The 57,671-nt window shown below is 65.2% G+C and carries 48 protein-coding genes and 3 tRNA genes (2 of these 51 cut by a window edge); 19 read left to right on the top strand and 32 right to left on the bottom strand.

What is annotated here, in order from left to right:
- Together pta and BSTEL_RS02090 are read left to right on the top strand one after the other, a co-directional pair.
- Positions 1-362, top strand: partial view of a phosphate acetyltransferase gene (gene pta, locus BSTEL_RS02095; protein WP_034526489.1) — the end only. It extends 1,309 nt beyond the left edge of the window; only the last 362 of its 1,671 coding nucleotides appear in the window; the start codon falls outside the window, past its left edge; the stop codon is at positions 360-362.
- Positions 363-484: 122 nt separating this feature from the next.
- The gene (locus BSTEL_RS02090) at positions 485-1,714 is read left to right on the top strand and encodes an acetate/propionate family kinase (RefSeq protein ID WP_034526488.1); all 1,230 of its coding nucleotides are present in this window, start codon (positions 485-487) and stop codon (positions 1,712-1,714) included.
- 150 nt (positions 1,715-1,864) lie between these two features.
- On the opposite strand, the gene aroA is transcribed toward BSTEL_RS02090, so the two are convergent.
- The 3 genes from aroA to BSTEL_RS02075 all read right to left on the bottom strand — a co-directional run bounded on the left by aroA (position 1,865) and on the right by BSTEL_RS02075 (position 5,749).
- Positions 1,865-3,202 (bottom strand): 3-phosphoshikimate 1-carboxyvinyltransferase, encoded by a 1,338-nt coding sequence (aroA, locus tag BSTEL_RS02085; protein WP_034526487.1) that lies wholly within the window; start codon positions 3,200-3,202, stop codon positions 1,865-1,867.
- 78 nt (positions 3,203-3,280) lie between these two features.
- On the bottom strand, positions 3,281-4,423 hold the full coding sequence (locus BSTEL_RS02080; RefSeq protein WP_034526486.1) for a hypothetical protein: 1,143 nt from the start codon (positions 4,421-4,423) through the stop codon (positions 3,281-3,283).
- A gap of 156 nt (positions 4,424-4,579) precedes the next feature.
- Positions 4,580-5,749 (bottom strand): ABC transporter permease, encoded by a 1,170-nt coding sequence (locus tag BSTEL_RS02075; RefSeq protein ID WP_338010569.1) that lies wholly within the window; start codon positions 5,747-5,749, stop codon positions 4,580-4,582.
- 73 nt (positions 5,750-5,822) lie between these two features.
- Here BSTEL_RS02075 and BSTEL_RS02070 point away from each other — a divergent pair.
- A tRNA-Pro gene (locus tag BSTEL_RS02070) sits at positions 5,823-5,896 on the top strand.
- Positions 5,897-5,991: 95 nt separating this feature from the next.
- Here the strand turns inward: BSTEL_RS02070 and BSTEL_RS12655 are convergent.
- The 4 genes from BSTEL_RS12655 to BSTEL_RS02050 form a co-directional block, all read right to left on the bottom strand.
- Positions 5,992-7,248, bottom strand: coding sequence for an ISL3 family transposase (locus BSTEL_RS12655; RefSeq protein WP_238567602.1), 1,257 nt, complete (start codon positions 7,246-7,248; stop codon positions 5,992-5,994).
- Positions 7,249-7,390: 142 nt separating this feature from the next.
- The gene (locus BSTEL_RS11680; RefSeq protein ID WP_162178967.1) at positions 7,391-8,281 is read right to left on the bottom strand and encodes a carotenoid biosynthesis protein; all 891 of its coding nucleotides are present in this window, start codon (positions 8,279-8,281) and stop codon (positions 7,391-7,393) included.
- A 378-nt stretch (positions 8,282-8,659) separates the two neighbouring features.
- The gene (locus BSTEL_RS02055) at positions 8,660-9,679 is read right to left on the bottom strand and encodes a lipocalin family protein (protein WP_034526481.1); all 1,020 of its coding nucleotides are present in this window, start codon (positions 9,677-9,679) and stop codon (positions 8,660-8,662) included.
- A 48-nt stretch (positions 9,680-9,727) separates the two neighbouring features.
- The gene (locus tag BSTEL_RS02050) at positions 9,728-11,140 is read right to left on the bottom strand and encodes a DHA2 family efflux MFS transporter permease subunit (RefSeq protein ID WP_156963120.1); all 1,413 of its coding nucleotides are present in this window, start codon (positions 11,138-11,140) and stop codon (positions 9,728-9,730) included.
- Positions 11,141-11,325: 185 nt separating this feature from the next.
- Here BSTEL_RS02050 and BSTEL_RS11305 point away from each other — a divergent pair, with 185 nt between their 5' ends.
- A complete protein-coding gene (locus BSTEL_RS11305) occupies positions 11,326-11,871 on the top strand; it encodes a TetR/AcrR family transcriptional regulator (RefSeq protein ID WP_051922767.1) in 546 nt (181 codons plus the stop codon).
- Positions 11,872-11,936: 65 nt separating this feature from the next.
- Here BSTEL_RS11305 and BSTEL_RS12035 read toward each other — a convergent pair whose 3' ends face one another.
- Positions 11,937-12,122, bottom strand: coding sequence for a hypothetical protein (locus BSTEL_RS12035; RefSeq protein ID WP_156963119.1), 186 nt, complete (start codon positions 12,120-12,122; stop codon positions 11,937-11,939).
- Between the two features lie 22 nt (positions 12,123-12,144).
- Positions 12,145-12,453, bottom strand: coding sequence for a hypothetical protein (locus tag BSTEL_RS12290; RefSeq protein ID WP_034526479.1), 309 nt, complete (start codon positions 12,451-12,453; stop codon positions 12,145-12,147).
- Positions 12,454-12,641: 188 nt separating this feature from the next.
- On the opposite strand from BSTEL_RS12290, the gene BSTEL_RS12285 reads away from it, so the two are divergent.
- A complete protein-coding gene (locus tag BSTEL_RS12285; protein WP_034526478.1) occupies positions 12,642-12,821 on the top strand; it encodes a hypothetical protein in 180 nt (59 codons plus the stop codon).
- Entirely contained in the window at positions 12,818-13,483 is a 666-nt protein-coding gene (locus BSTEL_RS12280; protein WP_162178966.1) for an ATP-binding cassette domain-containing protein, read from the top strand. Before BSTEL_RS12285 ends, BSTEL_RS12280 begins: the two co-directional genes overlap by 4 nt.
- A 1,050-nt stretch (positions 13,484-14,533) precedes the next feature.
- Here the strand turns inward: BSTEL_RS12280 and BSTEL_RS02025 are convergent.
- The 6 genes from BSTEL_RS02025 to BSTEL_RS02000 form a co-directional block, all read right to left on the bottom strand.
- Positions 14,534-14,621, bottom strand: a tRNA-Leu gene (locus BSTEL_RS02025).
- 118 nt (positions 14,622-14,739) lie between these two features.
- Positions 14,740-16,881, bottom strand: coding sequence for a glycogen debranching protein GlgX (glgX, locus tag BSTEL_RS02020; protein ID WP_034526477.1), 2,142 nt, complete (start codon positions 16,879-16,881; stop codon positions 14,740-14,742).
- A gap of 75 nt (positions 16,882-16,956) precedes the next feature.
- Positions 16,957-17,574 (bottom strand): NUDIX hydrolase, encoded by a 618-nt coding sequence (locus BSTEL_RS02015; RefSeq protein ID WP_034526466.1) that lies wholly within the window; start codon positions 17,572-17,574, stop codon positions 16,957-16,959.
- Between the two features lie 4 nt (positions 17,575-17,578).
- Positions 17,579-18,511 carry a Nif3-like dinuclear metal center hexameric protein gene (locus BSTEL_RS02010; RefSeq protein WP_051922766.1) on the bottom strand — a complete coding sequence of 311 codons (933 nt, stop codon included), beginning with the start codon at positions 18,509-18,511 and terminating at the stop codon, positions 17,579-17,581.
- 76 nt (positions 18,512-18,587) lie between these two features.
- Positions 18,588-21,413 (bottom strand): DNA polymerase I, encoded by a 2,826-nt coding sequence (gene polA, locus BSTEL_RS02005; RefSeq protein ID WP_034526463.1) that lies wholly within the window; start codon positions 21,411-21,413, stop codon positions 18,588-18,590.
- A 33-nt stretch (positions 21,414-21,446) separates the two neighbouring features.
- Positions 21,447-22,238, bottom strand: a complete 792-nt coding sequence (locus BSTEL_RS02000; RefSeq protein WP_034526460.1) for an ANTAR domain-containing response regulator — start codon at positions 22,236-22,238, stop codon at positions 21,447-21,449.
- A gap of 187 nt (positions 22,239-22,425) precedes the next feature.
- Here BSTEL_RS02000 and BSTEL_RS01995 point away from each other — a divergent pair.
- A tRNA-Leu gene (locus tag BSTEL_RS01995) sits at positions 22,426-22,499 on the top strand.
- A gap of 269 nt (positions 22,500-22,768) precedes the next feature.
- Here the strand turns inward: BSTEL_RS01995 and pyk are convergent.
- The 6 genes from pyk to BSTEL_RS01965 all read right to left on the bottom strand — a co-directional run bounded on the left by pyk (position 22,769) and on the right by BSTEL_RS01965 (position 30,950).
- Positions 22,769-24,211 carry a pyruvate kinase gene (gene pyk, locus BSTEL_RS01990; protein WP_034526453.1) on the bottom strand — a complete coding sequence of 481 codons (1,443 nt, stop codon included), beginning with the start codon at positions 24,209-24,211 and terminating at the stop codon, positions 22,769-22,771.
- A 241-nt stretch (positions 24,212-24,452) separates the two neighbouring features.
- On the bottom strand, positions 24,453-25,472 hold the full coding sequence (locus BSTEL_RS01985; protein WP_051922765.1) for a TerC family protein: 1,020 nt from the start codon (positions 25,470-25,472) through the stop codon (positions 24,453-24,455).
- A gap of 37 nt (positions 25,473-25,509) precedes the next feature.
- Positions 25,510-27,621, bottom strand: coding sequence for an excinuclease ABC subunit UvrB (uvrB, locus tag BSTEL_RS01980; RefSeq protein WP_034526451.1), 2,112 nt, complete (start codon positions 27,619-27,621; stop codon positions 25,510-25,512).
- Positions 27,621-28,262 (bottom strand): dephospho-CoA kinase, encoded by a 642-nt coding sequence (coaE, locus tag BSTEL_RS01975; protein WP_034526449.1) that lies wholly within the window; start codon positions 28,260-28,262, stop codon positions 27,621-27,623. The genes uvrB and coaE overlap by 1 nt, the downstream gene beginning before the upstream one ends.
- Before the next feature lie 197 nt (positions 28,263-28,459).
- Positions 28,460-29,932: a 30S ribosomal protein S1 gene (gene rpsA / locus BSTEL_RS01970; protein ID WP_034526447.1), complete on the bottom strand. Its 1,473-nt coding sequence runs from the start codon at positions 29,930-29,932 to the stop codon at positions 28,460-28,462.
- Between the two features lie 124 nt (positions 29,933-30,056).
- A complete protein-coding gene (locus BSTEL_RS01965; RefSeq protein ID WP_034526445.1) occupies positions 30,057-30,950 on the bottom strand; it encodes a bifunctional methylenetetrahydrofolate dehydrogenase/methenyltetrahydrofolate cyclohydrolase in 894 nt (297 codons plus the stop codon).
- 145 nt (positions 30,951-31,095) lie between these two features.
- Here BSTEL_RS01965 and BSTEL_RS01960 point away from each other — a divergent pair, with 145 nt between their 5' ends.
- The 3 genes from BSTEL_RS01960 (at position 31,096) to BSTEL_RS01950 (ending at position 34,209) form a co-directional block, all read left to right on the top strand.
- A complete protein-coding gene (locus BSTEL_RS01960; protein ID WP_084686046.1) occupies positions 31,096-32,316 on the top strand; it encodes a metal ABC transporter solute-binding protein, Zn/Mn family in 1,221 nt (406 codons plus the stop codon).
- A gap of 121 nt (positions 32,317-32,437) precedes the next feature.
- Positions 32,438-33,376 carry an ABC transporter ATP-binding protein gene (locus BSTEL_RS01955; RefSeq protein WP_051922763.1) on the top strand — a complete coding sequence of 313 codons (939 nt, stop codon included), beginning with the start codon at positions 32,438-32,440 and terminating at the stop codon, positions 33,374-33,376.
- The gene (locus BSTEL_RS01950; RefSeq protein ID WP_034526443.1) at positions 33,373-34,209 is read left to right on the top strand and encodes a metal ABC transporter permease; all 837 of its coding nucleotides are present in this window, start codon (positions 33,373-33,375) and stop codon (positions 34,207-34,209) included. Before BSTEL_RS01955 ends, BSTEL_RS01950 begins: the two co-directional genes overlap by 4 nt.
- Positions 34,210-34,238: 29 nt before the next feature.
- Here the strand turns inward: BSTEL_RS01950 and ispF are convergent, their stop codons facing one another.
- Positions 34,239-34,724: a 2-C-methyl-D-erythritol 2,4-cyclodiphosphate synthase gene (gene ispF / locus BSTEL_RS01945; protein ID WP_034526441.1), complete on the bottom strand. Its 486-nt coding sequence runs from the start codon at positions 34,722-34,724 to the stop codon at positions 34,239-34,241.
- A gap of 211 nt (positions 34,725-34,935) precedes the next feature.
- On the bottom strand, positions 34,936-35,532 hold the full coding sequence (locus BSTEL_RS01940) for a CarD family transcriptional regulator (protein WP_034526438.1): 597 nt from the start codon (positions 35,530-35,532) through the stop codon (positions 34,936-34,938).
- 140 nt (positions 35,533-35,672) lie between these two features.
- Here BSTEL_RS01940 and glgB point away from each other — a divergent pair, with 140 nt between their 5' ends.
- Genes glgB through BSTEL_RS01925 form a run of 3 tightly spaced genes read left to right on the top strand, consistent with a single transcriptional unit; the run spans position 35,673 to position 39,773 of the window.
- Entirely contained in the window at positions 35,673-37,904 is a 2,232-nt protein-coding gene (gene glgB / locus BSTEL_RS01935; protein WP_034526573.1) for a 1,4-alpha-glucan branching protein GlgB, read from the top strand.
- Positions 37,905-37,954: 50 nt separating this feature from the next.
- The gene (locus tag BSTEL_RS01930; RefSeq protein ID WP_034526435.1) at positions 37,955-38,680 is read left to right on the top strand and encodes a response regulator transcription factor; all 726 of its coding nucleotides are present in this window, start codon (positions 37,955-37,957) and stop codon (positions 38,678-38,680) included.
- A 25-nt stretch (positions 38,681-38,705) separates the two neighbouring features.
- Complete coding sequence (locus BSTEL_RS01925) at positions 38,706-39,773, top strand: sensor histidine kinase (RefSeq protein WP_034526432.1); 1,068 nt, start codon at positions 38,706-38,708, stop codon at positions 39,771-39,773.
- Here BSTEL_RS01925 and BSTEL_RS01920 read toward each other — a convergent pair.
- Positions 39,742-40,476, bottom strand: a complete 735-nt coding sequence (locus BSTEL_RS01920) for a ComF family protein (RefSeq protein WP_034526429.1) — start codon at positions 40,474-40,476, stop codon at positions 39,742-39,744. The two genes, BSTEL_RS01925 and BSTEL_RS01920, sit on opposite strands and share 32 nt — an antisense overlap.
- Positions 40,477-40,482: 6 nt before the next feature.
- Positions 40,483-41,295, bottom strand: coding sequence for an HAD-IIB family hydrolase (locus BSTEL_RS01915; RefSeq protein ID WP_034526427.1), 813 nt, complete (start codon positions 41,293-41,295; stop codon positions 40,483-40,485).
- Between the two features lie 111 nt (positions 41,296-41,406).
- On the opposite strand from BSTEL_RS01915, the gene BSTEL_RS01910 reads away from it, so the two are divergent.
- Entirely contained in the window at positions 41,407-41,835 is a 429-nt protein-coding gene (locus tag BSTEL_RS01910; protein ID WP_084686045.1) for a metallopeptidase family protein, read from the top strand.
- 24 nt (positions 41,836-41,859) lie between these two features.
- Here the strand turns inward: BSTEL_RS01910 and BSTEL_RS01905 are convergent, their stop codons facing one another.
- From BSTEL_RS01905 to BSTEL_RS01895, 3 genes are read right to left on the bottom strand one after another with little or no spacing between them, the layout of a single operon-like run.
- Positions 41,860-43,371: a DUF5719 family protein gene (locus BSTEL_RS01905; protein ID WP_034526421.1), complete on the bottom strand. Its 1,512-nt coding sequence runs from the start codon at positions 43,369-43,371 to the stop codon at positions 41,860-41,862.
- Positions 43,368-46,496, bottom strand: coding sequence for a glycosyltransferase family 2 protein (locus BSTEL_RS01900; protein ID WP_051922761.1), 3,129 nt, complete (start codon positions 46,494-46,496; stop codon positions 43,368-43,370). The genes BSTEL_RS01905 and BSTEL_RS01900 overlap by 4 nt, the downstream gene beginning before the upstream one ends.
- Positions 46,497-46,519: 23 nt before the next feature.
- Positions 46,520-46,822, bottom strand: a complete 303-nt coding sequence (locus tag BSTEL_RS01895) for a WhiB family transcriptional regulator (protein WP_034526568.1) — start codon at positions 46,820-46,822, stop codon at positions 46,520-46,522.
- A 243-nt stretch (positions 46,823-47,065) separates the two neighbouring features.
- On the opposite strand from BSTEL_RS01895, the gene BSTEL_RS01890 reads away from it, so the two are divergent.
- The 4 genes from BSTEL_RS01890 (at position 47,066) to BSTEL_RS01870 (ending at position 52,623) form a co-directional block, all read left to right on the top strand.
- Entirely contained in the window at positions 47,066-48,499 is a 1,434-nt protein-coding gene (locus BSTEL_RS01890) for an LCP family protein (protein WP_238567601.1), read from the top strand.
- 178 nt (positions 48,500-48,677) lie between these two features.
- A complete protein-coding gene (locus BSTEL_RS12275) occupies positions 48,678-50,195 on the top strand; it encodes an LCP family protein (protein ID WP_084686043.1) in 1,518 nt (505 codons plus the stop codon).
- Positions 50,196-50,335: 140 nt separating this feature from the next.
- Positions 50,336-52,207 carry an FtsK/SpoIIIE domain-containing protein gene (locus tag BSTEL_RS01875; protein WP_338010568.1) on the top strand — a complete coding sequence of 624 codons (1,872 nt, stop codon included), beginning with the start codon at positions 50,336-50,338 and terminating at the stop codon, positions 52,205-52,207.
- Positions 52,208-52,344: 137 nt separating this feature from the next.
- Positions 52,345-52,623, top strand: coding sequence for a WhiB family transcriptional regulator (locus BSTEL_RS01870; protein WP_034526413.1), 279 nt, complete (start codon positions 52,345-52,347; stop codon positions 52,621-52,623).
- A gap of 146 nt (positions 52,624-52,769) precedes the next feature.
- Here BSTEL_RS01870 and BSTEL_RS01865 read toward each other — a convergent pair whose 3' ends face one another.
- Positions 52,770-54,260 (bottom strand): sensor histidine kinase, encoded by a 1,491-nt coding sequence (locus BSTEL_RS01865; protein ID WP_051922760.1) that lies wholly within the window; start codon positions 54,258-54,260, stop codon positions 52,770-52,772.
- A 37-nt stretch (positions 54,261-54,297) separates the two neighbouring features.
- Positions 54,298-55,695, bottom strand: coding sequence for a serine hydrolase (locus BSTEL_RS01860; protein WP_034526401.1), 1,398 nt, complete (start codon positions 55,693-55,695; stop codon positions 54,298-54,300).
- 215 nt (positions 55,696-55,910) lie between these two features.
- Here BSTEL_RS01860 and trhA point away from each other — a divergent pair, with 215 nt between their 5' ends.
- Positions 55,911-56,807: a PAQR family membrane homeostasis protein TrhA gene (gene trhA / locus BSTEL_RS01855; RefSeq protein ID WP_034526398.1), complete on the top strand. Its 897-nt coding sequence runs from the start codon at positions 55,911-55,913 to the stop codon at positions 56,805-56,807.
- A 116-nt stretch (positions 56,808-56,923) separates the two neighbouring features.
- Here trhA and BSTEL_RS01850 read toward each other — a convergent pair whose 3' ends face one another.
- Both BSTEL_RS01850 and BSTEL_RS01845 read right to left on the bottom strand, forming a co-directional pair.
- A complete protein-coding gene (locus BSTEL_RS01850; protein WP_034526396.1) occupies positions 56,924-57,406 on the bottom strand; it encodes a GreA/GreB family elongation factor in 483 nt (160 codons plus the stop codon).
- A 149-nt stretch (positions 57,407-57,555) separates the two neighbouring features.
- Positions 57,556-57,671 carry the end of an FKBP-type peptidyl-prolyl cis-trans isomerase gene (locus tag BSTEL_RS01845; RefSeq protein WP_034526392.1) on the bottom strand. 289 nt of this gene lie beyond the right edge of the window, so the window shows 116 of its 405 coding nt (coding positions 290-405); its start codon lies beyond the right edge, outside the window; the stop codon is at positions 57,556-57,558.

Raw genomic sequence — 57,671 nt, 5'->3', positions numbered from 1 at the left:
CCACGCTCGGCTCCGGCAAGGGTCCGGACGTCGACGTCGTCGAGGAAGCCACGAAGCTCGTCAAGGAGAAGGCCCCGGACCTGCCGGTCGTCGGCTCCATCCAGTTCGACGCCGCCTGGTCGCCCACCGTGGCCGCCACGAAGGCCAAGGGCGACGACGTCGCCGGCCACGTCAACGTGTTCGTGTTCCCCGACCTGTGCGCCGGCAACATCGGCTACAAGGCCGTGCAGCGCTCCTCCGGCGCCCTCGCCATCGGCCCGGTGCTGCAGGGCCTCAACAAACCGGTCAACGATCTGAGCCGCGGCGCGCTGGTGCAGGACATCATCAACACCGTCGCCCTCACCGCCGTCACCGCGCAGTGAACGTTCACGCGGGCCTTCCGTCGAACAACGGGAGGCCCGCGTTTTGTAGCAAGCAGCGAGTATTCTAAACACTTGGAAAGCCGTGTTCCACGGTACGACAACCACAATGGAGGATGCCCACAATGGCGAAAACCGTCCTTGTCATCAATTCCGGCTCCAGCTCGATCAAGTACCAGCTGGTGGACCTCGAGACCGGCGAGGGTCTCGCTTCCGGCCTCGTCGAGAAGATCGGCGAGCCGATCGACGGCCACTACAAGCACGAGTACAACGGCGAGAAGCACGAGCTCGAGGAGCCGATCCACGACCACGAGCAGGGTCTGAAGCGCGTCCTCGGCTTCTTCGAGGAGTATGGCCCGAAGCTCGCCGACGCGGGCATCGTCGCCGTCGGCCACCGTGTCGTCCAGGGCGGCTCCCTCTTCCCGAAGCCGGCCCTCGTCACCGACAAGACCATCAACCAGGTCAAGGATCTGGCGGTCCTCGCCCCGCTGCACAACGGCCCGGAGGCCAAGGGCGCCGAAGTCATGCGCTCCCTGCTGCCGGACGTGCCGCAGATTTTCGTCTTCGATTCCTCCTTCTTCTTCCAGCTGCCGAAGGCCGCCAGCACCTACGCGCTGAACAAGGAAATCGCCGACCAGTACCACATCCGCCGCTACGGCGCCCACGGCACCTCCCACGAGTTCATCTCCTCCGTGGTGCCCGAGGTCGTCGGCAAGCCGGCCGAGGGTCTCAAGCAGATCGTCCTACACATCGGCAACGGCGCCTCCGCCTCCGCCGAGGTGTCTGGCAAGCCGGTCGAGACCTCCATGGGCCTCACCCCGCTCGAAGGCCTCGTCATGGGCGGCCGTACCGGCGACATCGACCCGGCCGTGGTCTTCCACCTGATCCGCAACGCCCACATGAACGTGGACGAGCTGGACGCCCTGTTCAACAAGCGCTCCGGCATGACCGGCATGACCGGCTTCGGCGACCTGCGCGAAGTTCACCGTCTGGTGGCTGAGGGCAACGAGGACGCCAAGCTGGCCCTCGACGTCTACGTGCACCGCATCGTGAGCTACATCGGCAACTACACCTACCAGATGGGCGGCTGCGATGTCATCACCTTCACCGCCGGCGTCGGCGAGAACGACGACATCGTGCGCAAGATGGTGTGCGACAAGCTCGCCCCGTTCGGTGTGAAGCTGGACGAGGAGAAGAACGCGACCCGCTCCAAGGAGCCGCGCGTCATCTCCACCCCGGACTCCTCCGTGGTCATCGCCGTCATCCCGACGAACGAGGAGCTGGCCATCGCCCGCAAGTCCGCCGCCATCGCCGAGGCCGGCGAGGACACCTACGGCAACACGTTCACCAAGTGAGTCCATCGCTTGAGCGTGTCCGGCGGGTCGCATAGATCGTAGCCGGCATGATGGGAAGGCCCCTGGCACTCCGTCGAGTGTCAGGGGCCTTCCCATAACCACATTCGTTTCCGTCTTGGCGACGGGCATCTCAGTGGCTCCGACGCCCTGCTACTCCCCCAGCAGGCCGCGCCACATGCCGACGAAGTCGGGCAGCGTCTTGCGCGTGGTCTCCACGTCGACGACATGAACGCCCGGCACCGCGAGACCGATCATCGCGGCGAACGTGGCCATGCGATGGTCCGCGTAGGATTCCATCACCGCGCCATGCAGGTTTCCTCGCGGCCCCGGCGTGATCGCGATGCCGTCGGGCAGCTCCTCCGCCTCGCCGCCGATACGTCGGATTTCGGTGACGAGCGCCTCCAGACGGTTCGTCTCGTGGCCGCGCAGATGTCCGATGCCGATCATGCGCGTCGGCGCGTCGGCGAACACGAGAATCGCGGCGAGCGACGGCGCGATCTCGCCGGCCGCGGTCAGATCAAAATCGCCGAGACCCCGAATCGTGCCGTCGGACGTGACCTGACAGTAGCGCACGCCATCCTCTTCGGGGAAGGTGACGGTCGCCCCCATGCGTTCCAGATAGCCGGGCAGGAGACCGCCCGGCTGCGTGGTCTCGACCGGCCAGTGCGGCACACGCACAGTGCCGCCGGCGATGAGCGCCGCGCCGAGGAACGGCGCCGCGTTCGACAGATCCGGTTCGACGACCACGCGTTCCGGCAGCTGCAGCGCGCGCGGCGAGACGGTCCACACGCGCGCCGTCTCGTCGGCGGACGCCGCTCCCCCGGCGCCGTTCACGTCGGCGACGGTCATGCGGATGTGCGGCAGGCTCGGCGTCTTCTCCCCCGTATGCGTGAGCGTGAGACCGCCCGGCAGGCGCGATCCGACGAGCAGCAGACCGGAGATGAACTGCGACGACCCGGACGCGTCGATGGACACGTGCGCGGATTCGGCGGGAAGCGCGGCGGGTGGTGTGACGGTGAACGGCAGGAAGCCCTCCTCGCCGTGGTATTCGACCGTCGCCCCCAGTTGTTCGAGACCGTCGAGCACCGGCTTCATCGGGCGTGCATACGCCTGTTCGTCGCCGTCGAAGCGCACCGGGGCGTCGGCGAACAGGGCAAGTCCGGGCACGAAACGCATCACCGTGCCGGCGAGTCCACAATACACGTCCACGTTGCCATGGAATCGTCCGTCGGCGGGCGGCGTGACGGTGACGGTCGTCTCATTGCTCGGATCGACGGCACAGGTCACGCCGAGCGCCTCCAATGCGCCCATCATCAGTTCGGTGTCGCGCGAGCGCAGCAGACCAACGAGCGTGACCGGTTTGGCCCCCAATGCGGCGAGGATCAGATACCGGTTGGACAGGGATTTGCTGCCGGGAATGGTGACGACGGCATGCAACGGGCCGTCCGCCTTCGGCGCGGCCCACAGGTTCTTCTGCGATTCGATCATGCCACCCATCGTATCGGCATCATGGCCGAACCGGGTGGATGCGTCCGTACCCGCCGCGTCTCCGTTACTTGCTGCGTCTTACCTGGATTGCGCCTCGTAGCCTTGCTTGAGCGTCGCGTTGAGCTTCTGCAGCAGCGTGGACGGGTTCGCGTTCTCACGCGACTGACGGAGCTTGTCCTGGAAATCGTTGATCGCACCCGAGGAGGCGTCGAGGTCGACGAGCTGCGAGGACAGGGACTGCAGCTGCTGCGCCTGGTCGGAACCGGATTTGATGGCGGACGGGTCGCCGAGCGCCTTGATCTGCTCGACCACCGAGGCCATCTGGTCGAGCGACTGGGTGAGCGTGCCGGAGAATTCGGAGACGACCTTCGCCTTCGCCTTCGCCAACGGTTCCGCCGACGTGCGGCAGGAGGCGATGTACTGCTCGTACTGGGTGGCGAAGTCGCTGTCGTACACGGTGCCGCTCGGCGTGTTCCCGCACGCGTCGTTCATCGTGGACAATGCTTCCGCGGAGTCGGCGAGATTCGCGGACAGTTCCGCGAACCGGTCGGCCTGACGCACATACGACTCGTAGGCGGCGGAGACGTCCGTATCCTTGTTGGCCCTGAGATCGGCGAACGAGGCGGCCGATTCGCGCAGCTTCGTCGCCTGCACCTTCAGCTTGCTCACCTTCTGCGCGTCATACGCGGTGTCCTGCGAGTAGAGGAAGCCGAGCGCGTCGTCGATCGCGGCGGAGGTCTTCTCGTACTGCTGCTGCATGGTGACCGTCTTCTGCGTTCCCGCCGAATAGTCGGAGGCGCGCACCGAACCGAACGGACGGACGACGACGAGCACGGCGACGAGCGCGATCACCGCGACGACGGCGACCACGATGCCGACGACGGCGAGCGCCGGCGGACGGCGACGCGGAAGTTCGACGGGGGCGACGAGCGTGTCGAAGTCGGGAGCTTCGAGCGGGTCGCGGGAATCGTCCGGGCGGGAGGCGGCATCGACGTCCCGCGCTCCCGTATCCGTCGACGCCGCATCGCGGGCATTGCCCGTCGTGTCGTGCGTATACGCATCGGCCGCCGAGCCGGCGACATCGGACAGGTTCTCGGCGACGGACGCGACAGCGGGTTCCGACGGCTCGGCGGTCGTGTCGAGAGGAGGGATGACGGTCGTTTCCTCACCGCGGCTCCGCACGTCCTCGGACGAGTCTTCACCCTGCTTGTCGTCAGTCATAACCTTCTCCCTCTGTCTGGCGGGTGGCGGGAAACGCGGCGCGATGCGGCCCATGCGTCCATGCGATTGCGAAAGTCCAGTGTACTTGCGAGAGACGACGGCGACATGTCGTCCATGTCACCGGTGACGCGCGGCACGCCTACCGCATGTCACGCGTCACCGATCGGAGGCGATACGGGACTCGGGCATGCGCTCGCGCCGCTCACGCTGTTCGGCGGTCTGCGCGTGCACGAGCTCCATCGAGACGCGGTCCGCCTCGATGGCGGCGATCTGCCGCGAGAACACGATGAACCATCCGAGGAACAACATGCCGGCGAGCGCCTCCACGTTGGTGAGCGTGTTGTGGCCGAGCATCATGTTCCCCCAGAATCCGGCGCACAGGAGCGCCGCCAGATCGGAACCGACCATGACGACCTTGCTGATGCGCGGGGCGAGCCACGGCAGCATGAGGAACAGGACGAGCATGACGAACGGCAGGCCCTTCGCGCAGATGTTGTGCATGAGATTGTGGGGCGTGTATCGGAACGCGCCGATGCCGATGAACGCGAGTCCGGAGACGGTGAGCAGGGCGGAGAGCACGGCGATGCGCAGGGCGAAGTGCGGGATGTCGTAGCCGCGGTTCGGGTCGTCGCGCGTGCGGTCGTGCCAGAGTCTCATGAGCCGTTCGGTGGTGACGAGCTCGGACACGGCGAAGTAGCTGACGATGATGACGCATACGCCGGCGAGCATGAGCGTCGAGTTGAACATGGTGGCGGCGAACGTGGTGCGGTCGCCGAGCTGGGAGAAGTTGTTGTGGTACCAGTACGGGTCGTCGGTGGTGAGTCCGGCGACGCACACGCCGGAGACGACGAAGAACGGCAGGAGCGAGGCGAGGGTCTTCGCGCTCATCATCTCCGCCTGCACAAACGTCATGTAGCCGACGACGCCGGCGAACGCGGCGCACACGGACGACATGTAGCCGACGAACAGCGTGCCCATCATCTCGTTGATGGCGCCGAGCAGCGCGAACGTGGAAAGGAACGTGGTGGCCGCGTACACAACGGACAAGGCGAGCGTCTCGAAGGTGCGGCGCAACGGCACGAGCCATCCGGCCTTGAGCGTCATCGAGCGCGAATGGCTCATGTATCCGGAGCAGAAGGAGAGGACCGCGCAGGCGGCGACGATGCCGGAGCATACGGAGAAGCGACGTTGCGTGACCTGCCAGATGGCTGGCGCGTATTCGAGATACAGGTTCATGCCGACGGCGCCGGCGAACGCGCACAGGATGAAAGCGACGAGCCCGCCCGTCTCGGCGCGCTGGTGGCGGCCCATGACCATCCGTTCCATGACTCCTCCCGTTCGCGTCACGTCCACCTGTATTGTACAATGACTGATTGTGCCTGCTTCGGCAAAGGCACGACGGGCTGTAGCGCAGCTTGGTAGCGCGTCTGCTTTGGGAGCAGAATGTCGCAGGTTCAAATCCTGTCAGCCCGACCCGAAAGCCCTACTCCCGCTTGGGATGTAGGGCTTCTTTGTTTTGCTTCGAGGCTGCTCGTTAACATAATTGAGGCTTCTGCTGTTTTCGTGGGTTAGATTGTCGGTGTGGGTAGGTGGATGTCGAGTCCGCCGCATCGGAGCATGACGAGCGCGATGAGGTTGGTGACGTGGTGGAAGCCGTAGGCCATGCGGATGGTGACTTTGATCCGGTTGTTGAATGCTTCGAGCCTGGCGTTGGAGTAGCCCAGTTCGATCGTGCGCAGGATGTCGGGGCGACGTCTCCTGATCTTCCTGGCGAGTTCGACGATCTCGGGGATGCGTGAGCGTGACGCCCGGAACACCCAGTGGTTCAGTTCGCCGCATGCCCGGTCGAGGGGGTGTCTGAGCAGGGTCCCGAGGAGTTCCTTGAGCCGCCAGGCGCGGTAGAGCTGGCCTTTGGGATCCGTGTTCCTCAACGCGTCGAACGCCTCGGATTGCTTGTCGGTCAGGTCGTCGGGGTTCTTCAGGACGGCGTATTTGACGCCGCGCATGCGCTTGGTCGTCTCCTCGTCGCCGGCGCGTCTCGCGTCGTTCCACAGGCGTTTCCTGACCCGGTCGAGCGCGCCGGTCGTCCAGGAGACGATATGGAAGCCGTCCAATACGCGTTCCGCGTTCGGGCAGTGCTCGGCGACGCACGAGTCGATCCAACGCGCCCCGTCGCCGGTGACCACGCGGATGGAGGCGCGCTGTTCGGGTGCGAGGGCCTTGAAGAACAGGTCGAACACGTCCTTGCCGTATCCGTCGTGCGCCCAGATCACCCGACGGCGCTCATGGTCGACGACGACGGTCAAATACGTGTGGCCCTTCCGGTAGCTGGTCTCGTCCACGCCGATCGCGGTGAGCCCGTCGAACGGCGACGGCATCGACGCTTTCAACCGCTCGGCGACCCTATGGGCGATGTCGCCCGCGGTGCGCCATGCGATGTGCAGGAACCCGCTGACGGTCTTCTGGTCGGCGACGGTCATCAGCCATGCGCATTCCGTCTCGAAATCACGCGTGAACCGGCTGCCGGGCTCGGCCCACGGCACCCGGGCGACCACCACGCCGCACTTCGGGCAGTCCACGCGCGGCATCGAGGCGACCAGTTCGACGCGCCAGCAGCCGAAGTCCTGGTGCCTCCAGCGACGCGCGCCGCCGCCCTGGTCGTAACCACGACGACGTCTGCCGCACCTCGAGCATCGGAGCATGCCCCTGCGCGGGCGCACGCGGATTTCGAGCACGGGCGTGGGGCGCAGCGGCGAGTCGACGATCCGCGCGTCCTCGACGACCGTGCCTTTAACGTTGAGGAGCTGGTTGAATATGCTGTTCATCAGGCGCTTTTTGGTTGTTGTTTTTCTTGGTCGATGAACATCCTACCCAGGAAGCGCTCTTCTCTTACCCCCCTCAACGGCTCAACGACGAACCCACACCCACGAAAACAACAACAGCGCCTAAAATTTCTTCAAATATGTATTACTGATTTGCAATCTCCTGATCCGGTTTTTCTTTCAAATCACCTCGCCCCATTTTGAAAAGAGCAAAGACCGCAATAAATACCACAGTATAAAATGCTATCAGTAATGCCGCCTCCCGCATATCAGAAATCTGCCATGCAACTCCCCTTTCATCCATCACAGTTCCCGTTTCTCCGGGAACAAAATAAACGATGATCAGGTTAAGTCCCATAGAACCATATGCCAGAACAGGCCATAAAAAGTTCCTCTTGTTATGTGTCGGAAGAATATTTTCCTGCTGTCTGCGTAATACAAAAGCAAATACTTGTGCGCACAGCCAGGTGACAAAACTCCAGCCAAGAAAATTTGTGTACGGAACACCGTAGAAACCACCGCCTTCTCCCCAGTTCCAGATATGCTGCACAGTGGACGATGTAAAATCAGTAGCAAGGTCAACTACCGTCATAACTGTCGATGCAACAATAGGCATAGCAAACAGATTTATTTTTTTATCCAGTCTCCAGTCTGCTCCATCAAGAAGAATAGAAGCAATCGTCCAGGAAAGATAGCCTAAGTCAAAATAGAATATCCCGACACCAAACGATACATTGCCACTGTTTTCCACTGCCGTATAAGAATAAGCGCCGAATGGAAATCCTGTGATCGTACTGCAGGTCTCCAGGCACATACTCAACACAAAGTATATGGCAAAGAAAATAAGCATATTTTTCCATCCATAACGGGCATTTCCGTGAACAATAGCAAAGAAAAACATAATGACAAACGCCGGTATCGGTCCCTTATCCGGCATTAAAATCGCTGAAATCAGTGCGCCAATCACTGCAACCACACAGATAATCCATGATTTGTCAAGAATTGCTTTCCTGATTTGCATTTGCTTGTTATCCATATTAAAAGTCCTCTCCTGTTCCTGGAAAGTCAGTTGATATTTAAAACTATCTTGACTTCCCATAGTAATTAATTTACAATAATAATACAACTATAGTTGTTTAATCTCAGTCGGCAATTTAAATGTACAGTGGTTTAAACTATCTTTTCGCTGAATGGTTGCTAATTTATGGAGGTTTTTATGGATTAAATAAAAACAAGGAGTCAAGCCCGTCTCGTGTTGTGCGCGAGACGGGCTTAACTTGTGCGAGAGCCCCCGAAAGGCTATTCCGTGCCCATTCCGAATCCCTTGTTCACCAGCCCGTTGGGCTGTGGCTTTCTTCGGCGGGTTGGCGGAATCGGCCCGACGCCGGTGATTTCGGAGGATGGGCCGGTGTTGTCAGTTCCATCCTCCGACGAGTTCGAGGCAGCAGTGGCCCGTCACCGAGTGTCCTCGGTAGGTGCCGGCCACTTGGCTTGCGCCTTCGTATTTGCGTCCTGAGGGGTTCGGCGAAGCGATTTCCTGTTCGTCCATGATGGATGTGACGGTGAGTTTCGCTTCCCATTCGGGGATGGAGATAGTCCATCCGGTCGGGTATTTCATGCCGGTCACAGGACTTTCCCACACGTTGAAGGAGTCGCCGACCATCGGATCCACGCCGGCGGAAGATTGGGTGCCGTCCTCGTGCAGGACGCTGGCCCAGCAATGTTCGCTGCCGGTGGCCAGTTCGGTTACACCCCATAGGCTGATCACGTCGGGATCGTTGTCGAAGCAGAGGTTCATCCACAGCCATTTGCAGTTGTAGCCGTCCTTGAGGCTTCTGCCTTTGGGCATGCCGGCGAACTGACGGTCCATCCATACCATTCCCTCCACCTCGTGGCGCTGGCCGCCGAGAGTGATGACGCCTTTGGCGGCCATGTGCGGGAACGAGTATTGGTAGTTGGCCACTCCGGCGATCTGGAAGTAGCCGGTACCGAGACTGTAGAGTGGGTATCCGGTGCCGTGCAGGTCGAGGTAGATGGATCCGTCCGGCATGGCCGATGCGATGCGCATGTTGTCGAGGTCGCCTTCGATGACGTCCTTGTCGGTGTGGATGTGCAGTCCCTGGCCTGCGACCTGTCCTCGTCTGACCTTGTAAAAGCGGTCTTCGTGACGGTAGATGCGTCCGGTCTCATCGGTGATGGACAGCACGCTGTTGATCATGCGCACCGGCAGGTATTTGGAGACCTGCAGGACGCTGACGTGGTACATGAAGTCAAGGGTGTGGCCGCCCGTCTCGAAATGACCGACCCAGAACCATGAGTTGCCGGCTTTGTCGGTGCGTATGAATGTGTCTTGGATGGGATCCACCAGCGGTTCGGTGCCGTGGTGGAAGGTGCGGATGTTGTGGGTCAGCGAGTTGTTCGTGGTGTTCATCATGTCTCGTTTCGTTTTGGTTCCGTGTCTGTTGATGCGTTGTCGGTTCGGTCACTGTCCGACGAGAGTCCGTTTCGTCGTGCCTCGGTGCGTTCGAGTCGCCAGAAGCGCCGTGATGAGGGCGACCGCGAGGATGACCGCGATGGCGGCGAATGCCAGCGTCGAGCCGAGTATGGATTGCGCGTGTCCGGTGGCGGTGGGCGCGAGGGTGGTGGACAGCGCGGAGATGGATACGATGAGGGCTGTGCCCATCGAGGAGGCGATCTGTCCGACGGTGTTGGTCACGCTTTGCGCGTGTCCGATGTTTTCGTTGTCGAGCGCGTTGATGCCCCAGGTGTTCACCGGGGTCATGGCGAACATGAGTCCCGCGTAGAGCACGGTGTAGGCGCATGCCGTGAGGATGACCGAGGCGTCCGCGCCGAGCAGAGCCATGAGCACGCCGCCGATGGTCATGACCGTCAGGCCGGGCAGGGCGACCTTGCGGATGCCGTATTTGTCGAACATGCGGCCCGAGACGATGCCGCAGCATGCGCCGATGAGGGCGCCGGGAAGCATGGCGAGCCCGCTGGCGGTGGCGGATGCGCCGAGCACGGTCTGGATGAACATCGGCACCATGACGTTGCAACCCATGAGGGCCGCCTGCATGCATGCCACGATGATCACCGAATGCGCATAGGTGCGGTTGGCGAGGATTCCGACGCGCAGCATCGGTTCCTTCGCCTTGAGCTGTCGGCGCACGAACACGGCCACGAGCAGCACACCGACGACGATCAGCGAGACGGTGAGCATCATGTTGCCGGTGGACGTGAACGTGGACAGCCCGTACAACAGGCATGCCAGACCGACCGAGGAGAGCAGCACGGAGACAAGGTCGAACGCACCCGGTTGGAAGCCGTCGAAGTTACGCAGGTAGACGGCGGCCAACGCGATGACGATCAGCGAGACTGCCACCATGATGAAGAACAGCGTGCGCCAGCCGAACGAGTCGATGATCACGCCGGAGACGGACGGGCCGAGCGCCGGGGCGAAACCGACGACGAGTCCTGTGATACCCATTGCCGTACCGCGGCTTTCCTTGGGGAACACGAGCAGGATCACCGCGGTGACCATCGGCATGATCGCGCCGGTGCACAGGGCCTGCAGCACCCGGCCGACCATGAGCAGGGGGAAGGTCGACGCGAATGCGGCGACGAGACTGCCGGCCGCGAACAATGAGATGCATCCAATGAACAGCCTGCGGGTGGAGAAGCGCCCCATGAGGAACGCGGCGAGCGGGATGACCATCGCCTCGACCAGAGAATAACCGCTGGACAGCCACTGAACGGTGGTGGAATCCACCCCGAGGTCCTTCATGATGGACGGCAGCGCCGGCGTGACCACCGACATGTTGAGCACGGCCAGCAATGTGCCCATGAGCAGCACGATGACCATGATCCATTGTTTTCTGTTGATGCCAAGTTTCACAATAACACTCCGATAAGCAATAGTTATTGATTATTCAACGAGCATCAATTATTATCGAAACGCAACGGATGACAACCACCGATATGCGACATTTCTCGCTTATTCGATGATTCGCCTGAATCGTCGAACAACCCACGGCTTATGGGACGGAGCGGGAATGACGCTACCGGCAGAACGAAAGGAGCATGGTGACCGATCTGCGCATCGTCAAAACCCGCAAGGCAATCCGCGAGGCGTTCCTGCGCCTACGGGCATCAGGAGTTCCGGTCTCGAAGGTCAAGGTCAAGGGCATCTGCGATCTTGCGCTCGTCAACCCGAGCACGTTCTACAAGCATTACCTCGACGTATACGACCTCAACGACAAGCTTGAGGACGAGACCATCGACGCGATGCTGGAGCATTACCCCGACAAGGACAAGATCCTGTCCGATCCACCCGCATTCCTCAATGGCTGGAGACCGGCCATCGACAGCCAGATCGACGATCTGCGCGTCCTGTTCGCAGGCCGCCCCGAAGCCATGTTCCGCAAAATCGAATCGACGCTCGTCGAACGTTACTCCGCCCGAGCGGCGAACGAACGCGAGCGCATCGCCGCCGTCTTCTCCATCGCCGGGGCCCTCCACTCGCTTGGCCTGCTCAAGCTGGAAGGCGGACAAAGCGACGACGAGATCATCGCGGCGGTCGTCGAAAACCTCAACGCCATCGCCGCTCGGATCCCCGACGGACGATAACGAACACCCCCTATACGAATCAACGGCATCATCACACGGATACTCTTTAATCATCTAGTCGATCATCATGGAACAGATAACAGAACGTCATCCCATCCCCTCGTCGGCATCGAACGCACCGTGCTGGCCGCGATGGTGTTCCTGACGCTCGGCATTGTGATCCGTTCGGCATGCGGCACCATCGGATTGTGGGCCGGCACGTTCGTCATCGGTTGCTCGATCGCGGTGGGCAACGTTCTGGTGCCGGCCATAGTCAAACGCGATTTACCCCGGTCACACATCACTTGCCACCGGTATGTACTCCGCATACATGACCGGCATGGCCGCGTTCGCCTCGGCCGTGACATTGCCCCTGTCCGATGCAATCGGGTGGCGGGGCACGCTCGGCATCTGAGCCATTCCCGCCGGAATCGTCACGCTGCTGTGGCTGTGGCGTTCACGGGCGAATGCGCGAAGGACGACCCCGGCTGCGAAGACCACCACCGATGCGCAGCCCCGCAGCCGACGGAGTACGGCATCGGAGACCCGGCTCCGCGTCTCCATGTGGAAAAGGCCGGAGGCATGGGCCGTCACCCTGTTCATGGGGCTGCAATCCGTGAACTATTACGTGTGCGTCACCTGTCTGCCCACCATCGAGGTCTCCTTCGGCGTGCCCGCCGACCGGACCGGCTGGCATCTGGCGGTCTTCCAGCTCGTCGGTATCGTCATGGGACTGCTCATCCCCGTGCTGCTGAAGGGCGAGCCAGGTCGCCGCCGTTGTCGTCGCCAGCGTGCCATTGGCCATCGGTGCGCTCGGACTGGCATTCGCGCCGCGGCTCGATCTGCTGTGGATCATCGTCGCCAGCATCGGCTCGGGATGGCGGACGGTGCTCATCATGCTGGCCGTACTGGCCGTCGCACAGACCGCCATCGGCATCATCATCGGACGGAATACGGAAGCGGGGCGATGACCATGCTCGGCGAAACAACCCACGACGCAATGGTACTAGCCCGGTCGGTGGGCTACTATCGCAATCGGCGGCCGATCCTTGCCGACGTGAACCTCACCATTGCCACCGGCGGACGATGGGTGCTGCTCGGACCGAACGGAGTGGGAAAATCCACACTGCTGGAAATGATCGCGATGCGCACCTACCCCAACGTCGGCGAACTGCGCGTCTTCGGGGACCGAACAGTCGCGGGCTCGGACCCGGAGCGTCGTCGCACCCGCGTGACCATCGTCTCGGCGGCGTTCGGGCACAACATCGGGTCGGGAATGAACCCGCTCACGGTCGTCGTCTCGGGGATTCCACGAGGAACGAAGGATTCGGCCGACGAGGCATACGAGAAGGTGTACGCGATGATGCGCCGGCTCGGCATCGCATATCTGGCCGGCAAACAGTGGCGCAACCTGTCCGAAGGCGAACGCACGAGGGTGATGATCTCACGCGCGCTCGTCTCGCCGGCGAATCTCCTGATCTTCGATGAACCGACCACCGGCCTTGATCTGGGCGGCCGTGAAACGGTGTTGCGAGAACTGTCGGCGCTGGCCTCGCGAGGGGACGAGCGCACGATGTTGCTCGTCACGCATCAGGTGGAGGCATCCCCGCCGGATTCGACCATATCGCGATGATAGGCCGAATGATGGAACACGAGTGCATGACATACCTCGACACGCATCCGCGCATCTACGCCACACTTGACGGCAACACGACACCGGGAACCATCACATTCACCGGACCACTTGACGAAGGACTTACCGACGAACGTCTCGAATCGATGTTCGGCGTCCCGCTACACGTAGAGCGAACCGGGTAGCGATGGAGAGCCTCGCACCGGCTGCGTTTCGCATGAGCGGTCCGAATGAACGCCTCGTCGCCGGCTCCAGTGCTCCTCAGTCATTATGTCGCATTCGACTGGGGAGCACTGGAACCGATGCAGACACAACCGGGACACAGCGACCGCGGAAAACAACGAAATCAGCAGCGATCAGCGAAATCTCACGAAAGTCGTCCAAACGGCGTCATTGCAACGAAAACGCACCTAATGAAGTCCTCGAAAACCAGCGAATCAACCCTTCAAAATAACAAGGGGTTGCTCATTCGTCATCAGATGAATAGGGAGCACATGTCGCTCTCTTCGACATCGCAACCAGCGAAGCAAGCGAAAGCAGACCGCAAGAGTGCTAACACAGCTTCAGAACGGCATTCGCGACACGCCGCATGATTCCGCCATTTCCAAGCTCCAAGACGCTAACATTTTGCTAACAATGACCGTCACGATTTGCCAATCGCAGCGGCCTGAGCAAAGAAACTCGAAACTCAAAAATGGCTTAATTCCAAGGTTTCTGAGGTCAACCAAGACGGCTGACCCGAGCCAAGAACCCTCGAATCCTAACAGGATGTCGCAGGTTCAAATCCTGTCAGCCCGACCCGTAGCCCTTGCTCACCCCACCGGTGAGCAAGGGCTTTTTCTTTCTTTCCCCGCCCGCAACTCCCATGGTGCGGCAACACAAAATCTCCATATCGGCGGAAAATGGCCGTTTGCGGCAACCGCACCATGAGGGTTTCACCGCACCATGGGGGTCGCGGCCCCGGCACGGCGGCACGTTGGCATGGCACGCGACACCGCGGGTATACGGAAATGACCCCGGGTTCCGAATCGGAACCCGGGGTCTTGCCGGTGTCCGGGATGAGACTTGAACTCACACGCCTGTATAAAATAGGCACTAGCACCTCAAGCTAGCGCGTCTACCATTCCGCCACCCGGACAGGTGTTGTCTTGGCAACGAGTGAATACATTACCAGAACATGACGAGTCGTCAAATCCGCGACACGCCGATGGGACCGAGGAATCCCGACCCCATCGGCGCACCGTAGGAAGCACCCGTCAGAAGTTGCGCGGCTGCTTCGGCTTCTCGGCGCTCATCAGCAGCATGAAGCTGCGCGACTGCGCGGTGATCGCGAACCCGGCCTCGTAGTTGAGCACGGGGCCCTTCGGGTTGTGCGTGTCGACGACGAGCTTCCACTTGCGTCCGTAGCGTTCGTCCGGAAGCGTGAACTGGATGGGCTCGTAGTGCGCGTTGAAGATGAGGATGAAGTCGTTGTCGACCATCGGGTTGCCGTAGTAGTCGAGCTCCGGGATGTTGGAGCCGTTGAGATACACCATCATCGAGAACGCATGCGTGTTCTGCCAGTCCTCCATGTCCATGATGGAGCCGGTGTGGTCGAACCATTCGACCTGCGGGATCGTCTCCGTGTCCTCCCCCGGCTCGCGTCCGGAGAAGAAGCGGCGGCGGTGCAGGACCGGATGGTCGAGCCGCAGGTGGATGAGCTTCGAGACGAACTCGAACATGTCTTCGCGGGTCTCATCCAGGTCCCAATCGGTCCACGAAATCTCGTTGTCCTGGCAGTAGGCGTTGTTGTTGCCCTGCTGCGTGCGCTCCACCTCGTCGCCGCCGCAGATCATCGGGATGCCCTGGCTGACGAGCAGCGTGGAGAACATGTTGCGGATCTGACGTTGGCGCAGCTCGTTGACGTCGCGGATCGTGGTCGGGCCTTCGACGCCGCAGTTCCACGAGCGGTTGTTGCTTTCGCCGTCGCGGTTGCCTTCGCCGTTCGCGTCGTTGTGCTTGCCGTTGTACGAGACGAGGTCGTTGAGGGTGAAGCCGTCGTGCGCGGTGATGAAGTTCACGGAGGCGACCGGTCGACGGCCGTTCATCTGGTACAGGTCGGACGAGCCCATGAGTCGCGACGCGAATTCGGGCAGCGTGGACGGCTGGGAGCGCCAGAAGTCGCGTACGGTGTCGCGGTAGCGGCCGTTCCATTCGGACCAGCTGGACGGGAAGCCGCCCACCTGGTAGCCGCCGGAGCCGAGATCCCACGGTTCGGCGATGAGCTTGACGCGGCTGATGATCGGATCCTGTTCGACGATGTCGAAGAACGCGGACAGCTTGTCGACCTCCTGGAACTGTCGGGCCAGCGTGGCGGCCAGATCGAAACGGAAGCCGTCGACGTGCATTTCGGACACCCAGTAGCGCAGCGAGTCGGTGATGAGCTGCAGGGCGTGCGGCGATCGCATGAGCAGCGAGTTGCCGGTGCCGGTAGTGTCGAAGTAGTGCCGCTGGTCGTTGTCGACGAGACGGTAGTAGGCGCGGTTGTCGATGCCCTTGAAGCTCAGCGTGGGGCCCATGTGGTTGCCTTCGGCGGTGTGGTTGTACACCACGTCGAGGATGACCTCCATGCCGGCCTGGTGGTACGCCTTGACCATCGACTTGAACTCGTTGACCTGCTGGCCGCGCTCCCCCGCCGACGAGTACGCGTTGTGCGGGGCGAAGAAGCCGATCGTGTTGTAGCCCCAGTAGTTCGACAAGCCCTTCTCCTGGAGGAACGAGTCGTTGACGAACTGGTGGATCGGCATGAGTTCGATGGCGGTCACGCCGAGCTTCTTCAGGTATTCGATGACGGTCGGGTAGGCGAGGCCCGCGTAGGTGCCGCGGATGTCCGGCGGCACGTCGCGGTTGAGGTTGGTCATGCCACGCACATGCGCCTCGTAGATCACAGAATCGTGGTACGGGATGCGCGGATGCTGGTCGTTGCCCCAGTCGAAGTACGGGTTGACGACCACGGACTTCATGGTGTGGGCGGCGGAGTCCATGTCGTTGAGCACGCCGTCGTTGTCCGGGTCGGAGAAACGGTAGGAGAACAGGCTCTCGTCGCCGTCGATGTTGCCTTCGATGGCCTTGGCGTAGGGGTCGAGGAGCAGTTTGGAAGGGTTGCACCTAAGTCCCTGGCCGGGGTCGTACGGGCCGTGCACGCGGTAGCCGTAGCGCTGGCCCGGCTGGATGCCCGGGATGTAGTTGTGCCAGACGTACGAGTTCTGCTCGGTCATCGTGATGCGCGTCTCGTTGTCGTCATCGTCGAACAGGCATAGCTCGACGCTGTCGGCCACTTGGGAGAACAGCGCGAAGTTCACGCCGGCACCGTCGTAGCTTGCGCCGTACGGATAGGTCAAACCTGGTCGTATCTGCATATTCACCAGTATCGCACCTCCATGTGTGGTGAATCGTCACCGTATATGAACAGTCGGTGATGGTCTAGTTGGAAGTCAGTCATGTGCGGTCAGTCGCCGTATCGTCTCGTGCTGGATGGCGATGATCGAGTTGGACGCGGTGATGCGGGTGGCGAGAAGCTCCTCCCAGCCGACCCACGCGGATTCGACGTGTTCGTCCGGGTCGAAATGCCGGGGCACGTTCGTCCATGCGTCCAGATGGATGACCATGATGTGGGCGAGTTCGTCGGTCATCCCTTCCGAGGAATAATAGTCGCCGACGTGGTCAATGCGCATCGCGTCGTCGCTCGCGGGGGTGACGCCGGTCTCCTCGGCGAGTTCGCGCAGCGCCGCGGCGCGCACGTCCTCGCCGTCGTCCATGAGTCCGGCGGGCAGCCCGTAGGCGAAGATGTCGCTGCCCGCGCGGTATTCGCGTTCGATGAGGTAGCGGTCCGTGGCCACGTCGTGCACGAGCATGACGACGCAGGGCGCGTGACGCAGCACCTGCCGGCGGATCGGCACGACGCCGCCGCCGTTCGTGGTCAGTCCGATGGTCATGTCCTCCACGTGGAAGATGGCGCCGCGGTAGACCTCGCGGCGTTCGATCACCTTCGCCGGCACGTTCATGTCGATGCCGTCGGAGCTGGCGTCGAGCACGGTGCGTTCGTCCGTCATCGTCTCACTCCCCTTCTGTCGTCATGTCCGTCGGCGCGTCCGCGCTCCGGTGGAGCGAAAACGTCCACGGATCCGTGTCGCGGCGGATCCAATTCGTTTCGGGCCGCTCGCCGAACCGCCGTTCGAGCGCGTCGGCGATATCGTCGACGGCGTAACGGAACCACATCGATTCGATGGCCGAGTGAGGCGTGTTGACGAGGCACGGACGCACGTGCGCGTCACCCGTGCCGAGCGTGACGCCCGCCGCTCGCATCGACGCCTCGTATCGCGCCTGTTCGATGGCGTCGGTGGCGGGATGATGGCGCAGGTCGCTGGTCACGTACACGTCGACGCCGGCGGCGCGCACCTCGTCGAACAGGGAGTCGCCGGAGCCGGGCAGCACGGCGACGGTCTCGACGGGCGTGTCCGGGTCGCCGCACGCCTGCACGCCGAGCGCGGTGTCGATGGACAGCGCGTCGCACACGCGTCGGGCGAACTCGCGCAGCGTGACGGGCTCCGGCAGGCGTCCGACGCGGCCGAGTCCGACGGGACCGGCCGCTTCCGGATCGTCGACCGGCACGAGCGCACGCTGGTCGACGAGGCCGAAGCCGTCGGCCGCGGCCTGTCCGACGCCGCGCACCGCGCAGTCCGCGTTGGTGTGTCCCACCCACAGCGCGCATCCGGCACGATTGAGACGGTTCACGATCATGCCGCGCGCGCCCAGCCCGGACACCTGATGCACGGAACGGAAGAACAACGGATGATGCGTGACGAGCAGGTCCGCGCCCCATTCCAGCGCCTCGTCGATCACGGCCATGGTCGGGTCGCAGGCGAACGCGATGCGCGTCACCGGCGCCGTGAGGTCGCCGACGATGAGGCCGGGCGCGTCCCAGCTTTCCGCGTATTTGAGCGGATACAGCGTTTCGAGCGTGTCGACGACCTGATTGAGGTTCGTCATCCTTCTCTCCTTTCCTTTCCGACGGCGGCCGGCGAGGTTCCCGGCAAGCCGGTGCGGCCGGTACCGGATGTGCCGGTCAGTGCGCGGCGAGCTGCCAGTCGTCGCCGATGCCGGTGGACACGTCCAGCGGCACGTCGAGCGCGACGGCGTGCTCCATCGCGTCCCTGACGAGTGCGGTCGCCCGCTCGGCTTCGCCGGGCGCGATCTCGACGACGAGTTCGTCGTGGATCTGCAGGATGATGCGGCTCTTGAGCCCGCCGTCCCGCAACGCCGAATCGGCGTGGATCATCGCGATCTTCATGATGTCGGCGGCCGTGCCCTGGATGGGTGCGTTGAGCGCGGCGCGTTCGGCGGCGTCGCGCACGTTGCGGCTGGTCGACTTCAGTCCCGGGAAGTAGCGGCGGCGGCCGAACATCGTCTCCGTGTAGCCTTTGCGGCGTGCCTCGGCGACGCAGGATTCGAGATAGTCGTGCACTTTGCCGAACGTGGCGAAGTACTTGTTCTTGAGGCCTTCCGCCTCGCCGGGGCTGATCTTGAGCTGCTGCGAGAGGCCGTATGTGCTCAGCCCGTAGGCGAGGCCGTAGCTCATGGCCTTCACGTGGCTGCGCTGGTCGGCGCTGATCTCGTCGACGGGCAGCTGGTACACGAGACTGGCCACGTAGCGGTGGAAGTCGGCGCCGCTCCTGAACGCCTCGATGAGCGCCTCGTCGCCGGACAGGTGCGCCATGATGCGCAGCTCGACCTGCGAATAGTCGCAGCTCATCAGCGACTCGTAGCCCTCCCCCGGCACGAACGCAGAACGGATCTCGCGGCCGGCCGCGTTGCGGTTGGGGATGTTCTGCAGGTTCGGGTCGACGGAGCTCAGACGCCCGGTGGCGGCCACGGTCTGTTCGAACGTAGTGTGGATGCGCCCGTCGGCCGGGTTGACCGCGTCGATCAGCGTGGCGACGATCTGCTTCAACTTGTTGGTCTCGCGGTGGCGCAGGAGCGCGCCGAGGAACCCGCTGGCCCGCTCGTCGTCCGCGTTGCGCACGTACAGGGTCTGCAACGCGTCCGCGTTCGTCGTATACGAACCCGATTTGGTGCGTTTCGTGGGCTTCAGGCCCATGTCCTCGAACAGGACCTTGGCGAGCTGCTTGGGGCTCTGCAGGTTGACGCGGGAACCGGCGTTCTCCCAGGCGATGCGCTGCGCCTGTTCGGCGTCGGCCGCGAAGCCGGCGCGCATGTCCTCCAGGCGTCGTTCGTCGACCTTCGCGCCTTCCGCCTCCAGTCCGTACAGGACGCGGGAGACGGGCAGTTCGATGTCCGTCAGGAGCTTCGACTGCTCGTCGGCGGCGATGCGCGGCTTGAGCTCGCGGGCGAGCGCGGCGATGATGGCCGCGTCACGCAGCACGCCCTGATCGGGTTCCGTGCCGTCGTCGGTGCCTGCGGCCGTGGAGTCGGCGGTCTCGTCGGCGCCCGCGTCGAGGTCGAGCAGGCCCTGCGTCGCCTCCTCACGCTCCTCCAGATGGAGGTCAAGAAACTGGGCGGAGGCCTGTTCGAGCGTGTCCGCATGGAAGTCGGGTTTGACGAGGTAGCCGGCGAGTTTCGTGTCGAACGCGGGTGTCGGCAGCGCGACGCCGGCTGCGGCAAGCAGGTGCAGATGCTCCTTGTAGCCGTGGACGGTCATCGTGTCCGCGTGCGCGTCGATCACGTCGCGCAGCGCGTCAACGGTCGCGTCGTCCGCCAACGTCGCCTTGTCGACGACGATGGCCTCGCCGCCGACGAGCAGGACGACGACGGCAATCGCGGCACGGCCCGGGCGCGCGTCGCCGGACGCGTACAGCACCCAATCGGATGCACCGTCGGACGCCGTTCCGCCCGTCGCGGGCATGTGGCGTTCCGCCCATGCGCGCAGGGATGCGGCGTCCGCCGCGTGTTCCGCGTGTGGCATGTCGAGCGTCGCCGAATCGTCGGCGGCTGGTGCCGCCGCACCGGACGGGAGCACGGGCGCGACGCCGTTGTTGAACGTCTTCAGCAGACGGCTCTTGGTGCGCGAACCGAATTCGAGCTTGGTGAAGAGCGTGTCGAGACGGCCCGCGTCGATGCCGGAGAACGTGAGATCGTCGACGGTGACGCCGAGGTCGACGTCGCGCACGAGCGCGTTGACCTTGCGGTTGAGCATCACCTGGTCGATGTTGGCGCGCAACGCCTCGCCCTTCTTGCCACCGATCTCGTCCGCATGCTCGCGGATCGCGTCGAGGGAGCCGTACTGGTTGATCCATTTGGCGGCGAAGCCGTCGCCCACGCCGGGCACGCCGGGGATGTTGTCCGCGGTCTCGCCGCGCAGGGCCGCGAGATCCGGGTACTGCTGCGGCGTCACCTTGTATTTGGCGACGACCTCGTCCGGCGTCATGTGCTTGAGGTCCTTGAAATGATGACCCGGGTAGAGCACGGTGATGTTGTCGTCGATGAGCTGGAACGCGTCACGGTCACCGGACAGGACGAGCGTATGGTAGCCGGCCTGCTCGCCCATCGTGGCGAGCGTGCCGATCACGTCGTCGCCCTCGTAGCCGGGCTTCTCGATGTAGGTGACGCCGAGTGCGGCGAGCATCTCCTGAATGAGCGGCAGCTGGGTGAGCAGCTCCTCGGGGGCCGCGTCGCGCGTGCCCTTGTATTGGGGCAGCAGCTCGTTGCGGAAGGTGCCGCCCTTCACGTCGAAGGCGACGGCGAGATGGTCGGGCTTCTCCGAGTCGATGACCTGCGAGAGCATCGAGGCGAATCCCCAGACGGCGTTCGTGGCCTGTCCGGAGGAGGTGGAGAAGTTGTCGACCGGTAGAGCGAAGAACGCGCGGAACGCCAGCGAATGGCCGTCTACGACCAGCAGCGTTCCGCGCGTCGGCGTGGATTCTTGTTGCGCCATGTATCCGTGAACGTCCGTTCCCTACGGTCCGGCTCAGCGCTCGTTGCGTTCCGGTTTCGGGTCGCCGTACTTGGCGATGATGGCCATGGCGAGACGCTTCTTCGGGATGCGCTGGTCCATCGAGGTCTTCTGGATCCAGCGGAACGCGCCCTGCTCGGAGAAGTCGGCCTTGTCCATGAGCAGGCCCTTCGCGCGGTCGACGAGCTTGCGCTCCTCCAGCGTGTCCTGCGCCTTCTGGAGGTCGGCCTGCGCCTTGGCGAGCTCCTCCTTGGTCTCCTTGAGCTTCGCCTCGCTGCGTTCGACGTTGTCGAGCAGGTCGTTGATCTCGGCGAAGCGGCCCATCGCGACTTCGAGGGCCGGGATGAGCTTGGACTCCTCGTACGGCTTGGTCACGTAGGCCATGGCGCCCGCACCGGTGGACTTCTTGACGAGGTCCGGCTGGGAAAAGGCGGTGAGCATGACCACGGGGGCGATGTTCTCGTCGCAGATCATGCCGGCGGCGGTGATGCCGTCCATGCGAGGCATCTTGACGTCCATGCACACCACGTCCGGGCGCTTGGCGCGCGTCAGTTCGACGGCCTCCTCGCCGTTGGCGGCCTCGCCGACGACCTCGTAGCCGTTGTCCTCGAGCATGCCGACAAGATCCATGCGGTTCACGGATTCGTCCTCGGCGACCACGACGGTGCGCTTGCGGTTCTCATCCGGCTCGGCCGGGGCGGTCTCCTCACGGGGGGCGGCGGCCTCCTGCGCGACGGCCTCCAGTTCCTCCTCGGTCAGCACGGGCTCCATCTTCGGAGTCTGATCATCGGCGTTCTTAGCAGCCATGCCAGTCCTTTCCTCATTGCTTACAAATTCATCCTTCGCGATTTTAACGCATAATCCCGGCGCCTGCCCGCACGACGTGGCCGCCCCTGAACGAAATCGCCACGCGGGACGCGCATCGTGTGCGCCGTATCGCGCCGATGTGCTATATTGTCACGAGTGCCTTACGGCACCATCGATAATCGAACATGCCCCCGTATCCCAATTGGTAGAGGAAGCAGCCTCAAAATCTGCGCAGTGTGGGTTCGAGTCCCACCGGGGGCACGACGCGGCAAAGGCCTCTGATGGTTGGAATCCCAACCATCAGAGGCCTTTACTCTCCCGTCACATCGGACGGTCTGACAACGGTTTTGGCAACAATCGAAACGCCTTCACCGGCGCACTGATGCACGTTGTCATACGCCGCCGAGGCATACGAAAAGCCCCTTACCCGTGTTTGAACGGGTAAGGGGCTTTCACGTCGAACCGGAATCCTAGGAAATCCCACGGATACCGGATTCATCCTGCCGGTTCATGCACCGGACCGACCGGAATCAGTCGCAGGCACCCACGGTGTGGACGTAAATGGAGTCGGTGCTGCCCGGCGTCGACTTGCCCTGGGCGGAGCTCAGGATGACGATCTTGTCGCCGTCGACGACCTTGCCGGCGTCGCGCAGCAGCTTGTCGGTGAAGACCATGAGGTCCTTGCGGGACTTGTTGTGGTAGTCCTCATCGAGCAGGAAGGACTCGGTGCCCCAGGAGAGGGCCAGCCAGTGGTAGGTGTGCTCGTTGTTGGTGACGCCGTAGATCGGGGCGGCCGGGCGCTCGCGGGAGACGCGGTGCACGGTGTTGCCGGTCTGGGTGTAGGCGACGATGGCCTTGGCGTTGAGCTTGTCGGCCAGATCGACGGCGGCGGAGGAGACGGCGCCGGTGGAGGACATGTCCAGGTTCTTCAGGGACGGGATGCGGTCGAAGCCGTGCTCGGTGGCGAAGCTGGAGATGCGGGCCATCGTGGCGACGGTGACGGCCGGGTACTCGCCGACGGCGGTCTCGTTGGAGGTCATGGTGGCGTCGGTGCCGTCGAGCACGGCGTTGGCGCAGTCGGAGGCCTCGGCGCGGGTCGGGACCGGGGAGTGGACCATGGAGCCCAGGACCTCGGTGGCGACGATGACCGGCTTGGCGTAGTGACGGGACAGCTCGATGATGCGCTTGGTGGCCAGCGGCACCTCCTCGAGCGGGCACTCGACGGCCATGTCGCCGCGGGCGGCCATGATGCCGTCGAAGGTCTTGACGATGTCCTCGAGGTTCTCGAGGGCCTGCGGCTTCTCGATCTTGGCGACGATCGGGATGCGACGGCCTTCCTCGTCCATGATCTCGTGGGCACGGTCGATGTCGGTGGCGAAACGCACGAAGGACATGGCGATGATGTCGGCGCCGGTGCGGATGGCCCAGCGCAGATCCTCTTCGTCCTTCTCGGTCAGGGCCGGCAGGGAGACGGCGACGCCCGGCAGGTTGATGCCCTTGTGGGAGGACACCGGACCGGCCACGACGACCTTGGTGTGCACGTTGTTGCCCTCGACCTTGGTGACCTCGAGGCGGACCTTGCCGTCGTCGATGAGGATCGGGTCGCCCGGGTGGCAGTCGCCCGGCAGGCCCTTGAAGGTGGTGGAGGTGATGTGCTCGTCGCCTTCGACGTCGTCGGTGGTGATGACGAACTCCTGGCCTTCCTTGAGCTCGACCTTGTCTTCGCCCTCGGCGTTCTTCTTGAACCAGCCGCAGCGAATCTTCGGGCCCTGGAGGTCGACCAGCACGGCCACGTTGCGGCCGGCGGCCTTCGAGGCCTGACGCACGTTGTTGTAGACCTTGAGGTGGTCCTCCGGCGTGCCGTGGGAACGGTTCAGACGGGCCACGTCCATGCCGGCCTCGACGAGGCTGGTGATGCCTTCGAGGGATTCGGTGGCGGGACCGATGGTGTCGACGATCTTGGCTTTGCGCATGTTGCCTATTCCTAACTATTGCAAGGGACGCAGGCCGGACGACCTACGTTTTCCACGGAACAGTGTACTAGCTTTCATCCGTTCCTTCCAGTTTTCCTCTCGGTGTGTTGTTAACGCTCACAACCCAATCGCCGCAATACAAAGAACGCCCACGGAAACTCCCTTTTCAGGGAATTCCGTGAGCGTTCTCGTAGAATTCACCGCCGTGACGAACGAATCCACCCGTCACGTCGCCTGAGCGTCACTCGCCGTCCGCGCCGGACTTCACGGCGGGCTTCGGCTCCTTGCCCGCGTCCATCGCCTTCATCTTGGCGACCGAGGCGAGCGCGGCGCCGCCGATCGCGACGACGATCACGGCCAGCGACAGCCACGTGGGCACCTCCGGCACCCAGTGGACGCCCTCACCGCCGTTGATGAACGGCAGCGTGTTGCCGTGCAGCGCCTCCATCACCAGCTTCACGCCGATGAAGCCAAGCACGACGGACAGGCCGAGCGGCAGGTAGACGAGCTTGTCGAGCAGCGCGCCCAGAAGGAAGTAGAGCTGCTGGAGGCCCAGCAGTGCGAACACGTTCGACGTGAACACGAGGAACGGATCCTTCGTCAGGCCGAAGATGGCCGGGATCGAATCGAACGCGAACATCACGTCGGTGGTGCCGATCGTGAGGAACACGATGAGCATCGGCGTCCAGTAGCGCACGCCGTTATGGGTGGTCCTGAGCTTCTCGCCGTCATATTCGTCGGTGATGCGGATCACCTTGCGCAACGTGCGGATGAGCCCGTTCTCCTGATACTCCTCATCATCGTCGCCGCCAATGACCAGCTTGATCGCCGTGTAGATGAGGAACGCGCCGAAGATGAAGAACACCCATGTGAAACGGCTGATGAGCGCCGCGCCGACGAGGATGAACAGGCCTCGGAAGATCAGCGCGATCGTGATGCCCACGGACAGCACGTACTTCTGGATCTGCTTCGGCACGGCGAAGTTCGACATGATGATGACGAACACGAACAGGTTATCGATGGACAGCGAATACTCGGTGAGCCATCCGGAGTAGAACTCGATCGCGGGCTTGGAACCGGCGAAATACCAGATGCAGCCGCCGAAGATCAGCGCCATGACCACGAAGAAGGCGATGTGCTGGACGCACTCCTTCGTGGAGGGCACGTGCGGCCTGCGTCCGATGACGAACAGGTCGACGATGAAGAACAACGCAAGCACCACGAATGTGGTGATCTCAAATGCAAGAGGGGTTTCGGCCATGATTCCCTACCCTAACGCACCTCTATGACCGTCCCTCCTACTTATTGGCTTCGGTCATCTGCCGCAGTTCCTTCTTGAGGTCGCGGATCTCGTCGCGCAGACGGGCGGCGAGCTCGAACTGGAGCTGTTCGGCCGCGATGTGCATCTGCTCGCTCAGCTGGCGGATCAGATCGGCGAGGTCCTGCGCGGGCAGACCGGCCTTGAGGATCTCCTCGTGCCGCTTGTCCGCCTCGGCGGCGTCGAACGCAGGCACGCCCAGATGCGTGTTGCCCGCCTTGCCGGCGTTGCGGTAGCCGCCTTCGAGCAGGGTGGCCGTGTCCACGTCCTCCTTGGCGAGCATGTCGTTGACGTCGCTGATCTTCTTGATGAGCGGCTTCGGGTCGATGCCGTGCTCCTTGTTGTACGCGATCTGCTTCTCGCGGCGGCGTTCGGTCTCGTCGATGGCCTTGCGCATCGCCTCGGTGACCTCGTCCGCATACATGATGACCGTGCCGGACACGTTGCGGGCCGCGCGGCCGATCGTCTGGATGAGCGAACGGTAGGAGCGCAGGAAGCCCTCCTTGTCGGCGTCGAGGATCGCGACGAGCGACACCTCGGGCAGATCGAGACCCTCGCGCAGCAGGTTGATGCCGACGATCACGTCGATCTTGCCTTCGCGCAGCATGCGCAGCAGCTCGACGCGGCGCAGCGTGTCCACGTCGGAATGCAGGTATTCGACCTTGATGCCCCGTTCGAGCAGATAATCGGTCAGATCCTCTGCCATCTTCTTGGTGAGCGTGGTGACAAGCGCCCGCTCGCCCTTGGCGACGCGGTCCTTGATCTCGGCGAGCAGATCGTCGATCTGCCCGTCGGTGGGACGCACCTCGACCTTCGGGTCCAGCAGTCCGGTCGGGCGGATGATCTGCTCGACCACCCCGTCCGAAAGCCCGAGCTCGTAGTCGCCGGGCGTGGCGGACAGGTACACGGTCTGGCCGACGCGTTGAAGGAACTCCGGCCATTTGAGCGGGCGGTTGTCCATCGCGGAGGGCAGGCGGAAGCCGTGCTCGACGAGCGTGCGCTTGCGCGACGCGTCGCCCTCGTACATGGCGCCGATCTGCGGGACGGTCACATGCGACTCGTCGATGACGAGCAGGAAGTCGTCGGGGAAGAAGTCAAGCAGGGTGTGCGGCGGCGTGCCGGGCGCACGTCCGTCGAAATGCCGCGAATAGTTCTCGACGCCGGAGCATACGCCCACCTGGGTGAGCATCTCCAGATCGTAGGTGGTGCGCATGGTGAGGCGCTGCGCCTCCAGCTCCTTGCCTTGTTTCTTCAGTTCCGCGACGCGCTCGTCGAGCTCCTCGCGGATCGTCTTCAACGCGCGTTCCATGCGCTCCGGCCCGGCCACGTAGTGCGAGGCGGGGAAGATGTGCACCTCGTTCTCCTCGGCGATCTCGTCGCCGGTCAATGGGTGGAGCGTGGAGATGCGGTCGATCTCGTCGCCGAAGAACTCGATGCGCACGGCGAGCTCCTCGTACACGGGGATGATCTCCACCGTGTCGCCGCGCACGCGGAACGTGCCGCGCGTGAACGCGATGTCGTTGCGCTTGTACTGCATGGCGACGAACTTCCGCAGCAGCTGGTCGCGGTCGATCTGCTGGCCGACCTTGAGCAGCAGCATGCGGCCCGCATACTCCTCCGGCGTGCCGAGACCGTAAATGCACGACACGGTGGCGACGACCACGCAGTCACGTCGCGTGAGCAGGTTGGCGGTGGCCTGATGGCGCAGCCGTTCCACATCGTCGTTGATGTTGGAGTCCTTCTCGATGTAGGTGTCGGTCTGGGGGATGTACGCCTCCGGCTGGTAGTAGTCGTAGTAGGAGACGAAGTAGCTCACCGCGTTGTCCGGCATGAGCTCGCGGAATTCGGCGCACAGCTGCGCGGCGAGCGTCTTGTTCGGCTCGATGATGAGCGTCGGCCGCTGCAGCCGTTCGATGAGCCAGGCGGTGGTGGCGGTCTTGCCGGTGCCGGTCGCGCCCATGAGCACGACGTCGTTCTCGCCGTTCTCGATGCGCGTGGCGAGCTCGTCGATGGCCTGAGGCTGGTCGCCGCTCGGCTGGTATGGCGATTTGACGACGAACGGCCGGTTCTCGCGTTGGATGTTGAATCCCATCACTGCTCCTTCCACTCGGCGACCAGTCTATCAACCTGCTCGAACATGCGTTCGAGCGGTTGCGTGGCGTCGATGATGACGTCGGCGATCGCCTCGCGCTGCCCGCGCGTCGACTGGCAGCGGATGCGTGCCTCGGCCTGTTCGCGCGTCATGCCGCGTGTCGCGGCCATGCGCGCGATCCGCGTCGGGGCGGGCGCCTCGACCGTGACGATATGGTCGAACCGGAACGGGATGTCGCCGATCACCTCGGCGAGCAACGGCACGTCGTGCACAACGACGATCCCATGCTCCCCCGGGCCGCATGCGGCGTTCCGAACCGCCGCCACGGCATCGTGCTCCCGTCGTCGCGCCTCGGCGTAGATCAGCGGATGCTCGATCGCGTCGAGCCGTTCGCGCGCGCCGGGCTCGGCATCGCGTCCGAACACGTGTTCCGCCATCCACGCGCGGTTCAGCGAACCGTCCGCGGCGATGGCCGCGTCGCCGAACTCGCGCGCGATCGGCGCCAACGCCGCTCCCCCGCGCGCGGTGATCGCATGCGCGATCGCGTCATAGTCGACGTGCAGCACGCCGTCCTCGCGCATCCGCGCCGCCACCGTGCTCTTGCCCGCCGCGATGCCACCGGTCAATCCGATACGAATCATGCGCCCTCCTCTCCCCTCTCCCATGGTGCGGTGAAATCCCCATGGCGCGGTAGGCGAAAACGGCTTGATTCCGCGGTTATGGAGAAAGTGTGTTGCCGCACCATGGGGAATATGGTCGATATACGACGAAACCCGGCCCATCGTGGACCGGGTTTCGGTTAGGCGTTACGCCGTGAGCTCATGCCGTGAGGCGGAACTCACTTGCCGAGCAGCTGGTCGCGCAGAGCGGCGAGCTGATCGGAGTCGGCGAGCGTGCCGGTGGAAGTGTTGTCGGAAGAGTAGTTGGACACCTCTTCGACCTTCTCCTCCTTCGGGCCCTGGCCGTCGGCGGCGGCGGACTCCTCCGCGTGCGCCAGCTCCTTGGCCACGAACTCCTTGTGCTCCTCCCACAGCTGGTGGGCGGCCGCGTACTGGGACTCCCACTCCTCACGCTGCTTCTCGTAGCCCGCGATCCACTCGTTGGTGTTCGGGTCGAAGCCTTCGGGGTACTTGTAGTTGCCCTGCTCGTCGTACTCGGCCGGCATGCCGTAGATGGCCGGATCGAAGTCCTCGGAGGCCGGGTCGACGGAGTCGTTGGCCTGCTTGAGGGACAGGGAGATGCGGCGACGATCGAGATCGACGTCGATCACCTTGACGAACACGGTCTCGCCCGGCTTGACCACGGTCTCCGGGTTCTCGACGTGACGGTTGGCGAGCTCGGAGATGTGCACCAGGCCCTCGATGCCGTCCTCGACGGAGATGAACACGCCGAACTGCACGATCTTGGTGACCTTGCCCTTGACGATCTGGCCGGGGACGTGGGTGCGGGCGAAGCGCTGCCACGGATCCTCCTGGGTGGCCTTGAGCGACAGGGAGATGCGCTCGCGGTCCAGATCGACGTCCAGCACCTCGACGGTGACCTTGTCGCCGACCTTGACGACCTCGGACGGGTGGTCGATGTGCTTCCAGGACAGCTCGGAGACGTGGATGAGGCCGTCCACACCGCCGAGATCGACGAACGCGCCGAAGTTGACGATGGAGGAGACGACGCCCTCGCGGATCTGGCCCTTCTTGAGCTGCGAGAGGAAGGTCTCGCGCACTTCGGACTGGGTCTCCTCGAGGTACTGGCGACGGGACAGGACCACGTTGTTGCGGTTCTTGTCGAGCTCGAGGATCTTGGCCTGGATCTTCTGGCCGATGTACGGGGTGAGGTCGCGGACGCGACGCATCTCGACCAGGGAGGCCGGCAGGAAGCCACGCAGGCCGATGTCCACGATGAGGCCGCCCTTGACGGCTTCGATGACGGTGCCCTCGACGACGCCGTCCGCTTCCTTGATCTTCTCGATGTCGCCCCAGGCGCGCTCGTACTGGGCGCGCTTCTTGGACAGAATCAGACGGCCTTCCTTGTCTTCCTTGGTGACGACAAGGGCCTCGACGGTGTCGCCGACCTCGACGACCTCGTCCGGATCGACGTCCTTCTTGATGGAAAGCTCGCGGGAGGGGATCACACCCTCGGTCTTGTAGCCGATATCCAGGAGGACCTCGTCGTGATCGATCTTGACGACGGTACCCTCGACCAGATCACCATCGTCGAAGTTCTTGATGGTGGAATCGACTGCCTTGATGAAGTCCTCTTCGGTGCCGATGTCGTTGATGGCGACCTTGGTGACCTCAGTGTTGTTCTCTGCCATGTAGGTAATGGTTTCTCAATAGTTGGATGGATAATTACTCGATATTCAGTTATGGATGTGCCCATCGGACACGCGACTTTCCACAATACAGTCAGCCATGCCCAAAATCCCGGGCGTGTCGCTGTCAGGCCCTGCCCTCGGCCTTCGCCCGGCGCTCGGCCATCTCCACGACGTTGGCGAGGAGCATGGCGCGGGTCATCGGCCCGACGCCGCCCGGGTTGGGCGAGTAGGCGGACGTCTTCTCGTGGGCGGCCTTGTCGACGTCGCCCCTGACGCGCCAGCGGCCCGCCTCCTCGTCGTAGACGCGCGAGACGCCCACGTCGAGCAGCACGGCGCCGTCCTTGACCATGTCGGGCTTGACGAATCCGGCGGAGCCCATCGCGGCGACGACCACGTCGGCGCGGCGCATGTGGTCGACGACGTCGCGCGTGCCGGTGTGGCACAGCGTGACGGTCGCGTTGACGGCGCGGCGGGTGAGCATGAGGCCGATCGTGCGGCCGATCGTGATGCCGCGGCCGAGCACGCACACCTCCTTGCCGTCCAGGTCGATGTCGTAGGCGTTCAGCAGTTCGATGCAGCCGCGAGGCGTGCACGGCAGCGGCGTGTCGATGTCGCCCTTGACGTGCAGCACGAGCTCGCCGAGGTTGTACGGGTGCATGCCATCGGCGTCCTTGGCCGGGTCGATGAGGTCGATGATCGCGTTCTGGTCGATGCCCTTCGGCAGCGGCAGCTGCACGATGTAGCCGGTGCACGCCGGATCCCCGTTCATCTCGCGCACCACGGCGGCGATGTCGTCGAAGGTCGCGTCGGCGGGCAGCTCGTGCTTGATGGAGCGGATGCCCACCTCGGCGCAGTCCGCATGCTTGCCTGCCACGTACTTGACCGAGCCGGGGTCGCTGCCGACCAGCAGCGTGCCGAGGCCGGGTTCGACGCCTGCGGCCTTGAGACGCTCCACGCGCTCCTTCAAATCCTGCTTGATCTGCGCGGCCACGGCCTTGCCGTCGAGTTTCACGGGCATGTCGACTCCTTCTCTTGCGTCCCATCGTTTCTCAACGCGTCCCAACGTGTCGTGGGATGCGGTGGACGCTACTACGATTAGGTAACATGTCGGTTTCGCCGAAGACGGATATGGACGCGCGGCGAGGAGCGGAAGGGTTCGGACGATGAACGTGGGACAGCTGGGACGACGATCGGGACGATGGTCGGGGCGACGGTTCGGGAACGCGCGACGTGTCGCGGCGGCGGTCGCCGCGGCCGCGGTCGCCCTCGCCTGCGCCGCCTGCGGCACGGCGGCCGGAGACGGCGGCACGACCGGCGCCGCGCAGACGACGACGGAGAAGACCGGCGTCATCAAGGTGGTCTCCTCGGTGAACCAGTGGGGGTCGCTCGCCAAGGAGATCGGCGGCGACGCGGTCGACGTCACGTCGATCCTCTCCTCCACGGGCGTCGACGCGCACGACTTCGAGCCGAAGACCTCCGACCTGGCGAAGCTGAGCCGCGCCGAAATCGTCGTCGCGAACGGCGCGGGGTACGACACGTGGGCCACGAAGTCGCGCGGACCGGATTCGACGCTCGTCTCCGCCGCGCAGATCGTGGGCGCGATGGACGGCGACAACCCTCACCTGTGGTTCTCGAAGGACGCGCGCGCCGGCATGGCCAAGGAGCTGGCCGACGTCTTCTCGAAGGCGCGACCGAAGAAACGCAAGGCGTTCGCCGCCAACCTCAAGGCGTGGCAGTCGCGCGAGAAGGAGCTCGACGCGCGCATGGCCGACTTCGCCGACACGCACAAGGACCTCACCTACGGCGCGACCGAGGCGGTCGTCTACTACCTGATGAGCGACATGTCATTCGACGACGTCACCCCGAAGGGCTACGCGCAGGCGGTCGCCAACGGCGGCGAGGTCGCGCCCGCGGACCTGCAGACCTTCCAGGAGGTCATCGAGAAAAAGCGGGCGGACGTGTTGGTCAACAACACGCAGGAGGCGTCCGACGCGACGAACATGCTCATCGGCACGGCCGGACGCTCCGACGTGCCCGTCGTCGACGTGAGCGAGCAGATGCCGGAGAAGTACGACACCCTCGTCGATTGGATCGGCGCGCTGGCCGAATCGATCTTCACCGCCGTCGACCCGGACTACGGCAAGGACGACACGACCGGCGGATGCGCCGCGGACGGCGACGATCCGGCCGGATCGTCCGATTCGACCAATTCAACCGATGAGCATACGGGCGACGGGAACGCGACCGACGACACAGGCAAGACGACGTGCGACGCCACGGACGGCGGCACCGGTTCGTCCGCTTCGGATTCCTCAGACGGCTCGGACGGCTCGGGTGCCGCCGGTGCCGACGCCGGCGGCACCCAGCCCGACCCCGGCAAGTAGGCGGCAGGGAGCGGCGGGCTTTCGCCGACACTCCCTTAATTGAGAACGGTTGTCAACATCATTTGCGATAATCCTGCGGTAGATTCGTGAAACCCAATCCATGACCACAGGAGGCCCGACCATGGGCGAACCGCTTCAGGACGCGATCGTCTTCCGGGACGCGGCGATCAGGCGCGGCGACCGCGTCATCTGGCAGCACGGCGACTTCGCCATCCCCGCCGGATCGGTCACCGCGATCGTCGGCACCAACGGCGCCGGCAAGACCACGATGATGAAGGCGGAGCTGGGACTGCTGCCGCTCTCGCACGGCTCGCTCACCGTCTTCGGCAAACCGGCGGGCGAGGCGAACGGCGTCATCGGCTACGTACCGCAAAGCTACACGTCGGACATCGACGCGAACATCACCGCCGAGCAGTCGGTGCTGCTCGGACTGACCGGCACGCGGTTCGGCATCCATCCGGTCACGCGTGCGCAACGCGCCAAGGCGCGCGAGGCGATGGCGTTCGTCGGCATCGACGACAAGGCGCGATACCGGCTGTCCGAACTGTCCGGAGGCCTGCGCCAGCGCGTCGCCATCGCGCAGGCGATCGTCTCCGACCCGAAGCTGCTCATGCTCGACGAGCCGCTCGCCAACCTCGACCTCGCCTCCCAGCGCGCCGTCGCACACCTGCTCGCGCGCCTCAACCAGGAACTCGGCATGACGATCCAGATCGTCGCGCACGACCTCAACATGCTGCTGCCGATCCTCACCGGCGCCGTCTACCTGCTCGACGGACACCCGCACTACGCCGACATGCGCAAAGTGCTCGACTCGAAGCTCCTCACCCACCTGTACGGCACGAACGTGCAGGTCGTGACCACGCCACAGGGCGACATGTTCGTCACTCCCTCCCCCGACGAGCCGAAGAACCAGCCGATGGACATGCACACGGCCGCCGAGGTGGCCGAACTGCACCATCACGCGCACACCGACGACATGCACGCACACGACGCATCCGCATCCGACACGCGCACGAGCATTGCGGACGGACACGGCGAACACGAAGGAGCGACGAAATGAGCCACATCGACTTCAGCTTCGACCCCAACTGGATGGACACGCTGACCGCGCCGTTCATGGCCAACGCGTTCCTCGCCGGCCTGTGCATCGCGTTCGCGGCCGGCGTGATGGGCTACTTCACCATCGCCCGCCATTCCACGTTCGCCGCACACGCGCTCGCCCACATCGGACTGCCCGGCGCGACCGGCGCCGTACTGCTCGGACTGCCCGTCTCGCTGGGCCTCGGCGCGTTCGCGCTGGGCGGCGCGCTCGTGATCGGCGCGCTCGGCAAGCGCGTCTCCGAACGCGAGATCGCCACCGGCACGGTGCTCGCCTTCGCGACTGGTCTCGGCCTGTTCTTCGCCCGGTTGTCGAGTTCCGCATCGCAGCAGATGCAGTCGATCCTGTTCGGATCGATCCTGACGATCACCACCATGCAGATCATCGGATTCGCGCTCTTCGACGTGGTGCTGCTGGCGGCGCTCGCCGTCATCTACCGGCCGCTGCTGTTCAGTTCGCTCGACGAGCAGGTGGCGCAGGCCAAGGGCGTGCCGGTCGGATGGATGAACGTCGCGTTCATGGTGATCATGGCGGGCGTGATCACGATCGCCGTGCCCGCGGTGGGCACGCTGCTCATCTTCGCTCTGGTCATCACGCCGGCCGCCGCGGCGAACATCGTCGCGTCCTCGCCGCTCAGGGCGATGGTCGCGGCCGGAGCGATCTGCCTGGTCTCGATCTGGGGCGGACTCGTGCTCTCCGCGATGTTCCCCGCTCCCCCGAGCTTCATCATCGTGACGATCTCCACCCTGTTCTGGGCCGCCGCCAAAGCCGTGGAGGCACTGAGGCAACGCTGACGCCCTCCCGTCGCCCGGCATGCCGACGATCAGTCGACGGATTCTCCGACCAGCGCCGAGGCGATGGCGGCGAGGCCTTCGCCGCGGCCGGTGAAGCCCATATGGTCGGTGGTGGTGGCGGTGACGGACACCGGGCACCCCGCGGCGGCGGAGAGCGCGGCCGCGGCCTCGTCACGGCGACGTCCGATCTTGGGACGGTTGCCGACGATCGCGACCGAGGCGGACACCGGCGTGAAACCATGCTCCCGAAGGTGCGCGACGGTCTCGCGCAGCATGTCCGCGCCGTGCATGCCGGCGCCATGCGCGTCCGAGCCGACGCCGAACAGGGCGCCGATGTCGCCCAGACCGGCGGCCGCCAGCAGCGCGTCGATCAGAGCATGCGCGGCCACATCGCCGTCGGAGTTTCCTTCGATGCCGTTGCCCTCGCCGTCCCAGCGCAATCCCGCGAGCCACAATTCGCGGGGAGCATCCTCCGACGCGAAACGATGGGCGTCAAACCCCTGACCGATGCGCATGATGAAACTCCTTGCTGTATGTGAATCATGAATCAAGTATTACGTACAGGCATGTGAACGGATACGCGAAGACCCCCGCGACGGGGGGTCTTCATCATGACGGTTGGACGGTTGGATCGGCTGCCGGGCAGGACAACCAAACCGAGCCGGGTCAAGCGGCCGTCCGGCTTAACCGCACCCGGCACGGACACATCCAACCCGGCACCTCGGCTCAGCGCTTGCGGCTCTTCTTCTTCTCGGCGTCGAGACGGGCCATCGTATCGGAGGCGGCCTCCTCGGGCGCCTCGGTGTGGTGCTTCTCGTCGCCGGGCTTCGGCTCGCTGTAGCCCAGGTTCACGTCGAGCAGACGCTGCGCCTCCTCCTCGTCGATCTTCTCGGACAGGGCGATCTCCGAGGTGAGGATGGAACGCGCCTTGGTGAGCATGCGCTTCTCGCCGGCGGACAGGCCGTGCTCGTCGACGTCGCGCTGGGCGAGGTCGCGCACGACCTCGGCGATCTTGTTGACGTCGCCGGTCGCGATCTTCTCGACGTTCAGCTTGTAGCGCCGCGACCAGTTCATCTCCTTCTCGACGATCGGGGTGCGCAGGATTTCGAACACCTTCGCCACCTCGTTCGCGTCAACGATGTCGCGCACGCCGACCTTCTTCGCGTTGTCGACCGGAACGTTGATCACCAGGCCGTCGGAAGACAGCACCGACAGCTGCAGGTACTCGCGGGTGACCCCCCTCACGGTCCGCTCGGTGACCGCCTCGACCCTCGCCGCGCCGTGACGCGGATAGACGACCATATCGCCGACCTTGTAACCCATGAAACCTCCGCTGAAAGCAGACCCACAAAAAACCTGAACAAGTATGCCACCAGCCCCGGACACGCCGGCACGTCGCGGTCGCGGCTCGCGCGACGCGCCAAAAGCGGCGATGATAACGTTTGTAGCCGTACACTATGCACATGGCTACAAACACGAACATCAATGAAGATACCGTCGCCGTGCCCGTCAACCAGGGCGACCTCGACAAAGTCAGCAACGCGGAGTTCTACAACCCGCACGCCATCCTCGGTGCGCATATGGCGAACTACCCGCATGCCGACCAGACCACGATCCGCGTCCTGCGCCCGATGGCGAAGACCGTCGCCATCCTCACCCAGGACGGGGAATACCCGGCCGAGCACGAATACAACGGCGTGTTCATCGCTGTGGTGCCCTCCGCCAGGACCGACCACGGCTACAGCGTGCCCGACTACCGCGTGAAGGTCTCCTACGAGGGCGGCGAACCGTTCGTCGAGGACGACCCGTACCGCTACCTGCCCACCGTCGGCGAGATGGACACCTACCTGTTCGGCGAGGGCCGCCACGAGCGCCTGTGGGAGGCCCTGGGCGCGCACGTGCGTCACTACTCCGATCCGATGGGGGACGTGTCCGGCGTCTCCTTCGCCGTGTGGGCGCCGAACGCGCACGCGGTGCGCGTGATCGGCAACTTCAACTCGTGGGACGGCCGTCGCCATGCGATGCGCGCGCTCGGCTCCTCCGGCGTGTGGGAGATCTTCATCCCGGGCATCGGCGCCGGTGAGGTGTACAAGTACCAGATCCTCAACGCCAACTACGAGTGGGTCGACAAGGCCGATCCGATGGAGCGCTCCCACGAGGTGCCGCCGGCCACCGGCTCAATCGTCGTCGACTCGACGCACGAATGGCGGGACGACGCGTGGATGGAGAACCGCGCCAAGACCGACCCGATGAACAAGCCGGTCGCCATCTACGAGATGAACGCGCTCAGCTGGCGCAAGGACGTGAGCAACTACCGCGAGCTGGCCGACAAGCTCGTGCCGTACATCGAGAAGATGGGCTTCACGCACGTCGAGTTCATGCCGCTCGCCGAATACCCGTTCACTGGCTCCTGGGGCTATCAGGTCACCGGCTACTACGCGGTCGACTCACGTCTCGGCGGCCCGGACGACTTCAAGTACCTCGTCGACCGCCTGCACGAGGCCGGCATCGGCGTGATCATGGACTGGGTGCCCGCGCACTTCCCGAAGGACGCGTTCGCGCTCGGCCGCTTCGACGGCACCCCGCTGTATGAGGATCCGGACCCGACCCGCGGCGAGCACCCGGATTGGGGCACCTACATCTTCAACTTCGGCCGCCACGAGGTGCGCAACTTCCTCGTCGCCAACGCCTGCTTCTGGCTCGGCGAATACCATATCGACGGCCTGCGCGTCGACGCGGTCAGCTCGATGCTGTACCTCGACTACAGCCGCGAGCCCGGCCAGTGGCATCCGAACATCTACGGCGGACGCGAGAACCTGGAGGCCATCGACTTCCTCAAGGAGGCGAACGCGACCGCATACAAGAACAACCCGGGCATCCTGATGATCGCCGAGGAGTCCACCGCCTACGCGGGCATCACCGCCCCCACCGACCAGGGCGGCGTCGGCTTCGGCCTCAAGTGGAACATGGGCTGGATGCACGACACGCTCGAGTACCTGCACGAGGAGCCCATCAACCGCAAGTGGCACCACAACGAGATCACCTTCTCGATGGTGTACGCCTACTCGGAGCACTACGTGCTGCCGCTGAGCCACGACGAGGTCGTGTACGGCAAGGGCTCCCTGTACGGCAAGATGCCGGGCGACGGCTGGCAGAAGTACGCCGGCGTGCGCGCCCTGTTCGCCTACCAGTGGGCGCATCCGGGCAAGAAGCTCACGTTCATGGGCAACGAGCTCGCACAGTGGGGCGAGTGGGACCACAACAACTCGATCGACTGGGCATGCCTCGACTGGGAGGACCACCGCGAGGTGCAGTCCATGGTCGCCGACCTCAACAAGCTGTACAAGGACACGCCGGCCATCTGGAGCCAGGACTTCACGCCCGACGGCTTCCAGTGGCTCACCAGCGACGACGCCGACCACAACACGCTGAGCTTCATGCGTGTCGGATCCAAGGGCGAGACCGTCGTCGTGGTCGTGAACTTCTCCGGCGAGGCCTGGTCCGACTATCAGGTGCCGCTGCCGAAGGGCGGCAAGTGGACCGAGGTGTTCACCACCGACGCGAAGAAGTACGGCGGCTCCGACATCAAGAACGGCACGTTCGAGGCGGACGCCGGCGAGTACCATTCGCGTCCGGCCTCGGCGAAACTCACCATTCCGGCGCTCGGCGCTGTATTCTTGAAGCCGGAAGAGTGACGAAAGGCGAACACCCACTGATCACCGGCTGAAAGGCGGCAAGAACAACCATGCTCAATACCACGGCACGCCAACAGACCACGCCCCGCACGGTGCTGGTCGTGGAGGACGAACCGACGCTGGCCACGGCCATCGCGCAGCGCATCACCGCCGAAGGGTGGACGGCGCGCGTGGCCGGCGACGGCGCCAGCGCCGTGCAGGCCGCGGCGCAGCTGAGGCCCGATCTGGTGATCATGGACATCATGCTGCCGGTAATGGACGGCCTCGAGGCGACGAAACGCATCGTGGCCGCCCGTCCGGTGCCGGTGCTCATCCTCACCGCCCGCGACGACGAGGCGGACAAGGTGATCGGCCTGGGCGCCGGGGCGGACGACTACATGACCAAGCCGTTCTCTATGCGCGAGCTCATCGCCCGCTGCAAGGCGCTGCTGCGCCGCGTCGAACGCGCGAAGGTCATCGCCAAGAACGCCGAGAACGAGAAGATCCTCGACTTCGGCACGCTGGTCATCGACCCGGCGCAGCGCACGGTGAGCGTGAACGGCGACTACGTGCACCTCACCCCCACCGAATTCGACCTGCTGGCCACGCTCGCGCGCAAACCCAAGTCCGTGCTCACCCGTGAGAAGCTGCTCGAGGAAGTGTGGGACTGGGTGGACGCGTCCGGCACCCGCACGGTCGACAGCCATGTCAAGGCGCTGCGGCACAAGCTCGGCCCGAACATGATCCGCACGGTGCATGGCGTCGGCTATGCGTTCGAGCCTCCGTCGGCCGAGTGACGGCGCACCGGAACGGATAAGGCACATGTCGAAACCCGTCGACTCCCGCCGAGCGGGCGCACGTCGCGAACGCGTGCGCCCGCTCGGCGTATTCTCCTCGCTCAAACTCGAATTGTGCGCGTTGCTCGTATTCGCCACGGCGATCGCGTTCGCGATGTGCTGGTTCCTGCTGAAATTCGGCTGGAGCGGATGGCTCGCCATGCCGGTCACCCTCGTGGTGGCGCTCGGCATCACGTATCTCTTCTCGCGCGGTCTCACCGCACGCCTACGCCAGTTGCGTGACGCCGCCGAGGCGATGGCCGACGGCGACTACACGGTGCGCGTGCCGATGGACGAATCCAGCCACGACGAGGTCGGCCAGCTCGCGCGTTCGTTCAACGAGATGGCCGCCGAGCTCCAGCATGCCGACCAGATGCGCCGCGACATGATCGCCAACGTGAGCCATGAGCTGCGCACGCCCGTCTCCGCATTGCAGGCGCAGGTGGAGAACATGGCGGACGGCGTCACCGAACCGACGCCGGCGAATCTGGAGGGCATCCTCGACCAGACGCAGCGGCTGAGCGATCTCATCGCGTTCCTGCTCGACCTGAGCCGCATGGAGGCGGGCGCGGCGAGCCTCGAGATCGAACGCTTCGATTTCGGCGAATTCCTCGATGACACGATCGAGCCGTTGGAGATCGCCGACGGAGGCCACGCGCACGACATCCGCATGCAGGTCGCCCCCGGCATCGTGATGGAGGGCGATCAGGATCGTCTGCGCCAACTGTTCACCAACATCATCGGCAACGCGTTGAAGCACTCCCCCGACGGCACGAGCGTGCTCGTCGAGGTCCATGAGGACGAGACGCACGGCACGGTGGTGACGAACGTCGTGAACTTCGGCTCGCAGATCGCCCCCGAAGCGCGTTCGGACATCTTCCGACGCTTCGTCAAAGGCAAGTCCGGTCCGGGCACCGAATCGGGCGGCACGGGCCTCGGCCTGTCGATTGCGCGTTGGGCGGCCCAGCTGCACGGCGGCGACGTGCGCGTCGTCGACGACATGCGCGGCGCCGATTTCGAAATCACATTGCCGAAACGTCATACCGCGGCGTAGCTGCGAGCGCGAGACAGGCGACGACCTGCGCGCCGGCCGTCCGCAGCGCGGCCGCGCAGGCGCGCATCGTCGCGCCGGAGGTGACGATGTCGTCGACGAGTATGACGCGTCGGCCCCGTACCAGCGATGGCCGTGTCACGACGATGCCGCTGCCTCCCACACGGGCGGCGCGACCGGCGCGGCCCTTCATCTCCACGGATCGGCCGCCCATGGTGTGCGATGCCAGCGCCTCCTCCGCGTGCGCTGGCACGCCCCGCGCGCGATATGCCGCGGCGACGGCGCGCACCAGCGGCCGCATGTGTCTGCGTCCACGACGCCGTGCCGACCGTTTCGACGACGGTGCCGGAACGATGAGCATCGTATCCCGGCCTCCGATGCGGCGGGCGTCGTCGTCTTCCCCGCCGGCGACGCCCGCCACCGGCATACGGTCCGCGAGCGCGCACAGCGCTTGGGAGAACGGACGGTCACATTCCTCGTCGCCGTGATCCTTCCATGCGAGGATGGCTCGTCTGACCGCACCGCGATAGGTCGCGCATGCGGCTACGGGCACGCCCGGCACGCATGACGGCACGATCACCGTGTCATCGAACAGGCTGCGGCAGGCCGGGCAGAGCACTTCGTCCGGCGTGCCGCAGCCCGCGCAGCCGCGCGGCAGCACGAGTCCCATCATGGCGGGGAGCAGTGTGCCGGCGCGCATCGTCATCAGCTCCTACAGCGTGATGCCCGCGGGGAGGGGCAGGCGTTCCAGCAACCCGTCGATCAGCCGCATCGTGTCGGACGGGTCGCGGACCGATACGCCCATGGCGCCCGCCTGGGCCGCGGGATAGTCGTTGCCGCCGGGCTGCATGCGGTCGCCGACGAACGCGATGCTCCCCACGTCGATGCCGAGATGCCGGGCGAGCTCACGCACGGCGAACGCCTTGTCGATGCCGCGTTGCGCCACGTCGATGCTCGTGTAGCCGCCCGCGTGCACCTTGAGGTCGGGCAGGTCGGCGGCGACGGCCTCGGCGAGCCGCGCCTTCACCTCGTTGGTCGGGTCGAACGCCTGCTTGGCCTCCAATGGCGCCTGCTGGCCGAGCACGGACAGGGTGATCTGGGATCCGCGGTCCTCGATGCGTTCGCCCCACACCTTCTCGAACCAGACGCCCTGCTCGCGGGCCCGGCGCTCCAGGCTCTCACGGGCGCGGGAACGCTGGTCGTCGTCGAGGTCGTGGCTGAAGACCTTGGCCCATGTACCATGCTCCCAGCGCCGATAGCAGGTTCCGGACGTGGGCATGAGGTGAAGGCGGGCGAGATCGGCGCCGGGGTCGAGCACGTCGAGGATCTGGCTGACGACGAGCCCGTAGCGTCCTCCGGTGATGACGGCCACATCGATGCGGCGGGTGAGTTCGCTGAACCGTCGCGCCATCGCGGGGACCATGGGTTTCTTCGAGTTGGCGAGCGTGTTGTCCAGATCGAAGCCGATCAATCGCATGCGGGCGCAGAGCATGTCGAGATCCCAGTCGTCCCACGGTCTGATCATCGTCGTCTCCTGTCCGTCGCATGCGGCGATCGCATGCGCACTATCCTAGCCGCCATGCCTGTGCCGGCCGCGTCCTCGCGGTTGCCGCCGGCATGGCCTACAGTGGGTGCCATGCTTGAAGCCCCTTGGAATGAACGAGTATACCGCAATCGTCATGGCCGTGGCATGCGTACGCCGATGTTCGGCACACGTCTGCCACGGTACCGCACCCGTTCGGGCATGTTCGACGATCTGGTGGCCGCGCACATCCGCCGTCTGGCCGAGGCGTGGCCCCAACTGGTCAAGCCGGTGCAGTTCGCGGTGGAGGACGTGCCGCCGTCCGACCCGGCGCCGTGGGAGGCGGAGCCGAGCATCAACTCACGCCTGTTCCCGGCCGATCATGGCATGCCGGCGCGCATCGTGCTCTACCGCATGCCGTTGCAGTCGCATACGCGCGGCAGGGATGATCTCCAGTGGGCGATCCGCGACGAGCTCGTCATCCGTCTGGGCGAACTGTACGGCCGTCGGCCGGAGGAACTCGACCCGGACTTCGAATGGTGAGGTCCGGTCGGTCCCAGCCCTCCCTCAGCGTACGATCGACTGGTCGGGAACGGCCCTGACGATTTCCTCGCGCACCGCGAGCGTGGTGGGCGCGACCGCGGACAATCCCGCGGTCTTCGACGAATCGAGTCCGCCGCCGGTGATGCGCGCACCCCAGGAGACTGTCTTGTTCTCGTCGGATACGACGGCCGCGACGCCCTCCCCCTTCACGGTGGTCGCGTCATGTGCCTTGACGGCCACGTCGCGTTCGTCGCCGGCCTTGCCGGATTCGTCCATGAACGTGAGTTTCACGGTCGCGTCCTCGTCGCCGGCGTTGATGAACGTGAGCGTCGTGTCGATGCCGTCGGCGATCGCCATGCCGGAGGAGACCGCGGGCTGCGCCGCCTGCAGCAGCGCGAAGTCCTCCTGGCCGCCGGAGCCGGAGCGCGTCGCCTTGGCGGAGGCCACGAAGGCGTGGTCGCCGCCGGAGACGATGACGCCGCGCGCATTCTTGGGCGCCTTGCCCAGATCGATGACGGTGACGCGATCGGCCTTCACCTGTTCCTTGCGGATGCCTTTCGCGCCTCCATCGGTGGCCCAGGAGAGGGACACCTCCCCCGCTTGCTCGCCGTACAGGTAGAGGCTCACACCGTCGCCTTCGGCGATGCCGGGAATGATGTTCGTCACGGTGGCGTCACCCGCCGGCATCGTGAAATCGGATCCCTTGGGCGTCAGTCCGCTGCTCGCCGTGGTGCGCACGACGGCGCCGACCGGCGTGGCGCCGCTGTTCACGGTGACGTAGAGACCATCCTGACCGGAGGCCGCGGCGGACAGGTCGACGACGGTTTCGCTTTCGGCGGCGACGGTGGCGCTGCCTGCGGTGGACAGGCTCATCCTGCCGGCGTTCTTGCTGCCGACCACGGTGACGGACACGGTGGTCGCCTTCGACGAGGGGTTGGCGAGTACCAGCTGCTGCCGGGTGCCGGTCGCCGTGGAGGTCAGCAGGAACGACTGGCTCATCGCCGGGGTGGCGCAGGTGGCGGCGGCGATGCCACGCAAATCGCCGTCGGAGGCGTGCGACACGATGACGCCGGCGTGTCCGGAGCCATCGCCCGCCTTGAGCAGGTTCGTGTCGAGCAGACGGGAGTAGTCACCGTCGTCCCGAAGCACCATGGCGTCACGGCTGACCGGCTTGTCGGGCGCTTTGAGCGACGTGGTCTTCCCATCGCCGGTCAGGTCGAGCGGCGACGAGGTGGAGGCGTAGACGGAACCGAATGCGGCGAGCGCCGTGGACGTGGCGATGTCGCCGTCGGAGGCGCGGTATTCGCTGTCGCCCCAGTCGGTGGAGTCGGGCAGCTGCATGCGGGCCGGACAGTAGGCCTCGAGTTTCTCCTGCACGATGCGGTGCGATGATCCGAGCGTGCCGGACGCGTCGTCGACCATCAGATCGGGCATGCGGACGACCGCCAGCAGCGCGAACGCCGCAAGAAGCAGCACACTGGTGACGACCGCCGTGATGATGCGCAGCACGCGCATCGGTGTTCCCTGCCGGTTCATGCCTTCACGACCTCCTGTCCGGATTCGGCCTGTGCGTCCTGCTCATCCTCGTCGGGCCGTTCGCGTCGACGCCGCCGGGGCACGGCGACCAGTACGTACAGCAGGCTCGTCACGCCGAGCGCGGCCAGCCACGCGTAACGCCATGGACTATGCTCCATGGCCTGTTCTCCCTTGGCGTCGACGCCGACGCCCGTGCCTTCGGCCGCGGTCAGGCGATAATAGGTGCCGGCGTTCGAGGTGACGACCGACTGGGTGCCGTCGGATGCGGTGATGTTCGTGGCGAGCTGGTCGGAACCGGACTGACCGGAGACGACGAACACGCCGCCGAATCCGAGCTTGACGAGTTCGGCGATGGCCGCGTCGTCGCTGTTCGACAGGAGCCGCGCGGACAGTCCGCCGATGGCGGTGTCCGTGGCGTTCTCCTGTCCCGCGGTCTGACGCGCCCGCCATGCGGGCGACGAATCGACCAGGTCACCGGTCGAGGTGTCCATCACCGCGTAGGAGACGTTGGAGCGCGATTCCGCGTCGAGCGCGAGGATGCGCTGTCCCGACTGACCTTCGAGCATGTCCATGGCGACCATCGGCAGACCGGAGCCGGCGACGCGCACCGAACCGGCGACGTGACGGGCCGTGGAGAACCCGGTCCAGGCGACGACGCCGACGGCCAGGGCAACGCACAAACATACACGGCCGGCGACGATCGCCACGCGGCGTCCCGACACGTGCGCCTTGCCGGCGGCGCCGGGAGCGCTCAACGCGACGAACCGGCGTACCGCGCCTCCCGCCATCAGGCACACGCACGACAGGGCGCCGAGCATGGCGAACACGAGACCGGGCAGCACGGAGCCGCCGACGGCGCCGTCGGCATCCAGCGCGACGGCGACGCGGGCCGAGCCGAGGCTCAACGCGCCTCCGGCCACGATCGTCACCCACATCATGCGGGAGGCGCGCAAGGCGAACGGCAGCACCAGCGAGATGACGGCGAGCACGGTCACGGCGACCAGCATGCACAACGTGGCGATGCCGAAACCGGATGCGAGGAACTGTCCGAATCCGGCCGACTCGTCGAAGCCGAACGCGCGGATGACCACCTCGGTGAGATTGAGCGCGGCGGGACGGCCGTCGGCGGACGATGCCGGCACCGTCATGTCACCGAACAGCTGACGCCATTCGCCGCGCGAGGCGTAGCGCACGCACGCCACGAGCGTGGGGGCTGCAAGCAGTGCCGCCGGAACCGGCATGAGCAGCAGCATCGCGCGGTGACGCGGCACGAACAGCAGGAACACGAGGAACGTGACGACGAGCGGCAGCAGCAGCTGCGGTTCGGCGGCGACCACCGGCATGTAGCACAGGGCGGCCGCGGCCGAGGACTGCACCGAGGGGCGGGGTCGAATGGGATCCTCCGTATGGTAGAGCCCCACCGCGCGGAACGTGAACGCGAACGCCGCCGGCAGGAACACCATCACGGTGAGCATCGGCAGATCGGCCGTGGAATACAGGCCGAGCGCGAGACCGAGCGATGCCCAGAGCAGGCCGGAAATCACGCGCACCGCATCGGAACGGGTGAACACGCCCGCCAGCGCCCAGAAGGAGAGGGCGGCAAGCGGTGCGGCAAGGAAGAACATGACGCTCGTGGCGGCGGCCACATGCCCGCCGGTAATCAGCGAGACGAGCAGCAGCACCCACAGCCACGGGGCGGGAGGAACGGCGACGCCGACACCGACGCCCCACGTCCACTGCGTGGTGGCCGCGGAGAACAATTGCGCGAGCGACGCGTTGGTGGGCAACCACTGAGCGGAGGTCAGCGACGAGCCGGACAGGGCCGCGCGGAACAGCGACCAGTCGAGCGCCACCACCACGATGAACGCGGCGATCGCCATCGCGGCGGCGAGGCCCCAGCGGCGCAGGGCGCGCATGCGCAGATGGGAACGCACCAGCGGGCCGAGCAGCACGGTGCCCTGCTGATCGGCGAGCGCGCGGCTGCGTTCGTGCCATTGGGAGATCTGCTCACGTGTGGCGGTGAGCAGTGCGAGACGCTGCCGACTCACCTTCGTCTGGCGCGCGACGGCCCTGCGGGCGCGCATGGCACCGGGCAGCGATCCGAGCGCGCGCCACGGCATGCACAGCTCGCACCATGCCTCGTACGGCTGCTTGGCGACGAGACGCGCCAGAGCGAGTCCGATTGCCGCGAGCAGCGACCACAGCCAGACGAGCGGCCAGCGGAGCATGGCGATGTCCGTGTACCGGTAGTGCCGCCACGCGGACAGCACGCGCATGGCGGGATTGACGGCGTCCTCCTCGTCGAGTCCTTCACCCTCCCGGGTGCGTACGCCCTCGAAGCGGGCGCGGCGATGGGCGATGCCGGCGCGCGGCACGACGACCACGCGGCCGCCGCCACGGCAGATCCTGCGGCACAGGTCGGCGCCTTCGGCGTAGGTGGTGAACCATCCGTTCAATCCTCCGAACGCGCGATACGTCTCCATCGGGACGAGCGCGCCCGCCATCGACACGGCGAAGACGTCGGCGCGGGAATCGTACTGCTCCTGATCGGGTTCGCCGTCGACGACCAGCGTGTTGACGGCGTGGCCCGCGGCATAGGCGCCGACGCCGCGCAGACGCGTCCCCTCCCAGTCGAGCTGCTTGCCTCCGAGCAGGGAGGCTCCCGGCGAGTTGCGCCATGCCTCGACGAGATGCTCCAGACAACGCTCGTCGGCGGGACGGGAGTCGTCGTGCAGCAGCCATAGCGCGCGTGTGGACGCGTCCAGCCGCGCATAGTCCATGGCCTTGGCGACGGCGTCGCCGAACGACGACGCGCCCTGCGCGCGGACGAGACGCACGTCGACGGACACCGTGCGCGGCTCATGGCCAAGCATCGGGTCGGAGGGCGTCACGGTCACATCGAACGAGGTGCGCAGCGGCTGCGCCGTGCCGCCGGTGCAGTCGGCGATGACGATGACGCCGGGCAGCACGGTCTGGCCGAGCAGGGCCGCGAGCGTGTCCGGCAGGAACCGGAGGTCCTCCTCGACGGCCACGACCGCGGCGACGCCCGTCTCGACGGCCCTCGCGTGCGAATACGGACGGGCGGCCAATGCGTCGGCCAGAACCCGGCGCACGCCGCCCGTCATGGTGGAAGTTCGTTCGTTGTCAGTCACGCCTGCTCCTTGCGTGTTTTCTTGTACCGTCGGCGTTCCCTCTCGCTCATGCCGCCCCAGATGCCGAACCGTTCATCATGGTCGATGGCCCATTCCAGACATTGCTGACGCACCTCGCATTGCGCGCATACGCGCTTGGCGTCACGCGTCGAACCGCCCTTCTCCGGGAAGAACGCCTCGGGGTCGGTCTGCGAGCACAACGCCTTGCGCTGCCATGACACGTCGCCGTCCGGCGAGAACAACCCCCACAGCAGCTCCTCCAGCGGCTCGTCGGCGGAGTCCTCGGCAATGCCCCACATGCGCATGACCTCCCTTGCCTGACTCGAGCCTGTTCCTTCGTGTTAGATTACACACATGCGCTTCGCCTTTTGTCAAGTGGAGCCGTGTCAATGCCACACTTCGGACGCGGACTGTGGTATAAGGCCGTTTTCGCCGGATTCCGGAGGCCCGGACTTCTCTCCGCCACAGGTCTCCCGAAGTCTTTTCGTCCGCCTGCCGTACAATCAAAAGGATTTTTGTCTCCGACAGGAAGGTTTGCGTCCGTGAGCTCGAAGAGATCCGGTGCCGATATCCCCAACGTCAACGGCTGGGGGGATTGTCCTCCGCGCCATAGCGTCGCGTTCCGCGTACAACACAGACTGCGCAACACCGTGATCTGCGCGGTGGCGGCCGTACTCGTGTTCGCCGGCACCGCGGCGGGCGCGACGCTGCTTGACATCAACGGCACGATCACCGATCAGGCCGTCGACGTCATCCAGCAGAACGGCAAGTCCGCCTCCACGCAGGTCGTCGACCCGAACGCCGGCAAGTCGCTGGAAATCCTCATCCTCGGGCAGGACACCCGCGACGGCGACAACAGCGCCATCGGCGGTTCCGAAGCGGATGTCCAGGGCACGCACAACGCGGATACGACGATGGTCATGCAGATCTCCGCGGACCGCAAGTACATCAACCTCGTGTCCATCCCCCGTGACTCCCTCATCGACGCGCCGAGCTGCGAGACCTCGAACGGCACGCTCGAAGCCCAGTACAACGTGATGTTCAACTCGATCTTCGCCTCCGGCTACAGCCAGGGCGGCGATCTCGCCTCGGCGGCCAGCTGCACGATGAACGCGGTGAACTCGCTGACCGGCCTGAACATCCAGAACTTCATCGTCGTCGACTTCAACGGTCTCAAAAACATGATTGACGCTATCAACGGCGTGGATCTGTGCATCCCCGCGGACATCTCCGACGGCTACACCGGTATGAACCTCAGCAAGGGCTGGCAGCATCTCGACGGCACCGCCGCCACCCAGTACGCCCGTCTGCGCCACGGCGCCGGAGACGGCTCCGACGTGCAGCGCACCACCCGACAGCAGTATCTCGTCAAGCAGCTGCTCAACGAGGCGCTCCAGAAGAACATGCTCACCCAGTCCGGCCAGTTGTACCAGCTCGCCAAGGCGGCGCTCAAGTCGCTCAACATCTCCAAGGGACTGGCGAACACGACCACGCTCGCCGGTCTTGCCATGAGCCTCAAGGATCTCAACGTCTCGAACTTCTACACGCGCACCGTGCCGGTGGTCGCCGCGCCGAGCGACCCGAACCGCGTGGTGTGGGGCGACGACGCCGACACCCTGTGGGCGAAGATGCGCAACGGCGAACCGTTCGTGGAGCAGTCCACGGATTCCGGCTCCACGGGCTCCGACCAATCCGGACAGTCCGATCAGAACGGCGGCTCCGACCAGTCCACGACCGACCAGAACTCCACGGACCAGTCCACGACCGACCAGCAGGGCTCCGACCAGTCTTCCCAAACCGGCAACACGAAGGTCGCCGACGGCATCGAGCAGGATGCCTCCGGCCAGTACATCGACACCGCCACCGGCGGCGTCATCGACACGGAGACCGGCATCATCAAGGACGCGGCCAGCGGTCAGGTGATCGGCATCTCCGAGGCCTACCTCAACAACGTGGCCTGCCCCACCAAGCAGTAGTCCGTGACGGACGGGACGGGTTCCAATGGAGGGCCCGCGACGCGCATCTGCGTCGCGGGCCCTCCGCATGTGCCGGAAATGAGAAAATAACGGGCACCCGTCCCGCCCCGGCACCACGATGTGCAACAGTGACATAGGTTCAGACAACGTATCCGATCGACAGGCATGGGGAGGCGGCATGACGCAGGAAGACGAGGAATCACGCTCTCAGGGGATTCCTCCGAGCTTCATCCCCGCCGGATCCCGACGTCGTCCCGCGGCGGAAGCCATGCCGGCGCGCACCGTGCAGCCCACGCCGGCCGCATCGCCCGCATCCGCGTCCTCGGCCGTCCCGCCGAGCTTCACTCCGACCCCGTCGCGCGCCGAGGCACGTCACGCCCGTACGAGGCAGTCGGCGCAGCCGGCCCCCGCCTCGTTCGCTCCCCGTTCCGGTGCATCGTCCGCGGCTCCGCACATCTCGAAATCAACGGCAGCGTCATCACAGTCGCCCCGTTCCTCATCCGTGCCGCGATCGGCGTCATCGGCTTCGGCCGCTCCGCACGTCCGGAATGAAGCGCCACGCAGCTTCTCCCCCGCACCGGTGCGCGCCGCCCGGCGGTCGACGGGTTCCAGCAACGTCGCCGGCCCGCATCGTCCCGACGACCGCATGGCTCGCGCGGCGAGGCCGGATCGTCCGCGTCGCGATACCGCCGTCCGTGACGGACTGCAACATGCGGGACAAGGGCATGCACTGCGCACCCTGCGCCATCGCGCCCCGCATATCATCCTCGGCACGATCGCCGTGCTGCTCGTCGCGCTCGTGCTCGCCGTATTCGGCGCATGGCATTGGGTAGGCTCCCGTCTCAACAAGGAGGACGGCTGGCTCACATCCATGGCGGACACGTCGGCGGAGACCTGGCTGATCCTCGGCTCCGACGAACGCGACGGCACGGCCGGCGGCAGCGCCGACGACACGCCGGGATTCCGCACGGACACGATCCTCGTGCTCACCAAACCGAAGAACGGTCCCAACTCGCTCATCTCCATCCCCCGCGACTCGCTCACCCAGGTGGACGGCACCTACATGAAAATCAACGCCGTCGCGCAGCTCAACGGCAATCGGGCGCTCGTGAGCACGGTCGAGCAGATCACCGGACAGAAGATCGATCACATCGCCAAAATCAAGTTCGGAGGTCTCACGACCGTGGTCGACGCGGTCGGCGGCGTGAAGCTGTGCTACGACGAGACGGTGCAGGATCCATACTCCGGGTTGAACTGGCAGGCCGGATGCCATGTGGCGGACGGCACGACGGCGCTCGCGTTCTCCCGCATGCGCTATGCGGACGCGAACGGCGACTTCGGCCGCGCCCAACGCCAACGCCAGGTGATTTCGGCGATCGTCTCGAAGGTCTCCTCCAAGGAGGTGCTCGGCAATCCGGCGAAGGCGATGAAGGTCGCGGACGCCGGGCTCGCTGCGGTGACCTTCGACTCCAAGACCTCCACCAGCACCCTGATCGACATGGCGCTGGCGTTCAAGGACGCCACCGGTTCCAAGGGCGTCACCGGCAGCGTCTACTGGTCCGACCCCGACTATCAGGTCGACGGCGTCGGTTCCTCGGTGCTGCTCGACGACACGAAGAACACGGAGCTGTTCTCCGAACTCGCGGCGGGCACGCACAAGGCGGGCACCGTCGGCACACTCGCCGAGAACAGCTGAGGACCGGCGGCACGCCTTCGACCGACCGCCCACACGACCGATTCATCGGAGCCCTCCTGAATTGTGAAGATTCGTGAGGGCTCCGACCACATTCCCCGCACCGTTTGCGTCCACGTGCGCCGTCCGTCCACACTGGTCGCATGACAGGCAGATCACGATCATCAGCACGCCGAGGCGGAAACGGCGATCGCCGCCGCGACGATCCGTCGCGTCGTGAGGAACGGCTCACCATGGTGGCGACGGCGGCGCCGCTCGTCGCGCAGGCCATCATGCTCGCCGTGCTGCTCACGATGCGGCGCTGGCTGTTCGCCATGATGCTCGTCCCCTCGATCATCGGCTGTCTCGCCATGATGCTCGCCTCCGCGGCGCGACGACGCGGCGGCCACGCCGGGGACGACGATGTCGCGCGCGACGAGGCGGCGCGGCGCGAGGCCATCGACGACGGCACACGGCTCGACCTGATCGATGCGATGCCGTTGGAGGGACTGCTGTCGCTGCGACCGGTCGACGACGACCTGCCTTGGCGCACGATAGCACGCCGGTGGCTGGAACCCGCCTCGCTGGATGTACCGGTCGGCATGCATGCGGATGGCGTGTTCCGGCTCGACCTGAGACGACAGGGGCCGCACGCCCTGGTCGCGGGCACCACGGGATCGGGGAAATCGGTACTGTTGCAGAGCTGGTGTCTCGCATTGGCCTGCCGCAACACGCCGGACGCTCTGCGGTTCGTGTTCCTCGACTTCAAAGGCGGCACCGCATTCCGTGCGTTGGAACGGCTCCCCCACTGCGTCGGCAACGTCTGCGATCTCGATCTGCGGCACGCCACGCGCGCCCTCAACGCCATCGAGGCCGAGCTGAGACGACGCGAACGGCTCATGGCCGACGCCCATGCGCAGGACGTGACCGATCTGGGAGCCATGGCGCCTCCACGCCTCGTCATCGTGGCCGACGAATTCCACGCGTTGAAGGACCAACTGCCGGACATGGTGGACCGACTGGTGCGCATTGCCTCGCTCGGACGTGCGCTCGGCATGCATGTGATCGCCTGCACGCAGCATCCGGCGGGTCAGGTGTCGTCCGACATGAAAGCGAACATGTCGCTCGGCATATGCCTGCGCGTACGCGACGGCGTGCAATCGTCGGAGCTGCTCGGTTCGACGAAGGCGGCGTACATCCCACCGTCGCTGCCCGGCGTCGCCTACTGCAACGACGGTGCGACGGTGACCTCATGGCGTTGCGCCGCCGCCCGGGACATCCCCCGACTCGTCGACGCCATCGCCGCCGCGGCACGGTTCCATGGCTGCATCCCGCCGCCCGCGCTGTTCACGGCTCCCCTGCCCCGCCGTATGGCGGCGCTCCCCGCCACGCCCGTCTCCGGCGGCGTGCCGTTCGCACTGCGCGACGACGGCGTGACGCTTCACGTCGCCCACCTGCCACTCGACCGCGGCAACATCGGCGTCATCGGCCGGCATGGACGGGGCAAGACGAACCTGCTCGACGTGATACGACGGCATGTCGCGCGCGCGACGGGCGACGACACGCCCACGCTGCGTCTCACCGCGCGTGAGGGGGATGGGTACGTGACGACGACGCTGCACGGCGACGGATACGACGATGGCTCCCCTGCGGGTGCCGACGCCTTCCGGACGACCGGCATGTCTCCCGCACCGCCGCCCGGATCGCCGCGTCTCGTCTGGCTCGTCGACGACGCCGACCCCCTGTTCGACCCGTTCGGCGACGATCCGCTATGCACCGAACTGCGCGAGGCGTTGGCGGATCATCGCGTCACCGTGGTGTTCGCCACGGAGACCAGCAGGCATGTCCGCGTACCGGAGCATTGCGCGATCCGCGTGGTGTTCCCCACCGGCGACCGGGCCACCGATCAGATGAACGGCATCCCAGGCGAGATGTGGACGTCGTTCGATCATGACGACATGGTGCTGCCCGGACGCGCCGTGCTCATCGACCATGCCAGCGCCGCCGCGGTGCAATGCGTGTCGGCCTCGGGGTGACGGACCCGTGCGCCGACGCGCCGGGCGTGCCGGCGCGTCCCTTCATCTCTTTGGCGAAAAGTCTTGAAAATGACGTGCGAACGTGCTTAGGTATATGGAGACAGGATGTAGAGGGCTCGGACAGGAGTGTAACGACGATGAGCAGTGCTTACGATTGGCGCGCCAAGGCCGCGTGCCGCGACAAGGATCCGGAGCTGTTCTTCCCGGTGGGTAACACCGGCGCAGCCTACCAGCAGATCGAGGAGGCGAAGGCCGTGTGCCGCACCTGCAAGGTGATCGACGCATGCCTCAAGTGCGCGCTTGACACGAATCAGGATTACGGCGTGTGGGGCGGCCTGAGCGAGGACGAACGCCGCCAGCTCAAGCGCAAGGCGATGCGTCTGCGCCGCTCGCAGGCCATGCAGATGCAGATCTGAGATTCGCGTCGTCTCCGCGGTCCGGACGTCATGGTGGAACCGCGACTTTTCGCTTGCATATTCGCATATGAGGATGCCCGGTCCCTTGTGGGGCCGGGCATCCTCATATGGTTCGGAAGAATCTCCCGATGCCGGGCGGCGACGCGTTACTCGGCCTGTGCGGCGCGCAGCTTCATGTCGAGTACGACGCGGGTGCCGCCGTCGCGGCGCGGCTCCCAGCGCACGGTACCGCCGAAATCGTTCGTGACGAACGTGTTGATGATCTGCGTGCCGAGACCGGAGCCGGAGGATCGCGCCATGCCGCCCTGCGCCTCCGTGTCGATGCCGGTGCCGTCGTCCTCGACGATGACGCTCAGGTTCGAGCCGGAACGCCCCACCGAGATGGTGATGTGACCCTCCTTGCGGCCCTCGAAGCCATGTTCGACGGAGTTGGTGATGAGCTCGGTGAGCACGAGCGACAGCGGGGTCGCGTCCTGGGCGGGCATCATGCCGAACTTGCCGACGAAGTCGATGTCGATGTGCTGGTCGCGCATCGTGGCGACGTCGACGGCCATCTTGAGCAGGCTGGCGATCACCTTGTCGAAGTCGACGACCTCGTCGACGGTCTGGCTCAGGCCCTCATGCACCATGGCGATGGTCTGCACGCGGCGCTGCGCCTCCTTGAGCTCCTTCTTGACCTCCTCCGACTTGGTCTTGCGCGCCTGGAGGCGCAGCAGGGCGGAGACGGCCTGCAGGTTGTTCTTCACGCGGTGGTGGATCTCGGAGATCGCCGCGTCCTTGGTCTGCAGCTCCTGCTCGCGTCGGCGTAGCTCGGTGACGTCGCGGCACAGGACGATGCCGCCGGTGCGGCCGTTCATGTCGTACAGGGGCAGCGAGCGCACCGACACGGCGGAACGGTCCGTGGTGATCTCGGAGTCGACGGCGGCCTTGCCACTAAGCACGAGCGGCAGCTGCTCGTCGACCTGCTCGTTCTGCTCGCGCAGCAGGTCGGCGCCGAGTTCGCTCAGGTAATGGCCCTGCATCGTGGTGAGCAGGCCGAGACGGCGGAAGCAGCTGATCGCGTTCGGCGAGGCGTAGCGGACGATGCCATCCATCGTGAGCACGATGAAGCCGTCGGCGACTCGGGCCATGTGGCGCTGGCTCATCACCGAATCGGAGTACGGGAACTGGCCGCGCGGAATCATCTCGTACAGCTGCTTGCCGGCGTTGATGCTTTCGGATTCGTAGCGGCCGTTGGATTCACGCGTGGCCATGTTGGTCTCGCGCACGACGAGGCCGAGCGTCTTGCCGTTGTGGCGCACGGGCGCGTACACGTTGCAGATGGTGGCTTTGCCGACGGTGCGAAGCACGGTGGAACGGAACACGACGGCCGACTGCATGGCGGCGTCGAGTTCGCCGGTCATCGCCTCGGGCATGATGTCGCCGACGACGTCATCGGCGCGCAGGGTCATCACGGTGGAGGGACGGCATTGCTCGGCCACGACGTAGCGGCCGTCGCCGTTCTGCATGATGAGCAGGAGGTCGGCGAAGCTTAGGTCGGCGATCACCTGCCAGTCGGCGACGAGCTGGTGCAGCCATTCCCTGTCCCTGTCGTCGAGGTCCGGCCGCGTTGCGAGTATCTGGGAGAAATCTGCCATGGCTCCCATCATACGCAACGCGCCTCCCGACTCGGGACTACTGCTTGAGGCTGGAGTCGACCGAGGAGAGCACCTGGCTCATGAGCCGGGCGGCCTGATCCTTGCCCTGGTTCTGCGTGACGACCGAGACCGCGGCCTTGCGGCCGTGCGCCTCGACGACGGCGAAGTAGTTCCACGTGTTCTGGATGCCCATGCCGCGGTGCGCGTGCACGGTCATGCCGGAGGGGATGGAGACGCCTTCGGAGGCGATGTCGACGTTCATCAGGCTGGTGCCGCCCTTCTGTTCGACGGCGGCGAGCATGCGGGCGGTGTCGGCCGAGGAGCTCTGGTTGGTGTAGCCGGCGTTGCTGGCGGCTACATCGCCGAAGTTGCGGTTGAACGAGGTGTCGTTGTAGCCGTTGGAGCTCAGCCATGAGTTGACGGCGCTCCAGCCGCCCATGGCGGCGACCGCGCTGTTGCCGGCGTTGTTGTCCATGCCGCTCATCATCACGTTGGCCTGCGAGGCCGCGACGCCGCCGTAGTCCTGCGCGGCGAGGTAGACGGGCAGGTAGAGGCCGGCCGCTTCGAAGCGGGTGTGGCCCTGTTCGGTGGATGACGGCGAGCCGGACTTGGAGGATCCGGACGACGAGCCGGAGCCGATGATCATCGCGGAGACGGCCACGTCGCTGGACGAGTACTGGTCGGCGATCTTCTTCAGCTGGTCGTCGGTGATCTTCGGCGTCTTCGTCGACTTGGACGACCCCGAGCCGGACGAGTCGTCATCGGATGAGGACGAGGAGGAATCGCCGGAGGATGTGGCGCGCGGCCCCCGCGATTCCAGTACGGTCACGGTCGACCTGGCTTTGAGCTTGGCGCCGGGGTCGATGCCTTTGACACCGATGAACACGCCTTTCTCCTCGTTCGAATACTGCTGTTCGATGGTGGTCTCGAATCCGGCGTCGCGCAGACGCTGCGCCGCCTCGTCGGCGGTGATGCCCTCGCCTCCGGAGACCGTCCACAACGTGTAGTCGGGCACGGTGGCCGACCCCCACAATCCCATCTGGTGCGTGCCGAACACGATGCCGCCGATTACGAGCGCGACCACGGCCACGATGGCGACGATCATGGCCGGATTGATGCCGTGGCTGGTACCGGTCGCCGCGCCGCCGGTGCCGGGCGCCGGCTGCGGCTGCCCGGGGAATGCCGGCTGTCCGGCGGTTCCCGTCCCGGCGAACACCGGCTGGCCCACGGCCTGCGTCTCCTGCGTCCGCGGCGCCACGGGCTGCATCGGCTGTCCGGGCTGGGAGGCGTACGCATAGGCGTCGGCGGCGGGCTGCGCCATGCCGTCGACGACGGTGGCGTCGTTCTGCTGGGGCTGGCCGCCCAGAGGCGCGCCACATTCCGTGCAGAAGGAGCCGGACCCCTCCTGATGGCCACACACCGGGCATACGATCATGACTCTCTCCCTCATCCATGCGGCAGGCGTCGACCATGCCGCGTCATCACCCGTGGCCCGCGCCCGCGACGCGGTCCGTGGAACAACGCTCTCCATGGTAGTCGGGGATATGGGATTATGCTCGATGCGTGCTTGACTTCGCCGTAACCTACGGTATCGTAGGTTACGGTAACGTAAGTTGAAGATATGTCAACAATCGAGAGGCCGGAGGCGGCATGGCATATAAGAGGGAGCTGACGGACGAACAGCTCAAGGCGAAACGGCAGGCGGTCATCGACGCCCGCGAGCAGGCGTTGAAGGCGAAGGCGGACGCGGCGCGCAGCAAGGCCGAGCTCAAGGCCCAGGAGATCCGGCTCAAGGCGGAGGCGAAGGCCAAGCACGTCATCGCCAAGGGCGAGGCGAAGGCGCTGCGTCTGGAGGGCATCGCGCCGGCCGAAGTGGAACGCAAGATCCGCCTCGACGTGCATGGACGCCCGAAACCGGCCATGCGCGGCTGGATCCACGCGGTCGCCTCGCCGCTGTCGCTCGCCGCGGGCATCGTGCTCATCTGCCTCGCACAGGGGGCGGGCCTCAAATGGGCGTGCGCCGTGTTCATGACCGCCTCGCTCGTGCTGTTCACGAACTCCGCCTGCTACCATCTGGGCGATTGGAGCCCGCACGTCACCGACGTGCTGCGCCGCATCGACCATGTGAACATCTTCCTGCTCATCGCCGGCACCTACACGCCGGTCTCGTTCGCCCTCCAGCCGTTCTGGCGCAACTTCATCATCATCTCGATGTGGGCGTGCACGGCCGTGGCGATGGTCATCCACGTAATCTGGATCTCCGCGCCGCGCTGGCTGTACACGGTGGTGTACATCGTCTTCGGCATCTACGGGCTCGCGTTCATGATGCTGTTCTGGCGCTCCCCCTACGCCGGCCCCGCGGTCGTGATCCTGCTGTGCGCGGGCGGCGCCTGCTACATCCTCGGCGCGATCGTCTACGCGCTGCGCAAACCGGACCCGTGGCCGCGCGTGTTCGGCTTCCACGAGATCTTCCATTGCGGCACCGTCGCCGGATACGCATGCCACATGGTCGCCATCTACATGGTGATCGTCGCGTTGTGGGCCTGACCCGGATCCGCCCCGCGACACCGGACACGGCAGCCGGATACGGCAGCCGGATACACGAAGGCCCTCGGATTCCCGATCGATTCGATCCGGGAATCCGAGGGCCTTCGCTATCACGCTCACACGAGCGGCTTGGACTCCTTGATGGTCACGGAGATCTCGCGGCCGTTCGGCGCCTTGTAGCTCACCGTGTCGCCGGCGTTCGCGCCGTTGATGGCGGCGCCGATCGGCGACTCGGGGCTGATGATGTCGTGGTCGGTGGCGATCGACAGGTCACGCGTGCCGAGCACGAACACCTTCTCGCGGCCCATGATGTCGAGGGTGACGAGGGAGCCGTCGCCCACCTTGCCGGCCGGCGGGGCGGTGAGGATCTTCGCGTGGCGCAGCTTGACGGTGAGCTCGTCGATGCGGCCCTGGTTGACGCGCTGCGCCTCGCGGGCGGCCTGGTAGCCGCCGTTCTCGCTCAGATCGCCCTCCGCACGCGCGGCGGACACCTTGGCGAGAATCTCGTCACGGTACTCGCCCTCACGCCAGGCGAGCTCCTCCTTCATCTTGTCGTACGCCTCCTGCGTGAGCAGGATGTCCTTGTCGTCTTCTGCCATGTCTGTTTCCTTGTCCTCCCCTGTAATCCACCTGCGTGCCGCTGGAGGCCGCCGGAACCGGTTCCATGGGGATATGTGATTGTCTGTCGTGGATATGCGAAAGCGCCGGTCATCCCCGGCGCTTCCTGAAGAATCCGCTGCCGCCGCGCTCAGCGCGTGGAGATGATGTCGATCACGAACACGAGCGTGTCGCCGCCGCCGATGCCGGCCTGCGGGACGCCGCGCGAACCGTAGCCGTACTCCGGCGGGATGGAGACGATGAGGC

Source organism: Bifidobacterium stellenboschense, assembly GCF_000741785.1.
In the GTDB taxonomy this organism is placed as follows: Bacteria; Actinomycetota; Actinomycetes; order Actinomycetales; family Bifidobacteriaceae; genus Bifidobacterium; species Bifidobacterium stellenboschense.
Note: the sequence above shows the minus strand (reverse complement) of the source record. Positions and strands in the feature narration are given on the sequence as shown.

Coding starts and splice junctions, on each gene's coding strand:
- BSTEL_RS02090 (WP_034526488.1), top strand. CDS start 485: ATGGCGAAAACCGTCCTTGTCATCAATTCCGGCTCCAGCTCGATCAAG.
- aroA (WP_034526487.1), bottom strand. CDS start 3,202: ATGATCGAATCGCAGAAGAACCTGTGGGCCGCGCCGAAGGCGGACGGC.
- BSTEL_RS02080 (WP_034526486.1), bottom strand. CDS start 4,423: ATGACTGACGACAAGCAGGGTGAAGACTCGTCCGAGGACGTGCGGAGC.
- BSTEL_RS02075 (WP_338010569.1), bottom strand. CDS start 5,749: ATGGAACGGATGGTCATGGGCCGCCACCAGCGCGCCGAGACGGGCGGG.
- BSTEL_RS12655 (WP_238567602.1), bottom strand. CDS start 7,248: ATGAACAGCATATTCAACCAGCTCCTCAACGTTAAAGGCACGGTCGTC.
- BSTEL_RS11680 (WP_162178967.1), bottom strand. CDS start 8,281: ATGGATAACAAGCAAATGCAAATCAGGAAAGCAATTCTTGACAAATCA.
- BSTEL_RS02055 (WP_034526481.1), bottom strand. CDS start 9,679: ATGATGAACACCACGAACAACTCGCTGACCCACAACATCCGCACCTTC.
- BSTEL_RS11305 (WP_051922767.1), top strand. CDS start 11,326: ATGGTGACCGATCTGCGCATCGTCAAAACCCGCAAGGCAATCCGCGAG.
- BSTEL_RS12035 (WP_156963119.1), bottom strand. CDS start 12,122: ATGGCCGGCACCAGAACGTTGCCCACCGCGATCGAGCAACCGATGACG.
- BSTEL_RS12290 (WP_034526479.1), bottom strand. CDS start 12,453: ATGAACAGGGTGACGGCCCATGCCTCCGGCCTTTTCCACATGGAGACG.
- BSTEL_RS12280 (WP_162178966.1), top strand. CDS start 12,818: ATGACCATGCTCGGCGAAACAACCCACGACGCAATGGTACTAGCCCGG.
- glgX (WP_034526477.1), bottom strand. CDS start 16,881: ATGCAGATACGACCAGGTTTGACCTATCCGTACGGCGCAAGCTACGAC.
- BSTEL_RS02015 (WP_034526466.1), bottom strand. CDS start 17,574: ATGACGGACGAACGCACCGTGCTCGACGCCAGCTCCGACGGCATCGAC.
- BSTEL_RS02010 (WP_051922766.1), bottom strand. CDS start 18,511: ATGACGAACCTCAATCAGGTCGTCGACACGCTCGAAACGCTGTATCCG.
- polA (WP_034526463.1), bottom strand. CDS start 21,413: ATGGCGCAACAAGAATCCACGCCGACGCGCGGAACGCTGCTGGTCGTA.
- BSTEL_RS02000 (WP_034526460.1), bottom strand. CDS start 22,238: ATGGCTGCTAAGAACGCCGATGATCAGACTCCGAAGATGGAGCCCGTG.
- pyk (WP_034526453.1), bottom strand. CDS start 24,211: ATGCGCAAAGCCAAGATCGTCGACACCATCGGTCCCGCCACCGAATCC.
- BSTEL_RS01985 (WP_051922765.1), bottom strand. CDS start 25,472: ATGGCCGAAACCCCTCTTGCATTTGAGATCACCACATTCGTGGTGCTT.
- uvrB (WP_034526451.1), bottom strand. CDS start 27,621: ATGGGATTCAACATCCAACGCGAGAACCGGCCGTTCGTCGTCAAATCG.
- coaE (WP_034526449.1), bottom strand. CDS start 28,262: ATGATTCGTATCGGATTGACCGGTGGCATCGCGGCGGGCAAGAGCACG.
- rpsA (WP_034526447.1), bottom strand. CDS start 29,932: ATGGCAGAGAACAACACTGAGGTCACCAAGGTCGCCATCAACGACATC.
- BSTEL_RS01965 (WP_034526445.1), bottom strand. CDS start 30,950: ATGCCCGTGAAACTCGACGGCAAGGCCGTGGCCGCGCAGATCAAGCAG.
- BSTEL_RS01960 (WP_084686046.1), top strand. CDS start 31,096: ATGAACGTGGGACAGCTGGGACGACGATCGGGACGATGGTCGGGGCGA.
- BSTEL_RS01955 (WP_051922763.1), top strand. CDS start 32,438: ATGGGCGAACCGCTTCAGGACGCGATCGTCTTCCGGGACGCGGCGATC.
- BSTEL_RS01950 (WP_034526443.1), top strand. CDS start 33,373: ATGAGCCACATCGACTTCAGCTTCGACCCCAACTGGATGGACACGCTG.
- ispF (WP_034526441.1), bottom strand. CDS start 34,724: ATGCGCATCGGTCAGGGGTTTGACGCCCATCGTTTCGCGTCGGAGGAT.
- BSTEL_RS01940 (WP_034526438.1), bottom strand. CDS start 35,532: ATGGGTTACAAGGTCGGCGATATGGTCGTCTATCCGCGTCACGGCGCG.
- glgB (WP_034526573.1), top strand. CDS start 35,673: ATGGCTACAAACACGAACATCAATGAAGATACCGTCGCCGTGCCCGTC.
- BSTEL_RS01930 (WP_034526435.1), top strand. CDS start 37,955: ATGCTCAATACCACGGCACGCCAACAGACCACGCCCCGCACGGTGCTG.
- BSTEL_RS01925 (WP_034526432.1), top strand. CDS start 38,706: ATGTCGAAACCCGTCGACTCCCGCCGAGCGGGCGCACGTCGCGAACGC.
- BSTEL_RS01920 (WP_034526429.1), bottom strand. CDS start 40,476: ATGACGATGCGCGCCGGCACACTGCTCCCCGCCATGATGGGACTCGTG.
- BSTEL_RS01915 (WP_034526427.1), bottom strand. CDS start 41,295: ATGATCAGACCGTGGGACGACTGGGATCTCGACATGCTCTGCGCCCGC.
- BSTEL_RS01910 (WP_084686045.1), top strand. CDS start 41,407: ATGCTTGAAGCCCCTTGGAATGAACGAGTATACCGCAATCGTCATGGC.
- BSTEL_RS01905 (WP_034526421.1), bottom strand. CDS start 43,371: ATGAACCGGCAGGGAACACCGATGCGCGTGCTGCGCATCATCACGGCG.
- BSTEL_RS01900 (WP_051922761.1), bottom strand. CDS start 46,496: ATGACGGGCGGCGTGCGCCGGGTTCTGGCCGACGCATTGGCCGCCCGT.
- BSTEL_RS01895 (WP_034526568.1), bottom strand. CDS start 46,822: ATGTGGGGCATTGCCGAGGACTCCGCCGACGAGCCGCTGGAGGAGCTG.
- BSTEL_RS12275 (WP_084686043.1), top strand. CDS start 48,678: ATGACGCAGGAAGACGAGGAATCACGCTCTCAGGGGATTCCTCCGAGC.
- BSTEL_RS01875 (WP_338010568.1), top strand. CDS start 50,336: ATGACAGGCAGATCACGATCATCAGCACGCCGAGGCGGAAACGGCGAT.
- BSTEL_RS01870 (WP_034526413.1), top strand. CDS start 52,345: ATGAGCAGTGCTTACGATTGGCGCGCCAAGGCCGCGTGCCGCGACAAG.
- BSTEL_RS01865 (WP_051922760.1), bottom strand. CDS start 54,260: ATGGCAGATTTCTCCCAGATACTCGCAACGCGGCCGGACCTCGACGAC.
- BSTEL_RS01860 (WP_034526401.1), bottom strand. CDS start 55,695: ATGATCGTATGCCCGGTGTGTGGCCATCAGGAGGGGTCCGGCTCCTTC.
- trhA (WP_034526398.1), top strand. CDS start 55,911: ATGGCATATAAGAGGGAGCTGACGGACGAACAGCTCAAGGCGAAACGG.
- BSTEL_RS01850 (WP_034526396.1), bottom strand. CDS start 57,406: ATGGCAGAAGACGACAAGGACATCCTGCTCACGCAGGAGGCGTACGAC.